This window comes from Acinetobacter bereziniae LMG 1003 = CIP 70.12 (genome assembly GCF_000368925.1).
Classification (GTDB): Bacteria; Pseudomonadota; Gammaproteobacteria; order Pseudomonadales; family Moraxellaceae; genus Acinetobacter; species Acinetobacter bereziniae.
Map to the genome: position 1 here is coordinate 806,442 of NZ_KB849756.1, position 57,671 is coordinate 864,112.

Genomic DNA, 57,671 nt, shown 5'->3' on the forward strand with positions numbered 1-57,671 from the left:
CACAGTTCGCCATTTTAGACAAGTCTGCCGTTTCTGTATTCTGGTGTGAAGGTTGAATACTATTGCATGCAGTCATAATAAAAGAAAAACTAAAAATAATGAAATTTTTTGTCATAAATTAACTCCAATAATGTTAAAAATATTAATCTTTTCAAATTTACTCACATTATTCCTCTTGTGATAAAAAATTATCCTGAACAGCAACCTGCGCAACTTGTCCACTCTGAACTGTACTTGATACATCACCTGTAGTCGCTCCAACGCCAGAGGCGACTAATCCAGTGATTGCACTGATCGTACTTTTTTCATCTGCCGTTAAATCTTTTGCATCCTTACCATATAAGAAATTAGATAAAACTGGTGCGGCTGCCTCAGTTCCTCCTGCTGAAAGTCCAGCAGTCAATGCATCATTTCCTCCCGCTGCTGCAACTGCTGCACCTAGAACGGTATGGGCTATACTTTCTTCACATTGTTTTCACAAGTCATATTTTTCCTAATATTTTTCAATAGGTTTTTTTTAATAAATTCTACCCAAGATTTGAATACCTCAATCCATTATTATTATTTTTTTCCAAACAATCTCCCTAAAAAGCTTTTTGGTTTCCAGTTCGGGTCTAAAAAGTCGTAATGATAATCGTAATGCTCTAAAGGTTTTATTGGCATAAGTTCCATTGGAACAAGCGGATTATCTATTTCTATCTCAAGTCCATTCATTCATGCCAATTTGGTAAACATAACTGGATGATGTGACCAAATTTCTCCACTAAACTCTTCGCCAAAATCTTTGTTGTATGCTTTGTGTACTTTTGGTTTTAGTAAAGTCTGTATAATATCTATAATTTTATCTTTATCCTTATGATAAATTGCATCATATACACCAAATTCAAACTCTACTACTTCTCTTAATTTATTAATTTTTTGGTTGGCTATGTCTTTTATTCGTTGATAATCTTCCCAATCATGTCGTAAAACTGCCTGCATAGCATGAGTACGATATCTTGGATCATCTTTAGATGGTTTAAATTTTGCTTCTTCATAACTAGGCTCATAGTCACCCCAAAGTAAATGAACTGTATCAAGATTAGCAAACTTTTTAATCACTTCCTCACTGTCAGATAAAATTGGAAAGATAAACTCATCAGGAGTAGACATTGTATAAGAGAATCCACCAGGATATCTTGCACTTTCTACCCTTAATAAGCTTGACACATAAAACCATTGTTTTAATTGCTTTACATTTTGCTCAAAAATATAACTTTTAAAGCCATTATAGATACAATATGTTGCTAAAGACTCATAAACTGCGCCTTGTTGCTGATTTTTCTTTAGCCTTTCAGTAATTAAGTTAACTTTATTTTTGTCGCCATCTTCATAAAAAATTTCTAGGCTTTGAAATTGATTTAATAAATTATATTTCATCATTTTGCAACCTTATTACCAAGATTTAAAGTAACTGCACGCCCTTCATTAACACCAAGTACAATCTTATTGATTGGTTTACTTTGCTCAACAGCATCGCTTATTAGTTTTGCCGTTTTAATAGCATCAGGGTTATTTGTACGAGCTAATACACTTGTTCTACTCTTAATCCATTTGTCTGACATCTGAACACCGATATCATTCGGTGAGTTTTTGTTATCACTTAACTTTACTGAACCTCTTTCTTTTAAAGGCTTTACTTCAACAACATAAATTTCGCCATTCTTCATGTAAACACCATCAAAACAATTACTTCCACACTTACTTTCAAGTTTTGTATAACCACTATTCTTAAAGTAACTATCCGCAATTTCTTCTCGTAAAATACCAGATTTATTATTATCTGTATTATTGAGTAATTGCTGTTGTTTATTTAAAACTTCTTTTGGCGGATCAATAATTTTCCCATTTTCAGTAATTTGCTTCGCACTAATATTTCCTGATGTTGAGGTTTTGACTGAAGGTAATTTTGCAGGATCATTTTCTAATATTCGTTTAATACTAGTCAAGTTTCCAACTTGACCACCTTCGTATCCGAGTTTCTTACCCCCTATTGCACCTACACCTAAACTGGTAAACACTTCCACCTGTGTTCTTTGTGCATTCGCTACTTTTTCAGGATCTCCACTATTTAAGTCAATATAAGATTGTTCAATTGCTGCTGCTTGTTTCTTTAAGTTATTAATTTTTAAAAAATCAATAACTGCCTGCCCTTTCAGACGATTATTTTCCATTGCATCTGCACATGCAGAGCTTCCTAATGGACAATGTATTGCTGATACTGCTGTATCACCAAATGCATCAGCTATCATTAATATACCATCGGCAACGCTCCCTAAACCTTTGATAGCGCCTTGATCTATTGGATGTTTTACTTTAGATGAAAGCCCATTGAAAAATTCATTAACATTTTTGCGTAAATCATCTCCTGCTAAAGAGTTATTCTCCACCGCATTCTGCGCAACTTGACCACTTTGAACTGTACTTGATACATCACCTGTAGTCGCTCCAACGCCAGAGGCGACTAATCCAGTGATTACACTGATCGTACTCTTTTCATCTGCCGTTAGATCTTTCGCATCCTTACCATATAAGTATTGCGCAAGTTTTGGTGCTGCTGCTTCCGCTCCACCCGCTGAAAGCCCAGCAGTCAATGCATCATTTCCTCCCGCTGCTGCAACTGCTGCACCTAGAACGGTATGCGCTAAAATATGCGCTGTACTTCCTTCTGCATCCTTAGATTTAAAGTATTGACCTATCTCATAACTTGCTACAGGACTTAATGTTGCTGTCGCTATGCCTAAACCTGAACTCGTAGGCGCTGACAATCCTGTTGATATCGTATCAACCAATACACCTAGTTTTTGATAGCTTAGATTTGGTCTCAGTGGAAGTCCTAATATTCACTATTAAAACTTACAAAAATAATTTACTGGCTCTTATAATTGGAATATTTTATCCACTTAATTTCCAAAAATTTACTCTTAAAAAAACCTCTAAAATTTTAGAGGTTTCTTGCATTAATCATTAAATTCACCCATACATGACTGTATTTCATAAATAAACTGCGTTTTTGCTTTTCCTTGTTCATCTAGATTTAATATAAACTTCCTCCAATCACCACCTGTATGTGACTGCATTTCATCATGAAGTTCCTGGCTAAATTTTATAATCAAATCGTAATTAAAATCTGGAGGTAAATACTCTGTATGATTGCGAAAGAAAAATACCCCATATTCAGACCACCCCTCATCAGGATTAAATTTGTATTCGAATCTCCATGAATCATAATCAAAAGGTCGATATTTATGTACTTCTTGTACAATTTTATTCAATATCTCAAATTGCAATTGCATTATTTACCACCACCTGCTTCATTTTTAAAGACTTGCTCAAACTCCCCCATCAACTTTAAATGTTAATCTTAAGCTCTTAGGTCTTAATGAGCTAGAATCACTTCTCATAAACATAATTTTTATTTTTTATTTTTTATTTTTTATTTTTTATTTTTTATTTTTTATTTTTCAAATATATTTATATTAATTTTATATTTTATTTTCTACAGATTAAAATATGAGAGCTGTTAAGCAAATAACAGCCCTTTTTATTAATATCTACTATTCATGTAACAAATTTAAAAAATCATCAAAATTATTAGCTACATTATTAACAACCATAGAACTTGCTCCATCTTCATAATCAACAAAGTCATCATGATAAACCAATACTATTTTGGGTTCTGTACCTTCAATATTATCTCTATAATCAAAACAAATATAGTCACCATTTGCGCATATTCCAAAAACAACTAGATTTTTTATACCATAATTTTCAAGATCATTTACATTACTCTGATTGCTTAAAATATCACCATCCAAATGATCAGTTTTAAAACTTAAAAAATTTAAATCCCGCTCATCTTCTTTTTTATAAATATTTTTAAAATCAAAAATATTTTCAACTGGAGATAAAGCATCATGATCTTTTATTAAATTAATATAACTTGTAGGAAAGTTATATCCTAAAATACTCTCAACTTCATGTATTATATCTAAGGATACTTGTCCATTATCATCATAAATACGCATCTTATTTTCCTACCTTAATTATTACCACTTGATAAAGAATTTTGTCCTGTATGAGGTACAGCTTTATTCGAATGAAATTCAGCTGGAACTAATTGCATATTTTTTGGTGATGATTGAGCATTGTGGTCCCATGTATAACCATCAATTTGAGATTCTCCTAAACGCAATTGCACTAATTGACTATATGAAAATTCAGAATTTTAGCAATCCATTAAAAAAATAGTATTTTAAGGGAGTTCATAACCAGAATTCTTCATATTTTCAATAATTAGCTCATCAAACTGTTCATCACTTATTCCTCTTATTGATTTTATACTTCTCCAATTCCATATTAATGGTAAAACTTTGCTGTCTAACATTGTAAAATGAGCTAAAAACATATCTGCTAAGTCATATTTATCTAAAATATTATTCTCTAAAAGAAATGAATTGAATACTTCACTTGGCCTTTTACCACTTAATATTTCATTAAAAGATTCACTATTTTCCGAATATGACATATGTTACTCCTCCACTGCTTTCAATTTCTTCAACTTTTGTATAACCATGTCTTTGAGCAATTTTTCCTGTCCAAGTATTTAGTGCAGCATCATTAGGTGACATACCTTTTGCTAAATTAGCAGAATATTGTGCTGTATTAACACTATCGGTTCCTGAAATCCATGCCCCACGTATTTTATTTACTTGTATACCCTCCTGATTCAAACGTTGAATTGCACTACTAAACATATCAACACCAGATGCATTCATATAAGGATGATCAGGTGCTGATCTTATATCAAAACCTAAAATACCATTTTTATCAACATTAACAATTATCCCTGCTACACCTTCAGGATTCCCATACCTCATGGTTATAATTCCATTCTGATTTTTGAAAATAAATTCATCAGTAATATCAATTTTTGGTTTAGGAATAGTAGTACTACTTGAAGAATTACTCTTTGATTCTAAATCACTAAGACCACTATTTTTATTTGAATCACTTCCCACAGCCATAGTCGCCCCAATAACTTCAGATTTTCCTACATCTCCATTTGCATCGGGCTTTCCAGTCATGGTAGTTGCTCCACCATTGACATCAGGTGTCCCAGCTACCGTTGCAGGTTTTGGTGTTAAATGATCATCGACGTTTTTAACGACTTCTTGCAGGGCTTTACCCGTTTCAGTAGTCGCTTTCTTCCCAACTGCACCAATACCAGCTCCACCTATCAACTCACCATATATTTGTGCTTCAAGTCTCGCTTTCTCATAGTCATCTTGTTGCATCTGGTATAGATCTAATGTGGTCGTGTATTTTTCTCTATTAATCGCTTCAGCATCTATAACTTTTTGCGCAATTTCTGGGGCGTTTTTAATAACCGTAGCTGTTGTATCTATCGCCTTTTGAGTACTTTCAGCAGGTTTTTCAACAAAATCAACAATCCCATTTAATATATTCCATCCTGTTTCTACAGCACCTTCGATACCTGTTTTTAATCCTTCAACAGTTCCTACAGCTGTACCCGCATCACGTTTTAATGGTTGAAGTAATTGATCACCAAGACCAAGTTCACTACTTTTAATTGCCCCATGATCCTGAATAAACTCTTTTTTATCGTTGTAATTTGCTGATTTTGTATCCGCACTTCCTCCAAGAGTATTTGTTAGAAATACATCTTTATTTTTAAAATCATCTGGCGATGCAGTAAAACCTTTACCCTCAGTATCTATATAAGTTTTAGCCTTTTCTATTTCAGAATCAGTTAAATGACCTGCATATGTATCCCTTGTTGCCTCGACTCGAATCGTTGGAAATGCACCACCATTTGGTGCAGTGATTTCTAAGTTAGGTAACCCATCACTATTCAAATCACTTACAGAAGTGTTGGCAGTTTTAGCACGTAAATATTGATAGCCTTCTTGATATTTTGATATTTCTGATTCAGATAGACTCCGATCAATACTATTTTTCCACCCTTCATCGATATTGTATAAAGCGCCTCGGGTTAAGATTGTTTTCGCATCATCTTCACTAATTCCTTTTTCTTTTGCATATTCTTTCGCTAGCTTTTGAATGAGATTAACTTCTTCTCGATGCAACTGACGATTATTTGAATCGACATTTACTGCTGTGCCTACAATTGACGTATTTAATCCAACCACAGTTCCTGCACCAAATAGTGCCAAACTGCTTACACCGTTAACAACTGCCTCTGCGCTATCAGTTTTCATTCCTTTTTCAGTCAATGTTTTGACCATATTTTCTTGAATTTTATTTAGTGTAGGTGCAGCTGCTGCAATACCACTTGTTGTTAAAGCACCTTCTATTGAACCTGTACTTAAAGCACCAATAGCTGTATGCATTGCAACTCGATAAACTCCTCCTTCATCCCATTTTTTTGCTTCTGCCTCATTTCCAAGTAATCTTTGTTTTAATGCTTGTTGTTGTGCATAGTCAGCTACAGCCTTAGGCGCATTCTCTCCAAACTTCTTCGTCACTTCCATCTGCAAATTGATTTCACTTTGAACCTTGTCTTTATCAAAGTTATTTTTTAACGCACCACTATTTTCTCGGGCTGTATCTGTTGTCACACTGGTCAAGATGTCTGACTTGATCTGCTCAGCGGTTTTACCTGTTAATGCTTGCTGACCTTGTTCATCTCGAATGGTGATATTTGTCGTATTGATACCGCTCTTGGTCACACTACTGTCTTTATCACTGTCTAAACCAAAACCGATCGACTTACTTACACCTGTAGTCGTGGATGCATGCTGATCAATTTTGTTTGGTGTAGAAAGTACAGTATCAGGGGTTTTACCACCTTTTTCATCGCTTTTGCCTGCATTAAACCCTGCACTTAAGCTAATACCTTTGGCATCATACTCACTGACATTACGAATATCTGAATGCGTCAATGTGCCTGTATCCAAAATATTTTTCTTTAAGTTTTCAGCAGTTTGTGTCGAGGTAATGATCGCTCCTTTCAAATCAGTATTATTCTTCACCTTGATCTGATAACCATCATCTCCAGCGAAAACTCCTGACTGTTCGTTTACCGATGCATAATTGGCATTTACATTCGACTTACTAAAACTGCCTGATGCATTAGCACCATTGGTTCCGACACTAACTTGCCCTGAGATATTTTGTTGCTTGCTTTGATAGGTTGCTTTGTCTTGTAAGCTTTCGATATTTAGTTCATTGGCATCAATCTGTACACCTTTACCTTGTACCTGACCACCAATAATATTGGTTGCATTTCCACTACTGATCGTGGTTGAACTGTCTTTAGAACCAATATGACTGTTCACATAACTGGTGTCTGTCCCATTGCCTTTGCCTTTTCCAAGATTTCCTCCAGCAGTGACCCCAAACCCTGTTTGATTACTGACTGAAACCCCTGCATTCCAACCTGCACTCTTGTTGCCAGACGCTTCAATGGTTTTTTGTTCAGCCGCTTTTATGTTGACATCATGATCGGCTGCCAAATGAGTCCCTTGCATACCCACAACATCCGAACCAATGATATTGATATTGGATTTTTCACCTGCGCCTGTGGCAACAATATTGGTTTTGCCAACTGCATAAACTTGACTTTGGCTGGCTGTACTACTTTGTGTCTGACTAAATTGAGTATTTTTCTGCTCTCCGTAAGTCAGACTTACGCTGACTTCGACATTTCCATTCAGCTTACTTGCATCCGACAGTGCACCTTGTAATTTGCCTAAAGCCTGTCCCGCTTTATAAGCATCAAAACCAGCATTGGCTGCTGCCATGGCATTGACACGATCATTCTTACTCTGACCCACTTGCTTGCTTGAATCCACTACGGATTGCACTGCACTGACCACTGGAACATTCACAGCAAGGGTTAAGCCCTTTTGCTCCATTTCATATTTATAATCACGGGTACTTTGTTCTTTTGCAGCTTCAATATTGACTTGTTGTGCCAATATATTTACATCGCCATTTTGTGAGGAAACCGTACTTCCCGTCTGTTGGTAAGTTTTGCCTGCAATGATATTGGTATTGCCATTTAAACTGCCAACCATTGAACCTGTGTTGGTCGATTGGGTATTTTGTTGTTCTGTCAGCTCTTTCTTTGAACCTACACTAAAACCAATCCCACCACTCGACATCAACCCAGATTTTTTAACGCTCGACTCTGAATAATCTAAATATTTATTTTCAGCACCCGTAATACTAACATTCTCTTTCGCCTGAATCTGCGTGAGTTCATCTGAAATAATATTACTGCCACGAATATTGATATTGTTGGCATCAAGAATGACATTTTTACCATCAATTGTGCTAGCAATCGCTTCATTACTCATGTTTCGTACGCGACCTTTCTCTGTAGTCGTGCTAAATGTACTCTTGTCTTTGGTTTTATAGGCAGTCTCTGAATCTGAAAGTTTTCGACCCTCAGAAATATCGATCTTCTGTTGTGCTGAAAGTATCGTTGAACCTTGTTCACTAGAAATTTGTGAACCTTTCACTGATATATTTTCAGCTTGAAAACGTGTATCGCCAGCACTCTGAATGAATGAACCAATATCTTGCTGTTTTTTATCATAGTTGTAGTTATCCTTATTGGTATAACCACGATTATTCACAGAAGTATTTACACCTTCTATGTTGAGATTTCCTTGCGTCTTAAGCAGACTCGAACCATTAAGGTTAATAATTTCAGTGCCTTTTAATGAAGTATTGCCACCAACATTAATCACCAAAGTAGTACTTAACGGATCTGTCTTGTAATCTGCTAAATTTAAAGACGAACCAACATAAAGCCCGGCTTGACGGTCAAAGCCCTCACGCGTAAATACGCTTGCACCGAGATTATTCACAGTGCTCTGAGTTGTACTATGTTGGTTAAAATCACCGCCAATATTAAGTTTTGCTGAATCAATTGCCTTAATCGTTCCACCAATATTATTTAAATCTTTAGTAGTATTGAGTTCAACACGGTTCGCCTGCATCCGCCCACCGAGTTGATTGATGCTATCTGCTGAGATTTGTAATGCTTCACGTCCAGCAATTGTCGCACTATTGAGTACATCGCCTTGTACATTCAATCGCACCTGATTTGCACTGACTAAGGTACCATCACCCTTTAAATCACTTGCACGGGCTTTTACATAGACTTGTGGTACCAGTGCCTTGGTCGTTGTACCGTCCGCAAGTTTAATGGTTTTTTCTTCTAACCACACAATATCAGTGGTGAGTTGTGCAATTTGTGCAGCCGTCAATGCAATCCCAGGACGTAAATTATAATTTTTAGCAAAGGTTAGACCATTATTCATTAAAGCCTTATATTGGGCTTCATCATTTGCATAACCTTGTAAAAATCTAAATCCTGTCAATTGCGCAATTTGATCTTGAACCAATCGTTGTTCGTAATAGCCATCTCCCAAGCGTTTTTGTTTCAATGCTGGGTCAAGATCCATCGCATCTAACATATAGTCCGAAGACAACCATTGTTTATAGTTGATAAATGCTGGATCGGTTTCTACTAAATATTTTGATTGGCTCTCTGTATTCGTACTAAAAAGTGCATTGCTTGGCAAGCTCATGAAGTCCATAGATACACTACGGATTTCAAGATCACCTTGACCTTTGACCCCTGTTGTTTGCGCTGCATTTGCTTGTAATTTTTCAGCAGAATCCAGAGATTGAAGATTTTGCGCTTGTGAGTTGACCTGCGCTTTTTCTCCAGAGTTCACATCTAATTGATCAGGTGTATTGGGTGTATTTGTTTCTTGACCATTTGCAGTAACGGATTGCCCAGCATTTACATTTATATCGACCTGTTGACTTTGTTGTTGACGATCTACCAATTGCTCTGGGGTATTAACAGTATCTGTGGTGATAGTTGCATGATTGCCTGTACTCACCGCTGAAATATTCTGATTTGAGGTATGATTTTTAACATTCCCCAACCATTGATTCACAGGCAAATCAATTTCTTTAATTTCATCTGCAGGATTATAGGTTTGTGACTTATTCCACTTACGTTCGTGATAGCGTTTAAAACCGCCACGCCAATTCGAATAAGTATATGTACTGATCCCAGATTGTTTGAGTATTTGCTGACCTTTACCATCAATATTATTTACAGCCTGTGCAAGCTCAGCATTGAGTTTTCCACCAGCAAGTACATAACTCTTATCATTTTTAAAAGCATCAGCATAAATATTGAGATCACCACCAGCAATAATTTCTGCTGGAGCAGAAGTCACAACCTGACTTTCAAACTTGGTTTCTTTAACTTCGTACTGTGTCCATGCTTTTATTTCCGTATTATCAAATTTTAAATTATAGGCTTGAATTGCCTCATCTAATTGTTGATAAGCAGTTTCGTCACTCGAACTCCATGCATCTAAATCCTTTTTATATTGGGCTTGCGCTTGATCATAAGTCTGCTGATCTTTTTGGTATTGCGTATACGCTGTTTGATATGCTGCACATGCAACAGCATCATAACCTAAACCAACTTCACAACTTGACTGTCCTGTTGGGGGAACAGGTTGAACTAAGGTTGGCGCTTCAGGTGCATCTGTTGATGGTGGTGTAATATTAAAATATGCCCATACAGGATCTGACTTTTTGTAATTAACATTACAACTTTGCTCATCTCCAGTTCCAACACAGTTGACTGATTCAACATTCGGGATCGGCGTTTCACCCAGTTTAATATTTTCAGGCAACACATTTGGCGTCGTATCATAACGATATAGCCCTGCACGACTCCAATTTTTCCAATATAAATTTTCTACTGGGATCTTTGTCGTTTTGTCTTTAGGCTGGATATAAATTTTGTCAGTTACCCCACCAATTTGAACGAGTTTTGTTTCAAAATTTTGATTAATATTATTAATATTTTTTGCAATAAGGGTCATATCTCCCAATGACTCGATACGTGCACTTAAATTATTGACAGTATGTGCTTGTCCTTGGGCTTTTAAATCAGGGTTTAATTTGCCCCCAATCGTTAAATCTCCTGCACTGAAGATCCAAGCATTGTCTCTAGCACTTTCTTTAACAACGCCACCTGACTGATTGTTTAAGATTTGAATCCCTAAATCCATATCACCGCGTGATGCGATCACAGCGCCTGTACCGAAAGAGTTGGACTTGTTATCCAGAGTATTGGCTTGAATCGCAACATGTGTACCATAAATTCGTGCACCATCATTCCAAACACGATTGGCTTGAATATGGGTGAGCTCACCATTGATTAAGCCTTGGTTGTGTAGGGTATCTTGTGCAATCAGACGCGTCTCATTCGATGAAATACTCGCACCTGTTTGATTTTGAATATTTTTTGCATTGAGTTCAACTTTTTGCCCTGCTGTCAATTCAGACTGATTGATTAAATCCTGTTCTGTACTGAGTTTCAGTGTGCCATTCGCAGAAATTTGATCTGCTTGGGTATGGGTATAGCTTTGCTTTAAGTCGATATCGACATTACCCTCACTGACGATCTTACCTTTATTGATCAATTCATTGGCTTTCAGATTGAGTTGATTTTTTGCGAGTAACTCACCATCTGTATTATTTAAATTCAGCGTCTTATTCACTGTACCAATGCTAAGTGTATTCAAACTACTGATTGAACCCAATTGGTTGCTCAATTGGTTGTTGATATTCAATATTGCATTGTCGCTGGCGCGAATCACACCAGCTTGGTTATCGAGAGTTAGTGCATTGATTTCAATATTTTTAGCATCAAGCCCACCTAGTACAGTGCTATCTTTGGTCTGTGCATTGATGAATTGATTAGCGGTTGCGGTCAGTTTTTCACCTGCAACAATATGACTGCCTACACCACTGTTATTGATCGTATCCGAATTTAAACTGACATTTTGCTGTGCCTGAATTTGCCCAGCAAGGTTATCAATACGCCCATCCGATGTTTGCTGATGAATGTTTAAGTCTGCTTGGCTATTGATTTGACCGCTATTGTTATTGATATTCTGCGCAGCAATGTTGGCTGAACCAATTGCCGCAATATAACCACGAGTATTTTCAAGCTGAGTAATATTGAGCAGATCAAGACTACCTTGGCTGAGTATTCCAGCATTGTTACCTGAATTATTATTCAGCAAGGCATTTTGTTGTGTATCAATCTTAACTGACTGTTCAGCCTGAATTAAACCTGTTTGGTTATCCAATTTGCCTGTTTTTAAATCTACAGTTTTGGCAATGATTTTACCGTTTTGATTACTGAGCTGCTGTTTTTGGGTATCAATACTGAGCTGATTCTGTGTCGCAATCTGCCCAGCTGTATTATCTAAACCAACACTATTTAAACTTGCATTTTGTGCTGCATAAATATCCCCTTTTTGATTAAGCAACTGTCCTTGTGCTGCAATGTAAATATCTGATTTTTCTGATCTGATCGTACCTTCAGTATTATCTAAAAGGCGGCTTTGAATATCTAAATTTTTTCCAGCAAGCAATACGCCATTATTATTTTGAATATCCCCTTGAACATCAATTTGCGCTTGATCCTCTGAGTAGATCTGCCCTTGCTGATTGTTCAGTTGCTTGGCGTTTAAACCCAACTGATTTTTGCTATAAATCGTGCCTGTTTGGTTATCGATTCCACTCGCCTGAATATCAGCATCTGTACCCGCAAAGATTTCTCCCTTTTGGTTATCTAAATCCTGTTGAACCTGTAAAGTGAGTTTATTTTGTTCTGAGCGGATTTTACCTGCGGTATTGTGAATACTATTGGCTTGTATTTGTACGTGTTGATTGGCTGCAATAGTACCAGATTGGTTGTTGAGTTGATCTGCAACATTGAGATGTAATTGATCTTTGGCGTAAACAGTACCATCAGTATTATCAACTTGTTTTACCGTTGCATTAAGCGCCTGTCCTGCAATCACTTTACCTTTTTGGTTGCTGAGATTTTGTGCATTCAGATCAATAGATTTACCTGCCGAAATTTCTCCCGCTTGGTTACTGATATCCTTTTGCACATTCAGTTTAAGTTGATCTTGTTGTGAACGAATTTGTCCTGCATTATTGATGACAGAACCAGCTATGAGATCAGTCAATTGTTCAGCAGCAACAACACCTTGAGTATTGTTTAGCTCAGTTGTTGCCGAAAGTTGTAATTGTTCACCAGCGTAAACCACACCCTCAGTATTATCTAAGTTGTTCAGTTGAATATCGGCACTTGCACCCGACTGAATTTTACCTTTTTGTGATGTAACGTTCTGCGCTTTTAGATTCAGATTTTTTGCTGCTGAGATTAAGCCACGGTTGTTCTGAATATCTTGAACAATTCTTAAATTGGAATTGGCATTTTCTGAACGGATTTGTCCTACATGATTCAATAAGTGCTGTGTATTTAGGTTTAGATTTTGTTCTGCTGCAAGGGTACCTGCACTGTTGTCAGTTGTACCTGAGACATTGAGATCCAGTTGTTTCTTAGCGTAAATTGTCCCAGATTGATTATTCAAATCTGTGACTTCGAGTTGTGTATCGGTACCTGAAAGCAGTTGCCCAGCTTGGTTTTCAACTTGGGCAGCCATGATATTAAGTGCATTTGCACTTTGAATACTTCCAGATTGGTTGTTTAAAGTTTCAGCAATGATGAGATTCGCATCACCAGATTCAGTCTGAATCTGACCTTTGTGATTATTTAGATTTTTTGCATCTAGTATAAGGTGCTGTTTTGCAGCAATTAAACCCTGTTGGTTAGACACATCTTGTGTTGCATGCAGTCCAAATTTTCCTGCTGCGTAGACAGTACCTGTGTCATTATTCAATAGAGTTGTTGCTATAACTGCATCACGTCCTGCAATAATTTTACCTGACTGGTTATCGAGTTGTTGTGTCACCAGTTTTAGGTCTTTGTCAGCAAGTGTTTGAATCACACCTTGCTGATTATTCAGCTTCGATATATTGAGCTGAGCATCACCAGCAGCACTGATCACACCAGAGGTATTATTCAATGTTTGCGCAACATTCACATTCAATTGCCCATTGGCATCACTTTGAATTAGTTGCCCTTGTTGATGACTGAGCTCAGTTGCTTTTAAATCAATATTTTGTGCGGCAGTAAGCGCTTGATCTAAATTGGTAATGCCTAGATCAAGTTTTAGATGGCTATTACTTTGGATCTTACTCTGTTGTCCTTGTAGGTTTTTTGCAGTGATTTTTAACTGTTGATCACCCGCATGTAAAATTTCACCCGCTTTGGAATTTAAAGTGTTGGTTTTAATTTCAGTATTGTCGGCATTAGTAATGATCTGACCTGCATTGTTATCAATCCGATTTGCCACATCCAGAATAAAATCATTTTTACCTGTGTGTTGAATTAAACCTTGGTCGTTATTGAGTTGTACTGTATTGAGATTGATCTGTTCTGCGCTATATTGCCCTTTTTCATTGTCAATATTTTGTGTTGCAATTAAATCCAATTGTTGATTTACAATGATTTTGGCATTGTTGGTCTTCAATTCAGTGGTTGCAATATTGATATTCTGCGCTTGGCTTTCACTTTGGCTTAAGTCTGTGCTTTGAGCTGCTTTAATTTGAATTTGTTTGCCTGATAAAATCTTACCTGCAATCTGTACATTTTGTGCATCAAGAGTCAATGTGGCATCAGCATTGCTCAGTTTCCCTTCTGAATCCAATCCAGCAGCCCATACCGCATTTTTATCACTGGTGATCGTATTTGATTGAACATTGATTTTATTTAGTGCCGCAAGCTGACCATATTGTTGCAACTGATTCACTGTTAAATCAGCACTATTGCCAGCATAAATTTGTCCCGTACTTTGTAACTGCAAGGCATTCAATTTGAGATTTTGCCCAGCAATCAAATGACCTGCTGAATCTTGCGTCGTACCATTATCAATTTGATCAACATTGATCGTTAGATCTGCCTTTTTCGCTTGAATTGTGCCTTGCTGATTATTTAGACTTTGTCCATTGAGTTGAACATTTTGCGCAGAAATCTCTCCCTGACGATTATCTAAAGTTTGGATAGAAAGCTCAGCATCCGCGTTGACTGAACCAATAACACCTTGTGAATTATTGGTGGTCTTAGAGTTTAAACTTAATCTATCTACTGCAAGGATTTGACCTTGGTTGTTATTAATCTCTGTTGAATTTAAATTGAAAGCCTTAGCACTTTGCACACGTCCCTGTGTATTATTCAGCTGAACTGCATTGAGATCAAAGCTTTGATTGGCATCAATCAAGCCTTTTTGGTTATCTACCTGCTGTGCCGTGATATTTATCACTTTAGCCGTCAATTTACCTTGTTGGTTTTCGAAATTTTGTCCATTAAATTGCAATTCAGGCAGTTGAATTTCACCGCTATTATTTTTAATACTGTCTCGTACATTTAAGCTAATGTCGGCATTGTTAACAATTGCACCCTCAATATTACTCATGTCTTGCGCAATCTGAATATTGCCTGCTTCGAAAGTTTTTGGTGTTAAATCTATTGGCGCAACTTCAACTTTACTCGAATCTTGTGCGGAAGACTGTTGCTCTGGATCCGTCACACTCGGCGTTGTTGTTCCGCCTGATGTTCCACCTGTTCCGCTACTCTCTTTCGTCGCCTGTCCAACCAAACCTTGAGTATTGTCTAAAGTTTTTGCATGAATATTCAGCTGTTGCTGACCTGTTTGCTCAATTTTACCTTTATTGTTGCTTAAGTTTTGTGCAGTAAAATCAATACGCCCAGCATTGATGACACCCTCATTATTGTCAATCTTGGCTTGCGCTTTGAGTTTAATTTCATCATTGGTCGCAATCAAACCGCTGTTCTGAATATTTTCAGCTTGAATTTGGATCTGATGCTGGGTACTGCTGATATTGCCACTATTCTTAACCTGTTGAGCTTCAACAATAATTTGATCTTTGTTAGCAATCATATTACCCGTATTGATCAAATCACCATTGGCATTCAAACTCAGTTGACTTGTAGTCGCATTGATTGAACCTGCATTACGTACACCTAAACCATTTTCAGTTCCCACCAAATAGATTTTTCCAGCATACATACCACCCAATTGACCAACATCAAGGGCAAAGTTAGGCTGAGATGTTGTATTAACACCACTCGTGGCTTTGGCAATTTGTGGTACAGATGGGTCTTGAACATTAATGTCATTTTGACCCAATACCGTTTTTAATTCATTGGCATATAAGCCTGCATTGACATTTAAAGCGCGCGCATAAATATCTGTATACGGGGTTAAGCTTCCATTTAAACCTTTTCCTTCAATCGTGACTTGCCCTTCACGTACTCGGAATGAATCAAGATAGCCTTGATGCATCACCGCCTGACCTGTAGTTAAGGTAAAGCGGTCTGCATTAATTACGCCACAGCCATCACAGACCAAACCTGATGGATTGGCAATGACCACTTGAGCTTGTTTACCTGCGACCTCCAAATAGCCTTTGAGCTGACTTGGATTGCTAGAATTCACTTCATTCAGAATAACCTTGGCTTCACCTTTGGCGAGCCATGGATTACCTTGTACCCAACCGCCCAATTGGGTTTGGGTATTGTTTCGGGCATTATTCAGGATAGCACCTTCTTGCCCCACATCAAATTGAGTATAGGTATTGCGAGATACACCGCCAGCGCTTGGGGTTTGAATATTGACTTGAGTCAATCCATTGCTGGTATTAAGTATGGTCGCTTGTTGTGAGTTTGGTGCAGACTTATCAGCCACAATATGACTTTCAGCGATCGTCGCCATAGGCAAGGTGTAAATTGCTGCCCCTAAGAGACTGACCACTGCAAAATTGACTGGATTTAGCTTTTTATAGGTGATTGAAGATGCACCAGTGATATCTTCTATTTCGATTTCACCTACAGCATGTGATTGTCCTGCTGTTTTTGTTCGGCTTTTTACAATCTCAGCAACTGCAATAAACATTCCACGCGCTTGGCTATAAATAACTCTATAACGGTTCTTATTCATAATGTCTGACCTAATTTTTTAATGTTTTTTCAATATCGAAAGTTGTATATGGATCTTGATGTAATGGATTAATACATCCAGTTCAAACTAAACCCTGTAGTCACATTGTCTGTTCTGTAGTGCGCTGGTTTCTTCAATGGCGTGCCAACAAAAACGTCATAACTGACGGATTTTAAAATTTGACCTCGCAATCCAAAGGCAGCCCCCATTAAACTTGTACCCAACAATGGATTAGGTTCGTGCGCAGTTTTTCCACCGACCTCACCAAAATCAATGCCGGTATACCATTGCATTGGAAGTCTAGACATCGAGCCACTGATTTCATTGCGGACTAAGAAGCCATTGTCTGCCAATAAGGTTTGTTCACCATCAAAGCCGCGCACGGTATAACGGTTCCCAATCGAAAAACGGTCTTGAGGTGTCAATGGTTTTTGACTATGTTGGGTTCGCCATTCAGCAAGATATTGCAACGATTGATTGCCCACCTTGAAAGGAACTTGCAGGCTGGCATTGGCTTGTAATATGCCAACATGGGTATAAGCCTCGCCAAATTCCTCTTCAGGTGCACGCATTGCATTAAATGCACCTGTTCCACGTTTATAGGTTAAATTTCCGTTTAAGGTTGCATTGGCTAAATATTCTGTATGATCTAAGCTGGCTTTCCAGCCAGCCGTTTTTCTGCGCTGCACTTCAATTTCTACATCATTGATGAAGTTTTGTGACTCTCTATACCAACCACCGACACTGGCTGTGGTTTTGCGTTTTGCATCTCGATAAAGTACACGCGATAAATCTGCGCCAATGAGCTTGCTTTTCCCACTATAGCTATAACTTTCACTGGCGCCTGCAACCGTCTGGTTATAGTCAGATTGACTATAACTGGTACTCAATATCCAGTATTTCAGCGGAATGCTATAACTTAAATAATAGCCATCTGTCCCACGCTTTCCAGAATCCCCACCACCTAAATCATGGTTATAACTGCCATAAAATAAATCATTTGCGGTAAACAGATGATCTAAAGATAAAGTCGCAGTTCCTTGATATTTACCTGTTGAATCTGAACCTGCATCATCAATCCCTAAATGAATGCGGTAAGGTTTTGATTGTTGCCATGCCAGTTCCAAGTCACTATAGCCTGGTTCTTTACGCTGTTCTGAAGGTTTAATCTTAAAATCAGCTTCAACAGTCGGTACACGTTTAAAGTTTTCCAACCCCTGTTCAATATCTCGAATATTTAAAATATCGCCAGTTCGCACAGGCAACGCATTAAATTTGTGTGCGCGCTTAGATGTTCCTTGAACAAATTGAATTTGATCGACTTTACCAGCGATGACTTGAAGCTTAATTTCACCTGATGCGATATTTTGTTGGGGCAACAGCATACGCGTTGTCACATAGCCATGACTAATAATACGGTTTTGAATCAAATCCAATGCTTGATTTAAACCTTGCACCCCGATACAGCGACCAATCAAATTATGCTCACCTTGAATCACGGGACGCATCGCGAAAGTAAATTGGCGGGCATCATCCCCAATCAATACAAACTTTTTAATGTCAAAACATAGTTTTTCACTATGTGACTGTAAATATTGTAGCTGTGGTTGTGTAATTAATTGTTTTTCTAATCCCGTCTGTACCACAGGTTCAGGTTGTAATTGCTTTTGTAATGCTTCATCACGTTGTTGTTGACGTTGAGTAGCATCTGTTTCCAAATTTTGAGGAAATTGTGGGTCTGCCGCGTTTGTTAGTGTTCCCAAAAGTATTAAACAAACACCCAAAGAAATTTGGTTTAATTTTAAATTTTTCATGTCAATAGTAATTGTGATGTATTTCACATTTAATTATTTCTAAATTATGACATTTTGTAAATACTCAAATTCATTATTTTTTCTCAAATCACTTTGACTTATATAGTATATTTTGATTAACAATTACACACTTTTGACAACAACAATGAGTCGATTAGACCTCTAATAATTGAAATATGTTCAATAACACCTTTAGACATTTAGGCAAGATCTTGAATGTGGTAATTCTTGATATGGCTAAGGTTTCTAAAGAATTTCTTAAACGATTGGATTGTATTGAGGAAGTCAGAAAGAATAAAACATTTACAGCACTGTCTGTAGATGCTTTCCCACCCATTCTTTCTTATGATGAGTTGGAAGCGATTGCTATGCCTCAACAACAGTTAGTTGAGAAAACTAGATATGATTAGACTAAATCTAATTTATGAAAGAATCTCCAAAAATGGATTTTTATCAATAATTGCAGCATTTGACTTCTTACTGAGGAAATCCACAAGATCGCCTTGGCGTTGTAACAACATAACAATTTCACGTAATGAACATAAAAAAATTGTTTTTTGACTAAGAGCATCTCTACATACAGACTCTACCGATGAGGCATAACCATTTGCTGAAATAAAAATTCCATTAGCATTTTGACGAAGAAACAAGCGACTTAGATGTGGTGAAAATTCGCCTATGCCAACTGGTGCATTAAGCCACTTCATTTAGACAAGATAAATCTGACCATTTAATTCAATCACTCCATCTATTTGCTCAACTACTATAGATGTATCTGGATCTCTACGGCGAAAATCTTCTCTAACTAGTATCCCATAAAATTTAAATAAATCGTTTAATATGCTTTCTAAAAGCTTACCTCTTTCATGTGGCTTCTCATCCAAGCCGAATAATGCCGAAAGACGGCGGTTAATAGCATCAATATCCTCTGATTTTTTTGTAGCTATGGCACGTTCTGCACGTGACTTTGCCATACGCTCTTCTCGTTCAACATCTCGTTCTTGTTTTATACGAGTGAATGTATCTTTTTTACCCACAGCTTCCCGAATAGTTGTAACTAAGCCTTTAGCTTTATATTGATCACCTTCCCAACACGTTTCAAAACTTTCAAACTCAACAACTCTCTTAATAATTTCACGGCGTGTGCCAAGCGCACTATCACCACGAGCATTGACTTTTGTAAGAATATTTCTAGCGATCTCATACTTTGTTATTGAGAATTTATTAACGGCAACTAACCGCTCAACTTCACCAAGATCATCCTGAGCTACTCCAGCACCACGAAAAAACAAAACAACATCTTTCTTACTACGACATAGCAAAGGAATGGTATCGACTAGTGGCTGAGTATCTCGGGTAGATAGTGAAATGCTTCTGCCATCTAAATTATTCTCCAATAACCCTAATGATGAAAGTTTAATATCAAAGATAAATTAATAAATACATACTCAACAATATATTAGAAAATGGGCTTACTAAATAAACCCATTGAAATTATTTTATGCTTACGCCACCCAAACCCCAGAAACAACAAAGCCCCGATAATCGGGGCTTTGTCATTAATATTTGGCGGAAGCGGTGTCCGTCTAACAATAGTCCTAAGCAATCCAAATCAATATTGTAAACATATATATTTCAATGTTTTAACATTTTAATCATCCTAACACATCTTGTTTCATCCTACCATTTCCAGTATTTTATGAGGGGTAGGTTGTGGGGTAAATAAAGACATGCCAAAGAAATCTAAAGAGCTATCTGCACTCAGTGTATCAAAAATAAAGAAGACTGGGCGACATACTGTAGGGGGCGTTGATGGCCTTTGCCTGAATGTTGAAGGTAACTCCCGTGTCTGGATTTTGCGTGCAGTGGTAGGAAAACGTCTGGATAAAGATGGGAAGTTAAAACCACATCGCCGCGATATTGGAATCGGTCCCTACCCTGAAATTTCTTTAGCTGAAGCCCGTGCCAAAGCAACTGAATTAAGATTACAAATACGAAGTGGCATTGATCCAATTGCTCATAAACAAGAACAACTAGAAAAGCTGTATGTTCAGAAACTTCGTGACAAAACATTCCTTGAGTGTGCAAAAGTCGTTATTGCCAATAAAGCCCGTGAACTGAAAAATGAAAAGCATATTGGACAGTGGACTTCTACATTAGAAACCTATATTTACCCAACTTTAGGTGATATCAGTATTGGTACAATTACTAAAGTCGATATTGCCGAAGTTCTTAGACCTATCTGGACTGAGAAGAACGAAACAGCTAAACGTATTCGTGGTCGTATAGAAACCATTTTTGATTATGCTAAGGCCATGGGATATTTTGTTGGTGATAATCCTGCTGAATGGAAAGGTAATCTTGAGCCAATCTTAGGCAACTTAAAGCGGGAATCGCGCCCTCACCCATCGTTACCTTATGATCAGGTCTCTGAATTTATTCACCACCTGAGACAGAAAAAAGGAATTTCACCTAAAGCGCTGGAATTTACAATTTTAACTGCCTGTCGGTCTGGTGAGGTTTTTGGAGCTAAATGGCAGGAAATCGATTTTAAGAATAAGGTCTGGATTATTCCTAAAGAACGCATGAAAGCGGAAAAGGAACATCGTGTTCCATTATCTCGAGGAGCGATCAATTTGCTTGAATCAATTCGAGATTTTTCCCAGCCTCAAGATTTCATATTCCCTGCTCCTCGCGGCAGTATGCTTTCTGACATGTCATTAACGACTCTTATCAAACGTATGCATGAACAAAAAATAAAAGAAAATAGCTTAGGCTATATTGATCCAAAACAAAATCGAATAATTACAACACATGGTTTTCGATCAACATTCCGTGATTGGTCGGCAGACAAAACTGATTATCCTCGTGAAGTCTGTGAGCACGTGCTTGCCCATAAATTGCCAGATGAAGTTGAAGCTGCTTATTTACGTGGAGCTTATCTTGAAAAACGTAAATCTTTAATGGCTGATTGGGCTAAATTCTGTAGTACACAGTTTTATTAGACTGCATTCGTTAAAAACGAAACTAGACAAAAATATTTTACGCAAAATTTAGTTACTATTTTTTATACCTATTCCTGACTTCTAATTTTCTGTGATCCAATAAAACGATTTAGACCGATACCTTTTATCTTTGAACGACCTTTTGTAGAGGAAAAGTATGGGCCACCATGAAATTTAAAAACGTAATTTTTTGAGTCCCTCTGCTGAATTATGAGTTCACCAACATTTGCTCTTTGCATCAATCTTCGTAATAAATTTTTTTCACGTTTGGTAGGCTCTTCCGTAAATTCAGAGTTGTATTTATTACGCCAATCGTAGTCAAAAAATTTCTCTATATCAGGATAAATCAAAATAAACGCTGGACGCACCCCATCAAACTCACAAAAGCTATATGTATATGCTTGCATCACACAGTTTAATAACTTTTTTACACTCTCCTTACTTTGAGGATCTTTAATCTCAATACCTATAGCGTCTACATCAAATCCCATCGATTTTGCTTTTTCATTTGGGCGGAGTAGCAAATCCAATCTTAAAGGAGAGTCATCAATAACCCATCTCCCTGCAACTTCTTCTTGAATATAGAAGAGATCACCTAACATCTCAATTAATTTTTCTTTGGCTAAATTTTCTCTATCTTGAGACATATTTAAATCATGTTTCCTATAACTGATTACTAAATTAAAAGCCGATAGTCATACGACATAGGGCTAAAGTTATTAAAATAAACTCCTATTCTAGCAATGTCATTTGCCGATTCCAAAGTAACAGGTAATCTAGAATAATAATCAAAAGTATTCCAATTCATTTTAGATAAACCTAAAATTTCATTCGCTAACTGGCTAATATCTGATTGCCCAACATAACGTTTAATAACTAATGGAACTGGGATTCTTCTTTTTCCTTGGAAATATTTAAAACTTGGATTTTGAGCACTTGGCGTAGCTCCATGCACCCATAATAATGCTGTATTAGAACTTTGGACAATTACCGTGCCTCTAGCAATAGGGAAACCATCTATTTCTAGTTTATTATTAACCAATTTAGATGACAAATATCGAAAAGAATCCTCAAAGTTAATTTCGATCAATTCTATATCTTCCACGCCTTCTAATCCTTGTATAAACCCACGCTGTTCTTCTGCTGTGAATGCTGTCCTCTTATGTATCACAACACGTCGTGGTAATTGCATTTTTGCATCAAAAAACATTTGTCTAATTTTCTCACCTGTTCTCCTTGCATCTTCTTCAGACATATAAGGATTATGATGGTGAATTATAGGGTTCTCTATCCGACCAAGTTGAAATTGCATGCCTTCCCCCCTAGCACTATAAATATGACTACAACCTAGAACAATCCTTTTAGAGTTTTCAGGATACGTGTTCCTATTGATACTGTAGCCTATCCCCACAAAAGCTGTCTGATTATCTATAGATTCCAATCGCCAAGGTGTCCGCATAGCTTTGACATAAAATGCTAATGATAACCACCACTTCACTCTACAACTTTGGGAACTATTAACCGTTTTCTCTCTTACAAATTGGGTACTTATTCCCTGCTGAGCGGCATATGCTTTAATATAATCATGTAAATCAAAGTATTCATGTTCTGATTTTATTGAAGTTAATAATTCCCATCTTTTAGGAATATAAATAATTACAACTGTACCCGTACGCAATTCTAATTTTTTCAAAGCATCGAGCTCATAACAAATTCTATTTGCTAAACTTTTTGCATTATCAATAGCTTTTTGTGCTGAAAGAGCTTCATCTACAAATCGCCATGTATTTTCACCTATTTTAGGAAAGGTTATCGGTACGCCAAATGCATTTGTAAATCCATGAAATGGATGTAAATAATCTTGTTCTGATTTTTCTGGTAATGACTTTTCATGAATTCCCCGTAAAAGATTATTTACAATCCCTGCATCCTGACGTGTACTTATTACATTGATACAAATTTCAGGGCATAAACCAGAACTGGTATTTTTATAATCCCAAGGGCGATTTTCAACTAATCCTTTTAAAGGGTTAATATGAGATATTTCATTAGATATAGAATTTGAACCAAAAATTAATTTTGCATCCTGAATGATCAAGCCTTTTTGAGTTGCATGCTTATTGAAATCAGTAGGAAGCTTTCGTGTAGCATAATTAACTAAACCAGCATAAAGTGGCTTTTTACCTAAATTAAATATACCGCCACCACTGACTATAAGGTCTTTTTTTGTAATGATATCTGCCCACTTTTCTAATATCTGACTATATTCTTTATTATGTTGATAACCGAATTTTTTATTCTTTATAGTTTTTACAACATCATGATCAGGCAAAGATTCATCTAAATTTAATACAAGCAAATCAGGTTTAAATGTTAAATAAATATCATCTTTAATAAAATTTAAATTTAGAATCAAAGCATCTATTATCTTATATTTTTTCCCATTGTGAAATTCGATAGAACTTACATCTGGATTCCATATCCGTTTATTTTGATCTGAACTGAACTCTAAATTTTTGACAATACTTTGGATTAACCCACGTCTAATGAGAGACTGAATCCTTGTATCGTTCAATACATCAGTTTTTGAAAAATTTACTACCGTTGGCGTACTTAGATAGAACTCTCCTAAATATTTCCTGAGTTTATCAACATCCGCGAAAGCTATGATTTCCTTTCCTATTTTTGAAAGTACTACTTCTTTAAAGTCCACTTTACTATTAAGCCAATCAATATAATTTAAGCTCCCTTCAGGATATTTCAATGTAACTTTAAGAAACTGGCTAGGAAGTTTAACAAAAGGGTAAGCATTACTTTTAATAAGTGAAGAAATATCATTTTCTGGAGCTGTAAATTTAGCTGGCTTCTTAGCAATACAAGGAATTTCCTGTAGCATTGACAATGCTTTACTCAACATGTTGTCATTCAATAATTTTCTAGAAATTTGCTCTACGGTGTCATCAAATCCCTCTGTTGAGACATAAAAAGCATCCCTATTGTTTTTTCTTGCTAGTTCCAATAGCTCCATCACTGGCTGGCTTATTGTTTCACCATACCCACACCAAAATAATCTTGATTTAACCGTTTTAGAAAAAATATTTTCTAAAACTGTCATTAAAGATTTATCTCGACCGCTATAACCAATAACTACAAGATCATAGTCCTGTAACTCATGTTCAATATTATTTTTTAAATTTTCTTCCTGATGTCTTAATTGTTCATCTGTATTTTTAAGCTCATCGTAACGATAATCTCCATGCAATGAAACTACCCTTATCTCGCCCTCACTATGTTGTCTGGTAATACGTTGGGTATTATCCAGCCCAATTTCAATACATACAACATCATTCGAATGACAAGCCCTAGCAACCAAACCATCAAAGTTTGTAGTCCACACAGTTTTTATTATTTTTGCTTGAGCAAGCAGTGGTAATAATTTATACCCGATATGCGGCTTAGCCATCTCAACATATTGCTGAAAGAAACTTCTTCTATCCTGTTCTGTGATATAGCATTCTTTTGCATAAAAAGAGTATTCTTCTGGACTATTCAAAATGGGATATTCTCCTCTTTGATCCAACCATTTTTGAATTCGATCTTTTGTACCTTGTAGAGATAACTCTCCAACTGTTTCCCTTAGAAGTGGATTTTTAGTTATAAATATTTCACGCTTCCACTCCCAGATACAACGCTCTGCGGATGGCATACCAGAAGATATTGATGCTCCAGCACCTAATAATAAGCAAATCGGCCTTTTTTTATTAATATCTATAGATCGTATAAAGGCGTCAATCGCAATTTTATATGGTATCATCTTTTTAATTGTCCTTATGATTATTCTTTTCTAGCCTCAGATTATTAAATAATCTCTTATTATTCAAGTTATAAAATCTGATTCTATATTCTTAAATTCAGTTCTATCCAAAAAATCAAATTGAATAATATAATTCTCAGACGAATAGGCTATATGGACCCTAAACAAAATAGAGGGATTACTACATATGGTTTTCGCTCTACTTTCCGCGATTGGTCAACTGACAAAATAATTTACCCTCGCGAATTCTGCGAACATGTCCTTACACATAAACTGCCTGATGAAGTTGAAGCAGCTTATTTACGTGGAGTTTAACTTGAAAATAGAAAAGGATTGATGACTGATTGGAATCTGTTTTGTTGTAAATTACGATTAGTTTTTTTGAAAATTCACACAATAAAAATACCCATTCAACTACAACTCACCCCTGTATATTTACAGGATATTATATTCGTGTATATTAATGATATATTTAATAATTACTAAAAAGTCCGTACTGAAATAACGCATAAGTATGTACACTTTGGATCGGAGCATGTAGGCTAAAATTTACAAGAATATTCAACCAAAATATTAGGATAGAGAAATCATGGATACCGTAGTTGAACATTCTGAAAATACAACGGTAGGGGATCAAATCAAAATCGTATATGACCTGGAAAAGTATATATTTGAAAAAATCTACTCTACTCCACCCTTCAATTTCAACAAGTCTATCAGGATGGCCGTTGATTTCGAAATGCTTAAAACAATAATATATGCATTACACGATGAAGGGCTATTTAAAGAATCGAATGAAGATCGAATAAAAAGATTATGTAAGGATCCTGTCCAAGTACCTATTCCTTGTAAAAAAGGTGATAATAAAGTTGAAAAACTGGACTTTGAATATTTGCCTAAACATTATCATGAAATCATTTCAGACATAAAAAGCTATCGTTCCGCCATCGAAACTAAAAATCATACGCAAGCAAAAATTATATATAAAAGCTTACTCCAGCAATACTCAAAACATCGTGATTGTTACGTAGTCGAATTATTACCTGAAAGCCTTCAAAACACGATCGATAAAATTCAACTCAGCTATCTTTCACAAGAACCTGATGAAATCAAAGAAAAAGCTTATATCGACTTTGTTAAAGAATTTATCAAGAAATACGAATATGATCATGTGTTTCTTTGGAATGCGTTAAATTTTTCAAGACAGGATCAGAATACGCTCAAGGAATTGTCTTTTCTTTCATTTCGATTCATTGGTCCATTAAAAAATAAGTTTGCTATACGCCAACGCAATTCAAAGATCCAGTTCCTGAAACCCAAAAAAATAATACTGTTTGAACAGCTTATGGAGTATCTAGACAAAAAAGCGACAGCATATGTACGTGAGATTTTAATGCAAATGTATGATCGAAAAGAAAATATATATATAAAACAACAAGGAAATATTGACAAACTTTTACGAACTTACATTAAAAAATATCAGACAAAAATATTAAACAGAAAACAACAGGTTAAGATTATTGCTAAGATTAAAACTAAATTTACACCTCAAATAATACAAATATTAGAAGACAAACAGGATAAAAAACACCAACAGCTCAATTTTAAAATGCAACTGCAAAAGCACATTGTGCGAAATCTGACAAATTCGTCAACAGGAACTATAAGCAGTGAGCCTGTTTATGACCCGTACTTATTTATTCCTACTGCATCTATCCATGACACAGATACCCTAACTGAACTTAAAACAAAAGCCACTCGGAATAAATCTGCTAAAAAGCAGAAAGGTTTTCAGACTCAGGAGCATCCAACTACTCAGCCTAAAAGAAATTTTATTGGTGATACTAAAAGGATGCTCAAAAAGAATCATGAAATCTATCAATCTTTGAAAAACCTTTTAAATGATTAACTTCATCATTTCACACTGAGAAATATATTGGCTCCACGCACTTCCTGCTCCAAATGCAATTACATTTATGTACCTTCTAATCATTGGTTCAACACCTTCCAGATTGAACCAACGTTATAGAAGGAAATCTAAATGTCTACTATCCAAAACACAATTCAAATGCTGCGTCTAACTGAGCTGATTAAACTCATCGGTTTATCTCGGTCGTCTATTTATGACCGACTGAACCGACGGTCTAAACGCTACGATCCTAACTTTCCCCGCCCGTTGAAGCTTAACAATGCCTCACGGTGGTTACTCTCTGAAGTTGAAGAGTGGATTGAAAGTAAAATTTCAACACGCAATCAAGGGAATACTGAGAGCTAACGCTGTACTTGTAAATTCAAAACATAATGCAGCTGTGCAATGCATTCTCAAATTATAAGTATGGCTAGGCTATCATTTTAATTTTCAATGAATTGCGGTCTTATATATTTACTATTACTCTATATCTATAAATCAAAGAATATTCTATCTATTTATAGATGATCAATAGTTTTAAAGTATTCAGATACATCAATACTCATATGACCATATAGGTTGTTGGTGTATAGACGTACTGGTGTAGTAAATATGACTAAAACTCATCCTAAGTTAACTTAACCAACTTACATCCCATCATGGATACTGCGCTAAACAGTATCCATTGGATGCTTATACCCAGAATACTGATCACAGTTGCGCTTTTAACTTTAAATCGAGTTTAATTTATATGCGCATTATAAATGTAAATGCTGGTCGGCATATGGGAACACATGACCAATGGCTCCAGCAATTTGAAACCGAACTGCAAATTACTCCAGTCAACGATGGTTATAAAACAACCTTTTTAGTAAATTCACACGATAACATCCTAGCTCCTGCTATAGGGAAAGCTAAACTGGTCAAACAGTTCAAAAAACGTAACTTCCCTGAAGTCACAACTGAAACGAAAATACTATCGAATGGTCGCTATGGCTTTGCCGTCAAACACCCTGCTCAAATGAGTAATTTACCTTCTGATATTGCAGAATTTATAAACTATTCTACGCTTTCAGACATTATAAAGGGTCTTGATATTCAGGCATTTGATTATGCACTAAGCCAGATGTCAGAGGATGAATTAGATCTTCTACGTAATGGCACACCTCTACCTTCCAGTCTAAAGGAGAATTTGCTCCCGTACATTAATGCAATAAATAAGTTTATTGGATTAATTCGTGCCTTTTTTCGTCGCCCGAACATCAGACGCAAAGTTTATGATGAGCGGAAGAATCTGAAAAAAAATAAGTCTCGAATGATCGAAATGTTCAACTCTTTAATTGAACGGTATTCGCGTGTAGTCGTTGTTCGACTTGATTTATATCTCAAGCATAAACCTGAAACATTACTGCAAACCTGTTTCAAAGCTGAAGATTGTTTATCTAAAAATGATTTTGATGCATTTAAAAAGTGTGTTGAACAACTACTAGAAAACAAGCGGCATAATCCTGTGTTGAAACAAGCCATCGGTTATATTTTTCGTTTTGAATATACGCCAAGACGTGGATTCCATCTGCATACATTCTGGTTTTTCAATGGGAATAAAAATCAGGAAGACATTAGCCTCGCACAAGGTATTGAGAAACTATGGAAAAAAGTGACCAATGATCAAGGTTATGCCTACATCTGTAATATGCGGAAGCATACTTACGACAACTGTTTTTTAGGCACGATTGAGTATAACCAGTCGCAAAAAAGAAAGTGGCTCGAAGAGGGTTTCGATTATCACTGTAAAACCAGTCAGTTATTCATTTTCAGCAATATGAAACATGGACGACGTTTCCAGATTAGCCAGCCTTTAAAACCACAGACTCGTGGTCGCCCAAGAAAAAACCATCTAGAACTCAATGCCTTTGCGGGAGATGAAGCGTGATTAAATTACAGCCTGATGAATCATATGCATCTCTACTCAGTACTCACCAGATCACTCAAGCGTATATCCAGCCTTTTATTGGCTATATACCCAATAATCGCCCTCCTGTTGGCTTGGACGATTATCTGAAGTTGTATTATATGATTACTGAAAATAAGACTTTTAAGATTATCTCCAAACAACCAACCTACGACTATCTGGTGCCTCATGTTTATCTAACGCCGAAAGGTGTTAATTTACTCAAGATTATTCAGGATATTCCGATTAATCCTTTTCTGACAGGTAAATTTTCAGATGTGATCATCAGACCAGAGATAAAGCTGATGGTTGATTTACTATACAAGCACAGGCTCATTGACTTTCCACTTGGATTTTATCAACAGTTTGAAGCAGTTGTTGATGGGTTCTGTCAGGATCTGAAAGTGAGGTCTAAAACACGAGATTTTATGAGCTTGAAAAATCACTGGGATTCTTCATTTGGCAATTCTAGAAAGGCTTATAATCGTTTTGAAGAAGCTGTCTTGTATAGCAATCCAATGTTTCAAGTTCATTCATTGCTTGTTTCAGCTGAATTTATGAATGTCGATGATTTTTCAATGGATCAGAAAACATTTAGTCCTGTAACTGTTGAGGATATGCTGCGGGCCACGTCGAGTAAAATTATCGAAGCAGTCTGGGCTAACAATGCTGAAAATCACACTCTAGGTATTTTGTCGAAGCAGGAAACGACTATTCGAGGTTTTAAGAGTATTCGGCTCATATTTTTTGTAGCACGCGAAGATACCGACTTTACCCCTTTTGCTGAATCTCAACTTTATACAGATGTTGAACCTTTTGTATTCCGAGAAGGTAAAACCAGTGTCGCGTGGAGTGATATTGCCTGCATGAACTCAGGGGTAGAACCTTTAATTTATGGTATAGAATCCAATTTTTACGATACAAGTCAGAATTATATTGGTATGCGACTTACCACTTTAAAATACAGTTTGATTGGTCCAGAATATTGGGTTCGGTTCAAGTACACCAACACAACGTTTAAAGTCGAAAAAAGTTCATATTAATCAATTATTTTATGATTAATAACATTCGTGTAACCCTGAAAGTTTCGGCTTTCAGGGTTTTAAGTTATGCATGATTTCAAATGAATTACAATAGAATAGTGTACTTCAGTAGGTTTGTAGACCACCTATGTCCATAATGAGCAAAAGAAGAGCTGAATAAAATTTCTGTAAACTTTATAATTAGTTATAAATCTTCAAGTATTAAAAAATCATTTTTTCATTTTAGGCCATTATGGATATACGACCAAGTTTCCTCAGCTACATCTTTGCAGACGCTACCAAGTGGCGAATGAATTATACTTTCCCGGAGCTAGTACTTGAGTTAGATACCAAAGCCATAAAGCTTAATCTTGAGCAGGTGCTGGAAACACATATCCAAAAAGGCTGGATATGGTCATCATTGACACTGAAAACCCTCGATCAAAATTTTCAGTTCAAAGGTATATTCAACGCACAGGCTGAAGAATTTCAAATCAAACTTAATGATGATGTAGAATTCCTGAGAAATAAAAGAAATGCTGAAAAAATTAAGGAAACTTTAAAACCATTTTTACTAGAATACCAAAATTTTATCCAACAAAATCTTTACCTATCCTATCGTCTATGCAACCTGTTTAGATCAGATTTATCACAAAGATCCAAAGCCTCAGTAGAACAATTTGGCAGTCTCATTCAACGGGATAGCTCTTTTGCATTTGAGCCAGTATTACAAAATCAATTTGAACAACTTCGACAGTTTATAGAATTATCGATTCAGGCAAACTACGCTATTGATGCCAAAAATAAACGCTTCGTTGAAAGTGAGTTAAAAGCTTTTAAGCAATTTTTCGATCAGGTAGAGAGTACGCCACTAACTAATGAACAACGGGTTTCCTCCATCATCTTTGAAGACCGCAACTTATTGGTCGCTGCGGCGGGTTCGGGGAAAACATCAACGATTGTTGGAAAAGTGGGATATGCCCTATTAACTGGACTCTATAAACCAGAAGAGATTTTGGTTCTTGCATTCAATAAAAATGCAGGCGAAGAACTAAGTGAACGTATTAGCTTTAGGCTAAAGGATATTCTCTCCAATTTTGATACTAGTGTTGAAGCACTTAATTTCCATAAATTTGGTGTTAAGGTCATTGGAAAAGCAACAGGTAAAAGCCCATCTGTATCCAACAATGCAGGAAAGCCTCAAGCCCTCCTGAATCGGATTATTCAACAATTAATCGAAACAGACCCAGACTTTCAGGAAAAGTACCTTTTATTTAAAACTGCTTATCTAAGAGCTCCGTTGTCACCTTTTGCTTTTAAGACTAGAAATGATTGGGAGAAGGCACAGAAGCGATCATTTGACAGATTCAAGGATGGCTTCGAAACCTATCAAGGAGAGATAGTTAAATCACATGGCGAAAAAGCAATAGCCAACTGGTTATATAGCCAAGGAATTCCTTATCAGTACGAAAGAAACTACGAGCATGAAACAGCTGATGAAGCCCACCGCCAATATAAGCCTGATTTTTACCTTCCTGAAATAAATCTATATCTAGAACATTATGCTGTAGACCAGCATGGTAAAACACCCGCACATTTTGGGCAAAAATATCTGGATGAAATGAAATGGAAGTCAGAAACTCATCAAAAGTATAAAACTGATTTAATCAGTACAACCTTTCATGAATTTATTACAGGTACTATTTTTAAGAAATTGGAACAGGAGCTGAAATCAAGAGGACAGGTATTTAAGCCACGTAGTCTCGCTGAGATTAACGCTAAGGCACAGTCTATTTATGAATTTGATGCGAATGATCTTTATGCCAGTTTTTTAAGTCATTACAAGTCTAATCAAGCCAATATTACCAGCCTATTAGCCAGAACATCCCTGAGCCTACGTGAAAGTCTTTTTTTACAGTTGTTTTCTAAGGTTTACCAAGAATATGACCAGTTCTTAAAAATTAATAAAGAATGCGACTTCGATGACTTGCTGATTGAGTCTGCTCAGTTAATAAATGAAAAGAAATACAAAAGCCCTTTCAAACTTATTATCGTTGATGAGTTTCAGGATACATCTCAAGCTAGAGCCAGACTCATTCTGTCCTTATTGAATCAGGTACAAGAAGCAAAACTGTTTTGTGTGGGGGATGATTGGCAAGCAATATATCGCTTTGCAGGTTCAGACATCAGCATTTTCACACAGTTTGAAAGGGTATTTGGTTATACCAAACAAACACAGCTCACCCAGACCTTCCGCTCCAATCAAGGTATTGCCAATGTTGCCAGTGGCTTTATCCAAAAAAATAAATCCCAGCTTCAAAAAGTCGTCAACGCTCTTGATAATACCAGTAGTAAAGTGGTTGAAATAAACTTTTTAACAAAGACTCAGGAAATTAACGAATACCTGACTAAAACCATTATGGAAATCAATGATGCCAACTCAGGTTCAGGCAAGAAAAAATCCATTTATATTTTGGGTCGCTATAAACACCACAAACCTAATTTAAACAGTATTTTACCATTTCTTAGAAATTGTACGTTCGAGTTTAAAACCATCCACTCTTCAAAAGGCTTACAGGCAGACTATGTCATCCTTCTAGGCTTAAATAGTGGCAGTAGCGCATTCCCTGCTGAAAAAGAAGATGATCCTCTTCTAAACTTAATCTTACCACAACCTGAGATACATGCATTTGCTGAAGAACGTCGTCTGTTCTATGTGGCACTGACTCGTGCAAAGGAAAAAGTTTATTTAATTGGAGAACGTAATTCAGTTTTTCTTGAAGAAATTACCAGTGATCAGATTTTTAAAGAATTTATCCATATACCTCAAGACGAATCTAAACAGATCAATAGTAATATCCCACCAGAATGGCTGTGTCCAAAATGTGGACAAGGTCGTTTATGGAAAAAAACAGGGAGGTTTGGTGATTTTTTAGCGTGCAATCGCTACCCCAATTGTGGATACACGAAGAGTTTAAAGCGTCGTTGAGTTTTGATGAACTCATTGAACTGACTATTGAATATATGTGGATGACAATAGAGCTACGGTTAGAATTGAGCACCAATACGGTTGATATAGACTAAATAAATCTAGCGAGCTGTCCGCTTATTGGATTTATTTTTATTAGCTAACCTATTAACATTATTAAATGTAGCCTATTAATCGAGCGGTTTTATTATGGATTGGACAACAATAAAAATATAATACTTATATATCAAAAAAATTAAATAAATCAGAAATTATTATGGTGCAAAATTGGTGTAATTATAGAAAATTTAGAGAGTGTTTTTATTTGTTGTTGATATGTCTTAAGTTATCCACATTCCAACAAGCTACTTAAGTTATATCAAATTGCCCCTATATTGCCTGATTGTGGAAGAATAGCCAACCTAAAGCAACTCTCTCATCAAATGATATATCCCCTTAGCTAATGACCGCCTTTGAACTCAATATTGTTCATCTATGCTTTGCTTTTGAACAACAAACTATATTGCACAAAACCAAATAAATTTTTAGACTCAAGTGCCCTCCCTATTTCAACAAAGAAAAAATGAAAGAAAAAATTTTAGCCTTTGTAAAAAAAATGAACGGTCATGTTTCATTTGTAGAGTTACAAAATCAGTTTCCTGAAATAAAGGGAAATGAACAGTTCGGACAAGAAAGTTTTAACTTATTGTTCTGGCCGAATGTAACGATGGAATTTATTGAGTCAATCAATACCCTAATAAAAGAAAATAAACTGAAGTTTGCGCCTTGCGAACCATTACTCTATACAGGAGATGGCGTAATTTTTGACTTTCCTGTCGCAAAAGAGTTCAAGAAATATGCCACTCTACGTTGGTATCCAATGGTTTTTAGTGCTGTTTGAACCTATCTTAGGTCAGTTTAAGTACTGACCTTTATACTTCATATAGAATAATTTTAAATATTAAAACATAAAATACATACATCATACGAAAAAAATATGATACATTTTGACAAAATCATTCGAGTCTTAAACTTATGGATATTAATGAGCTCCGTCCACACATTCAAAGCCGAATCGCTCATGAATTTGGTAATATTTTTTTAGACAACCTAGAGTTTTCTATAAAAAATAAACTATTAGAAAAAGATATTTTTATTCAAGAAATTTTTGACTCTCCAGAACTTGCGAAACAAGAAAATCCAAAATATGAACCAGGTTTGATAATGGATGCTCTTAACTCTACAGCAATAGATGCCGGTCACAGAGCTTCGGTTGAAGATACAAAACCCAAAGGTCATCAATTTGTGCAGATGACAACCAACTCTTGTCATGTCGTTATATCTAGAAGAGATTCAAAAAATACTAGAAATGCTCATTTTTATATAGAACAAGCTCGGTCAAATATTGGTCTTGTAAAAGATCATCAAAGTGATCTTTTAATTAAAGCACTTCTTAATGAAGATGCAGAGCTTGATGACTTACTATTTGTTTGTGTAACCACTTATTGGAATTCAGATTTTGAATTACTCGATCTAGATTTCATAATTCCACATCCAATTGAAAATAGACCTATTCTACATTTTAGTTTAGCGGAACTTAAAAAATCTGCCTTAGAACCAATGACTGATGTCGCAGAAGAACCTATACTCGCGATCAAGAAGCGCCTTGAACAAGCTGATGATGATTCTCGCGCTTCAAGTGAGTAAATATTGGAGGTACAGACGATGTTGGGTATAGATAAGTTCGAGCCAGAAAGGTTGAAACTTGCCCGTCAAATGTACGATGATTTAAGCAAGACTGCTTTGGCTACAATGATTGATGTAGCACCATCTACTGTTACAAAGTGGGAAGATGGTACTCATAGCCCTCAGCCAGAGGTACTAAATAATCTAGCTGAGGCTTTAGGCATTCCTTTACATTGGTTTATTCGTAAAATTCCAAATTACGGTAACCCTTTATTTCTAAATCGTGCAAAAAAACGTGTGCTTAAAGCACCTTGTTTTAGATCTAATGCAATGCTAATGAATTTAGCAGAAGTACATGCTATTGCAGATGAATGGATCTCTTTTCCTAAAGTTGATTTGATTACAGCTCTATCTAGAGAAGAGGCTCTATCATTGGATGATGGAAAAATTCAGTTACTGGCGGAGCAATTACGTACTCATTGGGGATTAGGCTCTTCCCCAATCCCAAATTTAATGAAACGTATGGAACGTGCTGGTCTTGTAGTTGCTAGATTTGAAATTGGTTATGAAGAGATGGATGGTACATCCGCTTGGATTAATGATAAGCCTTATATTTTTATTGCTGCCGATAAACATAACTACTTTAGAAGTAGGTTTGATTTAGCACATGAGTTAGGCCATATCGTAATGCATAGATATCTCACTGAGGAAGATAAGAAAAATTGGTTCGATAAGCTTGAAAAACAAGCTCACTATTTCGCCAATTGTTTTTTATTTCCAACGAAAGCCTTCATTGCGGAAACGAGAAGTCGTATTTCATTAGAATCCCTGATGTTACTTAAAAAGCGTTGGGGGATCTCTTTAGCTGCAATGATATATAAAGCTAAGGATTTAAATATTATTTCTGAAGATCAGTATTCTAAGCTTTGGAGAAGTTACCGTTATCGTGGTTATACAAGGTCAGAACCTTACGATACTGAAACTACTCCTGAAGAGCCTAATCTACTTAAGAATACGATCAAGATGTTGCTTGAACAAGGAGGATTCGATAAAGCTAATATTATTGATAAATTCGGCCTAAAAAAACATTTAGAACTGTTAGCGGGATTACCCAAAGGCTTTCTAGATGATGATTTTGGTCAAATAATTAATATGAAGCCAACAACCATCAAATCGAATCAACTTGAAAGTTTAACGCAATCAAGCAAATCTGCGGAGATCATTAAATTCTCACGAAACTAAAAATACCCCCCTGTTAAATCAGGGGGTATTTTATCCATAAAAGGTAGCGAGAATTTTTATATATTTCCCATATAAACAACTGATAAATTAGAAATTTAAAGTTCTTGATATATCATGTTAAATACTCCCTCCCACCCCTTTAAACTTTTCAACGAACGCTGCAATTTTTTGAAAAATGCTCTGCTTTTTGGTTAAGTATTGTGGGTTTAATGGACTCATTTTAGGCAGAATAGCATTGAGCTCAGTGCCATTATCACTGGCAAATTCCCGTTTCAGCGAGGTCGCAATATAACGTCTCGCTGCATCTTCATTCAACTTCTCATCATCGATCAACTCTTTTACTTCACGCTGTTGCTCTACTTGAGCAAAAGTAAAAAAAGCATCTATCACACTGGCCTTATCACCAATCTGATCTAAATCAGTTTGATTAATAAAATCGACCAACAAACTTTCTTTGGCGCGGTTGCCAATGCTGGCACGAATCACGCGACGTACATCTTCAACCAGTGAGACTTTATCCTTCACTTTTTTATTGTTCTCAAAAATTAGCTCTAGAATGTAATCTAAATTGATTTCTTGTGATTTGAGCAAGTCCACTTCAAAAACTACATCATCCCAATCAATGCTTGATTTTTCTTTTTGTTCTGCCGACTTCTCTCTACGTATCCAGTCACGGATATCGTTATAAGTAGATCGGTAATCTTGAATTTTCCGCTCCGCAGGCATTTGGATGCTTTGTAGCGCAGTCAGGCTCTCATCACTTAAGTAATGCTTATTCTTGAATGCTTCCACTGCCTCAGAGTCATTCATATCCACGGTTTGTAGTTCTTTTAAACTGGCATATTCATCATAGTTTTGCAGCACATTTTCGACACGCAAATATTCACCAAAGAGTTTCGCAAAAGCTTTCTTGTCTGATTCTTTGAAAATTGCATCTGGATTTGGAAAGCGCTGCTCTAATTCTGTTACCACATCTACAAAGCCCCAACGTGCTTCACCTGTAACAACATCTGTAAAGCCTTGCATGTATTCCGTGTAACTTTTTTCGAGCACCACGTTTTTAGTATTTGTATCACCAAACAAGGTAATCGCATCAATCGTTGCTTGCTCTAAATCACGGAAGGTAACGATATTGCCAAAGGTTTTAGTCGCATTATAAATACGGTTGGTACGTGAATAAGCCTGCATCAAACCGTGATAACGTAAGTTTTTATCAACAAACAATGTATTCAATGTTGGTGCATCAAAACCAGTTAAGAACATACCGACCACAATGAGCAAGTCAATTTCTTTAGCTTTGACTTGTTTGGCTAGGTCACGATAATAGTTTTGAAAACCCTTACTATCCACACTAAAGTTAGTTTTAAACAAACTGTTATAGTCAGCAATTGCCGCATTTAAAAACTCTTTTGCGCTGCTGTTCATGGCTGAGACATCAAAACTTTCATCTTGAATATCACCTACAGCATCTTGTTCTTCATTGGCTGCAAAGGAAAATATCGTAGCAATTTTTAACGGTTTATCATTATTTTTCTGTAAGTCATTCAACGACTCATAATACAGCTTTGCTGCCTCTACACTGCTAACGGCAAACATCGCATTAAAACCTTTACTGCTTGCTTGCTGGCGGTGAGTTTTCTGGCGGAAATTATTCAGGATGTACTGGCTAATCTGACGAATACGATCAGGATGCAATAAGGCTTGTTTGTTTTCCGCTGTTGTGAGCTTTTTCTCATCCTGTTCAGTTTCAATCGCTTTAAATTGTGGGCGTACATCGTTGTAATCCACTTTAAACTTCAGCACTTTTTCATCACGGATTGCATCAGTGATGACATAAGCATGTAGTTCACGACCAAACACGCTCGCCGTGGTTTCAGCACTCAGCGCATTTTGCGGAAAAATGGGCGTGCCTGTAAAGCCAAACTGATAGTACTTTTTAAATTTCTTTTTCAGATTCTTCTGCGCTTCACCAAACTGGCTACGGTGACATTCATCAAAAATAAACACCACTTGCTTATTATAAATTGGCAAGTCAGCTTCACTTTTCATCAGATTGTTTAGCTTTTGGATGGTAGTGACAATAATTTTATTATCATCTTTATCCAAATTTGCTTTTAAACCTGCGGTACTGTCCGAACCATTGACGCTATCAGGTGAAAAACGTTGGTATTCTTTCATGGTCTGATAATCGAGGTCTTTACGATCTACCACAAAGAATACTTTTTCAATAAAATCCAGCTCAGTCGCCAACCGTGCCGCTTTAAAACTGGTCAAGGTCTTGCCTGAACCTGTGGTATGCCAAATAAAGCCACCACTTTCCTGATTTTGGTTAGAGGGACTGCTCCAGTTTTTGGCCTGATACGAACTTTTGACTTTCCACAAAATTCGCTCAGTCGCAGCAATTTGGTAAGGACGCATCACCAATAAAGTATCACTGACATCAAACACTGAGTAATGCAACAACACATTCAGTAAAGTATTTTTTTGGAAGAAAGTCGCAGTAAAGTCTTTTAAATCTTTAATCAAACTGTTATCCGCTTTCGCCCAGTTCATGGTGAAATCAAATGTGTTTTTATTACGTGCTGTAGTATTGGCAAAATAACGGCTATCGGTGCCATTAGAAATCACAAACAACTGTAAGTACTTATATAGAGAGTTTTCACTATTAAAGCTTTCTTTACTGTAACGGTGTACCTGATTAAAGGCTTCCCGAATAGCAATGCCCCGTTTTTTTAGTTCAATCTGTACTAAGGGTAAGCCATTGACCAAAATGGTGACATCATAACGGTTTGCATGACTGCCTTTTTGTTCAAACTGTTTAATCACTTGTACTTTATTACGAGCTATGTTCTTTTTATCTAGCAGATAGATGTTTTGAATACGTCCATCATCAAAGACAAAATCATGAATATAATCATCATGAATTTTACGGGTTTTATCTATAATGCTGTCGCTTGGTCTATCCAAATAGGTTTCAACAAAACGCAACCATTCACCGTCTAAAAACTGTACGCTATTCAATACTTGCAATTGCTCACGTACATTAACCAGCATTGCTTGAGCATTGTTTAAAGCAGGTAGATATTCATAACCTTGATTAACCAAGTCTTGAATCAGCTCTCGCTCTAAATCCCCTTCGCTTTGGTAGCTGTCCACCGCTTGCCATTCTTTGCAATATTTGTCTAAGACAATAAAATTATTGGTTTCGGCAATCGGTTTATAGTTCGTCATGGTTTTGATTCCATTGATTTTTTATTAAGTAGAATGGTTAAATATGATTGTTAGATTTCTTAAACAAAGTTGCTTTTAAATTTTTGGTGATTTCCGATATCGCTTTGAATATATTCATAATTCAAAATTTTCAGTTCCCAAGGAAAATAAAAATGACTTCTGTTATTAACGTAAATATACGGAGCTGGCACGTGCCGAATGGTTTTAGACAAGTTAAGTTTTTTAATCTTAATTTGTTCAAAATATGCCTTGGAAAAGTCATGGAGCAACCGATTGACTTCATGAATGAGCTGTTTCACTTGACCTATTTTTCCCATTTTTACTCCAGAGATGTCAATGCACTTGAGTTGATGTTTGAGGAAAACTTAAAAGTAAATCTCGATAATACTCGTACTGCTGTTGGCGCAGTTCAATTTCACGCGGTAAACCTTCTGTAAAGGAGTTAGCTAAGGCATCGAATTTGTCTAACACAGTGACAATACGCTTTTGCTCATCGAGGTGAGGGATTGGAACATAAAAAGAAAATAGTTTACTACTATCAATAGATGCTACAGATCCGCCTGTTTTCCTAGCTGCCCGCAAAATATCCTCCCCGCGTGATCTAATCATATGTGCAAGGTAACTAGGCATAATATGGTCATGTGGTATTACAGCTTTCATGTCTTGATTAAGTGTAACAGGTATAGGAATTAGTGCACTTGGTAGTAATTTATCTAAAATACTTGAGCGAACAACTATTGCAATCGAGTTTTCTGGCACTAACTTTGTCGAAGAGTTCTCGATTGCATCTTCGGTAATATAGTCCTGAGCTGAATCAACAATTGGTCGCCCCATATCTTTAGGCGAAATCCATGGAATAGTTCCATTTTCCCAATAGTCACTATGGCTTTTAGATGGAGTTCCTCCACCATACCAAGTACCAACCTCTCTCAGCGTCATCCATTTAACCTCTATCCGCCGTCCGATCTCGTCCGATCTCGTCCGATCTCGTCCGATCTCGTCCGATCTCGTCCGAAGACGAGGATGCATCATCCTTATCAAATGTCAACAATTTATCTCTAAAATATTGATATTGCTGATTCCTTAGTTTAAGCTCCGCAGTCAGCTCCGCAGTCATAGCGGTAAAGGCATCCAAGATTCGTACAATTTCAGCTTGAATTTCAAGGGATTTTTTTGGGTTATCTGGGCATGGGATGGGGATTTGAAATTTTCTAAAACCATCCATATCTACAGAGGCAAAACTTGACATCGTTGTATTTTTTTTACACCATTCTGCCAATAAAAAACAGTAGTAAAAAATAAACTTCATATCAAAAACTTTTACATAACTATCTTTCAAACTTAAATTGGTAAACCTTTGATTTGCTAAATATGGAACAGTAATTAATGCATGTTCGCCAATCGTAGCCGATGTTGAAATTATGATGGAATTAGCGGGAAATAATTTCCCTCCTTTTACGGCTGTTTCTGAAATTTTTTGTAATGAGTCTCCAAGGATTTGACCATTCTCACGGATGTCATCCATCCTAAACCACGGAACAGAACCGTTTTCCCAAAATTCTTTTTTTGATGTTGATGGTGTATAGCCATTTTTCAAATGAAATATTTCTGAAAGTGCTTTCCATTCAACCTGTGCTCCATTAAGTAGCTTTTGCATAAAATCTGTATTGTTCATGCCATGTCCTCACCTTCAATCTCCGCCACTATCGCATCAATCTCTTTACGAAGTTGGTCAATTTTAGCCACCGTCGTTTTTAGCTCAGCATTCAGTTGGACAATATCCACCTTTTCACGGGTGTCTTTAGCTTCCACATAACTACTAACAGATAGATTGTAGTCGTTAGATTGAATCGCATCGAATGAGACAGATTGAGCAAAATATTCGATATTGGCTTTGCTATCAAACACCTGCATAATTTTTTCAATGTGTGCATCAGTCAAGATATTGTTATTGGTTTCTTTTTTAAATAAGCCACTGGCATCAATAAACTGAGTTGTATTTTCGGTTTTATGCTTAGACAGCACCAAAATATTTACAGCAATGGTCGTGCCGTAAAATAAGTTCGATGCAAGTGAAATGACCGTTTCAACATAATTGTTATCGACCAAATATCGACGAATTTTCTGCTCAGCACCACCACGGTAAAAAATCCCTGGGAAGCAAACAATCGCCGCACGACCTTTAGCAGACAAATAATTTAACGCATGCAACACAAAAGCAAAATCAGCTTTAGACTTGGGTGCAAGTACGCCTGCGGGAGCAAAGCGTTCATCATTGATTAAAGTGGGGTCATCCAAACCAATCCATTTCACCGAATACGGTGGATTAGACACAATCGCATCAAATGGCTTGTCATCACCAAAGTGTGGTTCTCTTAAGGTGTCACCTAACTGGATGTTAAACTTGTCGTAGTTAATGTTATGCAAAAACATGTTCATACGTGCAAGGTTGTAGGTGGTATGATTCAGCTCTTGTCCCCAAAAACCATCTTCAATAGTATGGGCATCAAAGTGTTTTTTGGCTTGTAAAAGCAAAGAACCTGAACCGCAAGCAGGGTCATAAATTTTATTGACCATTGTTTGTTTATGCATGGCTAACTGAGCAATTAATTTAGATACATGCTGTGGCGTAAAGAACTCACCGCCTGATTTACCTGCATTAGCAGCATAGTTAGAAATTAGAAACTCATACGCATCACCAAACAGGTCAATATGACTGGTATTAAAGTCACCAAAATCTAGCCCAGCTACGCCCTTTAGCACAGCAGCCAAACGGATATTTTTATCTTTAACGGTATTGCCCAAACGGTTGCTGGTGGTGTCAAAGTCAGCAAATAACCCTTTTATATCCTGCTCCGACGGATAGCCATTGGCTGAACTTTCAATACTAGCGAAAATGGCAGCTAAATCGGTATTCAGACTTTCGTTCGTATTAGCACCTTTGGCAATATTGCTAAATAATTGGCTTGGGTAGATGAAATACCCCTTAGTTTTAATCGCATCATCTTTGATCTCTGCCGTAATGACTTGATCAGAAAGTTCAGCATATTGAATGCTGTCGTCACCGCCTTCGATATAACTGGAAAAGTTTTCACTAATAAAGCGATAAAACAGCGTACCCAATACATATTGTTTAAAGTCCCAACCGTCCACTGCGCCACGGACATCGTTGGCAATCTGCCAAATTTGGCGTTGCAGTGCTGCGCGCTGTTGGGTACTGGTCATGAAAATATCCTAAAAAATCGTTGTTAAGAAAGTCTAGCTCGTGGGTTTTAAAACTTTACAGCTCAGCTTAATCCCCTAATGCACTTTCCTAAGTAAAACAACTTAAAAGAGTATGAGAGATTGTTCATATGTTAAAAAGCTGTAGATTCGAGCTGCATATGCGCTATTCAATCTCTTTCGTGTTGCGCATAAACAATGCAATAAAGTCTAAAATCGATAAGCAGAAGGAGTTTAGCAAAAAATCAAGTTTTTTAGCGAACTTCGGTGTTAAAAAGACATGATTTGTCGCACTGATGTATGGCTGGATTCTCTGCTATACTTATTTTAGTTGTTAAATTGATGGAGTCTCAAAATGCTTAAGACCACCGAACAGAAAAAAAAATATATTCAAGAGACGCGTTTGCAAAACTACCAAGCTAGTCTCAAACTCGAAGGGATGACCACACTAGGGAACCCAACCCAGCTTAGCAAAGCACAAATTTTGCAAAAATATAAAAAGTATTCGCAAACTGAAAGCTAATCGGATAGCACTATGGATAAATATGGGGAATTGGGGGACAGCCTATATTGCTACTCTGGTACAAGTATTTTAAAAAATAAACTCAATATCCGTGATGAGCACATCTTAGAGCAAGCCGAACTTGAACTATCTGGTTTATCTAGTAGCTTAATTGACTATGCAGAACCACCATATAACCTACAATACTTACAAGCCATCCATACCCAGCTTTTTGGTGACTTGTATGAATGGTCAGGACAACTTCGACAAATTGATATTTCTAAAGGTGATACTCGCTTTTGTACATTTTCCCGTATTGAAATTGAAACAAACAAACTGCTCAATTCACTTCAACAGCAAAATTACTTTCAAGATCTAGAGTCGAAATATTTTATACCTAAACTTGCTGATTTATACTGCGAACTCAATGTCATCCATCCTTTCAGAGAAGGGAATGGACGTACCCAACGTATTTTCTTTGAACATCTCATAGCCTACTGTGGTTACGGCATTGACTGGTCTAAAATTAATTCCAAAGAACACTGGGTACAAGCAAATATTGAAGGTTTTTATGGTAATTTACAGCCATTAATTCAAATATTTGACTCATGTATCATCATGCCCGACTAAAAAATAAGGGAGCCATAAGCTCCCATCAACTATTGACTTTCCAACTTAACTTCAATCCATTAAATGATTTCCCAAGCGGATCAGATCATCTAAATTCGCTTAATTCACAGCCCTAACACTTTGCTGTAAGCCTTGCTTTATCTCATGTGCATGACTGAGGTCATGCGTTTGTTTCTGGCTTCGCTGTTCGGTATCCTCTGCATAAAACTCCTCCACCAAATCCAATCCTTCCTCGCTATTAACCTCAAACTGTGCATTAGCAAAACCCTGCAAGGCTGTTTGATCTAAAGCTGCCTGATTAAAACCACACAACTTACTTTTCTGGTCTATTTCTTTAGCTGTTTGAATCGCCTCTTGTAAATGAACGCCATCACGTAAAGTCAAATCCACGTAATACACAGGAGTACGATAGCTTTGTGTGGTGGACTTGCCTCGAAGGGTGAGTTGTAAGGGTAGGCATGAAAGCAAGCCATTCGATGCTGCATGGTAATAACTGAGTCGTGCCGCCAAAGTCCGAATGCTGTTAAAACCTGTGGTTCTAAAGATGAATGTGCCCAGTTCATCGGACTCATCTAAATTGACATGCAGACGCCCATAAGGTTTACAGTTTCCGCCTTGTGCTAATGGGCATAAATCAGGGGATGGACATGGATGTTGTTCTACCCCTTGATTAGTCAGTCGTTGGCAGGTTTCACCATTACCCACACAAACGGGACGTCCTGTCTGACGATCAAATAAACTGTATTCCGCTCGTAGATTCAGTTCAGGATCATTGAAGATCATACGGACTGGGATTGAACGGAGTTTTTGATTGGGTGCTTTAGCTCGAAGTTGTTCATCAAGTGGATGTTTCACCCAACCACTATCCTTATTTTGGATTTGGCTGGTAATGGTGAATTGGTCATCCTTTTCAGGGATGCGCTTGCCATTCTTTTCCACCATTTTACCGATACTGATTCGCCCGAGTATTGGTGGTGTGATTGCTAGACCTTTAATCATGGTGCTTTCCTCTTCTGTTTAAATGAGTTTCAGTGTTTGTTTAAAATGAAAGTGGTATAAAAAAATCCCATGCGCTGTGGCATGGGATTTTTGAGTAGAGCTTGAGGTGCTGCTTGTGAATTGCACTTAGGCTAAAGTGACTTCAATCATCCTTGCTGTATATATTGAAACGTCGTGAACCTTGCTTGCTTTGTGGAAATTGATTGAGATATTCAGGATGCTGTTTGAGTAATGCCTTACTATCTAAGCTGATTGAGTCTTTCGATTTCTTCCACGTCACTGAACCCGCTTTAAAGGTGACACGTTCAGCCTGCTGCATCTTGGCTTGAAGTTGGTGCTTCAGCAGATCAAACTGCTCCTGATGCTTGTCAATTTGGTTGCGCGCTTGAAGCAGTTGCTCAAACTGTTGATTGGCCTGCTCATCTTCAGATAAGTCTGTGGTGCTGAGTGGCACATGTTCTGGATAAAGCAGTTGTAAAGCTTTGGCTGCGGATTCACTGGCATCGGCTTCAGGTGGTGTATCCTTTTCCACGCATTCCCAGAAGTAACGCTCCGCATTGATGATGTGTTGAATCACCGATTCTGAACGGGTGACTTTAAAAATTCGAGTTTCATGTCCACAAATCAGTACGCAGATATGCGCTGCTTTCTTGCCTGTCACTGCCAATTGATGTTGTACCTGACACAACACGTATAACGGCACACCATCTCGCCACAGCTTAGCCCCATATTCTCCAGCGGTTTTACACTCCAGTATTTGTACATCAGCATCCCCAACCACCGCATAATCCAAGTTGGCCAACATAAAATGCTTGTCTGGATCAGGATGTTGTAATACGGCATTGACCCGACGCACTTTGTAATCGGTATGCATGCTGTAGTATTCTGCCACTAAAGGTTCAAGTCGTTTGCCCCAGTACAAGGGTGCATGGCCTTCACTTTCATCCTCAATACTTTGTTGAATACGTCCAGTCTTGATCATCCACAGTTCGAGCATCGACATATAGGGATTAAGGCCGCAGGCTGCGGCACAGTCACTGCTGCCAATGCCTTGGCGACGCACTTCCAGCCATTCCGCCTGACTTAAGTTTTTAGTCTCCACAACGCGTTTTGGATGGGTGAGTTTAGGGCGATGAGCGTGGATATTTGTTCGAGTAGGATGAGGTTGAATCAATACTGAGTTCATATAGATGTCCTTTGATTATTAAATTTTAGGCATAAAAAAAACCACATCTGGAGATGTGGCAAAGAGGTATTTGAGTTCAAGGAGATTTACAGGATCATGTTGATCTGATGTGATCATCTTAAATCTTAAATCTGAATCTAAACTTAAACAATCAAGCGTAATGCTTGTTCAAGCCCACGTTGCTTAAGCCCTGCCCCAGCACCGAACCAAGCAGAATCCAGTCGGTGATCCTGACTCATGGCTCGGCGTTCGTGATCACAAAATTCCGTAATGGAACACAGTAAGCCATAAGCGGTATCTTTGGCTGAACTGAGTTCTGCCCCACGGCCATGTCCATTAAACATGCTCATGACTTTTGACATGGCGCGTCCATTAGGTTCAGTCTTGTTTTCAGCTTTATTGGATTGGCTTCCTTGCGCTGCCACATTGCGATAAAACTGAATAATACTGTCATCCTGTTCGGTTGGACTGAGGCTCGTGTTATTAAACACAGCATCGAAATAAGCAGCCGCTTCCTGTTGAGTGACTTTACGTTGACTCAGTTGTTTCATTTCATACATGTGCTCATTCCATACGCGGACGGATATACCGAGTTGCTGTTTAATTTTCTCAGCATCAAACTTGGTACTGTGAGGCACTTTGACTACGCCTGCACTCGCGTTCTGACCTTTGAGGGCAATGGCCAAGGTATTATTACAGACAACACGGATTGAGGTAAATTGCGCAGTGGTCGCTAAGGTGCCATCACATCCAGTGGCTAAGAGAATATAGCCATTGCTGACATCTTTACCTTTTAAAGCAGAAGTTTGCCCTGTTTTGGCTAATGCCCAGAACTTCTTCCCACCTTTCAGTACCCCTGCGGTTTCCAGTTCAAAGCCTGATTGCTCAGTCAAGTCTCGATAAAATTCTAGAATCTCTCGGGGTTGGACTTCCTGATAACGTTGACTTACCACAGATAAGGGGGCATGCGTATCAGAGCGATACAACACCCGCTGTTCTTCATAAGGCATAATGATGCTTTGCCCACGCTCGTTTTGCGCCATATAGCTGACATTCGAGCTTTCAATCTGCCAGTCCATCCCTGCCTGTTTGGCCCAGACCTCAATCGTTTGATTGGGTGTGAGTTGGTTGCCTAAACCATGCCAAGGGGTTTGGCCGACATAAGCCATTTGTTCAATTTGATGTGCCATTGTGAATAATCCTGAAATAAAAATGTAAAGATGTGGTGTAAGGTTTTAAAGAATGAAGAATGCGTGCATGTAAATGTAGATAGCGATGTAACTATTGCTTCATCCATGCAAACTGTTGTTGGCAATCCAAGCAGACATACTGCTCGGCATTGCTGTAGTACTTCTCAAAGCAGTATTGGCTGACCACGACTAGGACGCCACCGATGACCACCCCGACCGTGGCGCCAATAAAAGGTGAAACGCCTGCTTTTTTGGCTACCTGCATGCCAAACATCGCCATCTGTGTCGGTGAAATACAGCGTTGTAACTGTTCGAAATAGTTGGCGTGGGCGTTGCCTGAATCGGTCTGCCTGACATGGGTAGACTGACAGTAGGGGCATTGAATAAAGGACATTGAATATTCCTTGTTAAATGAATTCAGTGCGAAGAGCTGAATTGAGGGCATAAAAAAAACCGTGCCCATTGAGGACACGGTTTGATTTAGTTTTTGCTTTGTCGTTGAGAGTCGAGGGCCGCTATTGAAAGCTATAGCTTGCAGTACCCTTCTCCGTTTCAACATCAACACGCACTACGTTGTCATAGCCACAGCCGGTTAATTTTAGTCTTAAACGCAGACCCATTTTAAAATGCTGTGGATATTCCAACGATCGACGATAGCCTTCATAACTGCATTCACCGTTGTTGATCAGCACATTGGTGACATCAATCGGATCTGCGCTGTTAGAACGGATGGTTAACACTGTAGCGGATTGATTTTGCGCATACCAGTTACTGGTATCTTTGACATCCAGTTCTACTGTAAATGTATTTGGATCAAGGCCAGAGTTACAGCCACCCAATAACATTCCTGTGGTTGCAGTCACTGCCAGTAGGATCGGTTTAAAAAATTGCTTCATAAAATTCATCCCTAGCAGTAGTTATAGCTCACGCCATAATCGCCCGTATTTAAATCAATGCTGACCAGATGGATTTCACAGTCTGTGCCATTATCAAATTTATAAACGTAGTAACGATTACCCGCCTGCTCCGATTCCAGTGCTCCGTGTTCCTGTAAGCTGAAGTCTTTTACTGATTTGCCTGTATCTTTTGCGGCTTTGGCAAAGACATAGCGTTGATACTTGTCTATATTGTTCTGCTCAAACTGAGGCAGTTCGTCATAAGGCAGCATCGATAGTAAGGTATCAACAGACTTTAGGTTTTTATCAAACTCAAAACTCAGCAGCTCAGGTTCATGGTCTGATGGACTCAGACTCTTGCTTCCCGTGGTCAATTCTTTGACATCGATTCCATCCACTTCTGCCGCTGCAATCTCGGTTGAGGCTGCTTCTGAACTGACGGATTCCAAAGGCTGTGCAGAGCTGGCCTCAGAAGTACTGGCTTGAACAGTTCTTTCAGATACGTGTTTGGGGCTAAAGAAATAGAAGCCTGCAATGCTGATCAGGGTCAGGGCTAAAATCGCAGCCAAGCCCAATATAGTTTTTTGGTTCATCTCACATGCTCCCCGTCTTTAGTTGGGTACAGTGACTTGACCGTTCTGAGCATTAAAGTGAACGAAGCGTGGACAACCACCCTGAAAGTTCACCGTAAAATTACGCCAACCACGGTTACCCGGATTGGTTTTATACATGCACTGATAGACCCCGCCACCCAAATTGCGGGCCTTAACAAAGTAGGCTTCACTGGCTTGCGCAAACCAGCCTGCCTGCGTCAATGATGCGCCTGTAAGCAGTGATGAAATAAGGACAGTTTTTAGGAAGGTTTTAAACATAATCATTTTCTCTTTTTATAGGCATCACTCGTCTTGGTCTTAATCAGACGCAGTGCTCCCCATGCATGAATATTGGAATGAATATCTATGTTTTTTTGAAGTGTTATAGACGATAAAGCACACGGATCTATGACCCTCAAAACAGCATGAGAGATTCATCTTCATATCGGTAATATGTACTTGAAAAAGTTTTATTCTTAGAAAGTCATCGACACAGCTATGCATTGACTGCACAGCATCAGGTCTAATCATCCAACGGCACAAACATGTAAAAAGAGAAATATAAAAGACGGTCTTGATGTAAGCGCATGGCGTACTCATTTGTTTTAAAAGAATCCTGCCAAATCACTGCTAATATGATGGTGGCAGAACGAAGGAGGGTTAGCAGACTGGTAACAAAGAAACCAGCACGCGCAAGCGCGTCCCCCCTCCGCCCTACCGCAAAGAAAGGGGGACGAACGGGTCCACAACATGCAAAATGAGATTTCACATATTGTCTTTGTTAATGGGTCTGCTAAAACCCGCTGACGATGTAGGTCAGCAGGCTAAGGATAATCTGCACGTTATATAGCGTCAAGCAAGCTAAGCGAATGAATAGTGAAAATATTTAGAATTATGAAATGTTTGAATAAGAATATAGTTAGATTTAAATACAGTTTTTTAAACTACATTCCTTAATCTTCTAAATACAGCTAAAAAAAGCCAATCCAATCCGAAATTTGATGAGGGGTAGGTTGTGGGGTAAAATCACAGAAAAAAAATAAGCCCTTGTAAAAACAAGGGCTTATTAAAATATTTGGCGGAAGCGGTGAGATTCGAACTCACGGAGGACTCACACCCTCGTCGGTTTTCAAGACCGGTGCATTAAACCGCTCTGCCACGCTTCCATGTGCGCAAGAATACTAAGCTTTTCTAACGATGACAAGAAAAAAATAGGCTTAAAGCATTCAAATGCATATTGTTTCATCAAAATCACTGATTTTGATCAAAGTTTAGCTGCTATTTCAGCACCTTCACGAATTGCACGCTTGGCATCAAGTTCACCTGCCAATTTAGCACCACCAATAATATGATAATTGGCTAAAGTAGATTCACCCTCTTTTGGCATCAAATCCTTAACAGACTCTTGTCCAGCACATACCACGATGGTATCTACACGCAACAATTGATCATGACCATTGCTTTCAATCCACAATCCTTCATTGGTCACAGCTTTATATTGCACGCCACGCAACATTTTTACCGCATGTTTTTTCAATTGTGCACGATGAACCCAACCCGAAGTTTTACCTAGACCAATCCCTAAAGGTGTTGTTTTCCGTTGCATCAAATAAATTTGACGAATCGGTGGTTCGACTTCAGCAGGAACAAAGCCTCCTTCGGTCATATAGTTTGGATTTGGGTCGATGCCCCATTCACGTTGCCACTCTGCCAAAGGCTGTGGTTGTGGCTGATGTTCAGGTTTCAATAAAAATTCTGAGACGTCGAAACCAATACCACCCGCTCCAATCACCGCCACCCGATACCCCACTGGTGCACCTCGCAACACTTCTGCATAGGACAAAACTTGTGGTGAATCACTGCCATCAATCTTTAAACCACGAGGAATAACACCCGTAGCAATCACAACATCATCAAAACCTTCACGTTCTAATTGCTCACGATTGACTTTGGTATTTAAACGTAAGTCCACACCGGTTTTTTCGATTTGTACTTTAAAATATCGAATGGTTTCATGAAACTCTTCTTTACCCGGTACGACTTTGGCAAGATTAAATTGACCACCAACTTCTGTAGAAGCTTCAAATAAAGTCACTTGATGCCCACGACTTGCAGCAATTGTCGCAGCAGACATACCTGCAACACCACCACCAACAACAGCAACTTTCTTTGGTTTCTTGGTTTTGAGATAAACCAATTCTGTCTCATGCGCAGCACGTGGGTTAACCAAACAACTTGCACGTTTATTTTGAAAACTATGGTCTAAACACGCTTGGTTACAGGCAATACAAGTATTAATTTCATCAACACGATTAGTTGCAGTTTTACTGACCCAAAAAGCATCCGCCAATAATGGACGTGCCATTTGTACCATGTCCGCTTTACCTGCTGCTAAAATTTCTTCAGCAGTATCTGGCATATTGATTCGGTTTGATGCAATAACTGGAACTGAAACATGTTTTTTTACTTCAGCTGTATAATCAACAAAGGCTGCTCGAGGAACGGAGGTCACAATAGTTGGGATACGTGCTTCATGCCAGCCAATCCCTGTATTCAATAAAGTAATGCCTGCTTTTTCCAATGCTTGTGCGACAGTGATGACTTCATCCATCGTATTGCCATCATGGACTAAATCCAACATCGACAAACGGAAGCAAATAATAAACTTTTCACCCACTTTGGAACGAATCGCTTTGACAATTTCTACAGCAAAACGCATCCGGTTTTCAATCGGACCGCCCCAACGATCTGTACGTTGATTGACATGGCGACTTAAAAATTGATTCAGCAAATATCCTTCTGAACCCATAATTTCCACACCATCATAACCCGCCTTTTTTGCCAAGCTTGCAGTTTCTGCATAATCCTGAATCGTTTCAAGGATCAGTCTGTCACTCATCTGACGTGGTTTAAACATTGAAATTGGAGATTTGATCGGGCTTGCTGAAACCACAAAAGGCTGGTATCCATAACGACCAGAGTGCAATATTTGCATAAGAATTTTTGCGCCATGCTTATGTACAGCATGGGTAACTAAACGATGTGGTGCAATATCACCCAAAGTATTCATCGTTCCGCCTGCTGGCAACAACCAACCTTGACGGTTAGGAGAGATCCCCCCTGTAATAATCAGCCCAACGCCACCTTTAGCTCGCTCGCCAAAATATGCGGCAAGTTTGGGATAATGATAAAAACGATCTTCCAATCCAGTGTGCATTGAGCCCATTACCACACGATTTTTGATCGTTGTAAATCCTAAATGAAGCGGTTTTAAAATATGTGCATAGCTAGTTGTCATGGTGAATCCTTTTTAGTTTGGCTTTGCAACTTGTTGCATACTACTTTATCGAGTTTTAAAATTTTTTGGATGGCTTATTTTGATAATTTCTTGGTAGATAGTGTCAATTTACTGCATTTATTTTTTATTAAAAAAACTTCATCCTGATCTATTTTAATTAATCAATAAAATACAGTTCTATAATACTGTAAAGCAGCGATTTTGGTTATTTTGCACTATTACTTTGGAATAAAAGCAAATAAGAAAAGGCATTTTAACAATGAGTCATCCTGTATTTTTAACCAGTACCACGTTTAGCCATATGCCGATCGGTCAAGAAAATCAATGGGCAGATTTTTTTCAAACAGCTTCTTTTGAACTGGAAGCCAATGCATTTATTCCGATTTTATGGTTAATGCTGTTTAAACAGGACAATCTGCATTGGGCTAAATATATCGATGAATTGGATCACAACGACCAAAGAAATCAGGGTGATTTGGAAGAATATCAACAAGATTTTGCAGAAAACTGCTATGCCTATTTAGTGATCGAGCAGCAACAGGCTTTAAATAATTTAGAGCAACGGAAGCCCTTATTTATAGCTATTTTTGGTGAAGAAAATATTCCTCATTTTGAAGAGTTTAAATCTTATATCTTACAATATTATCCTCACTTTATATTGTTACGAACCAATGGATTACCTTTAGACTTAAATGACGCAAACTTTCTAACTCAACCCTTAACACACATAGAAAATGCGCAAATGGGTGATACCGAAAATATTGATTTTTTCACTGTGCAACGTCGTGATCTTGCACGTTTCGATGATCAGGCTTATTTCTTTTACGGTGCAGATGTACTCAGTAGCAGTATAGCATCAGATTCCCTAGAACAGTCCCCATCACCGATGTTAGACACTAAACCACCATCAACAACAGCATCAGGATTGGCGATTTGGATCTGTACAGCAATTGTTGCCTTATTAACACTCGGTGTTTGGTTTTCTACTTCTTCGATTTTGTATAGCGTACTTATTTTTATCATCAGTGCTTTTGTATTGGGATTCATTTCTTCAAAAATTGGAGAAACAAAGTAGAACAGGTTGACATATGAGCCACAAAAAACCATGAGCAATGCGATCAGTATTACTCATGGTTTTTAAACAACTTTTTTTGAAAAAATTTTAATCTATTGCGAACTGCAAAATTAATTTCCCAATTTTATTTCCAATATTTCAATTTACTGGTTTGCCCAATACCCACATTAAAACTATTGGTTGGATCAAGTTTTTGATAATGATTTTTTAAACTTGGTTTAGCCACATAGAGATGCCCTACATTATGTTCTGCGGGATATTCAGCTCCACGATCATCCAACAAATGCCACATTTGATGTTCCATTGCCAAAGGATCAACACCTTTTTTTACAATATAGTCTTGATGAAATACATGACAGAGAAAATGTCCGTAATACAACTTATGAATGATTAAATCATCCATCGCTTTGGGTAAGGTTTCCACCCACTCCCGATCATTACGACGTAGTGCAATGTCTAAAGCAACAATATCTTCCACGTCTGAACGGTGTGTATCTCGATAGCGAATTGCCGCACCTGCAACGGCAAAACGGTGTAGAAATGCTTTGCGCCCTTCTTCCTCAGTACAACGGAAGAAACCACCTAAAGAATGCTGTTGAAAGTAGTCATGTAAAAAAGCTTCAACTTGATCGACGTCTTGATTTTCGATACGAATCATCAAATGATGTTCATATAAATCACGAAACTCATTCATGCGCTTAGGCAAATGATTCGGTAAGAGTTTGGTCACTATTTGCAAAATTTTATCGGACAAATTACGTAAACCAATTTTCTCCAGATAACCATCGACTTTATCCTTCATCGCAAATGCTGCAGGTACTTTTGCTGTACCTAATTTTTCGATAAACATAAACGTATCTTTGCCGTATTCAGCGCCAATATCATAGGCAACACGATGAATATACTCACCGGCAATTGGCAGTCTAAGTAAATCTTTCAGTAAAAAACGACGAATTTCGGTGAGATCATCATGTGAGTTTGTCCCGACATAAAAGACCTGACTTGGTATTTTCTCAAAGGTGTCTAGACGTACTGCAAATACACAGACTTTACCTGCCGAACCCGAAGCTTCAAACAAACGTGATGGGTCCGCATTAAATCGTGCAGGCGTAGCTTCATCAACCTGTTTCACATCATGCGCATAACGATGATCTGAGGCACAACAACTCGGATTATTTACAATGTCATTGATTTGATAATTTTGACTTTCGAGCTTGGTTAAAATTTCCTCTGGAGTTTCACCCAAATGAACTCCCAAGTGATTGACCAACTCCAACTCACCTGAATCATTGACACGCGCATAGAGTGCTAACTCGGTATAGGCAGGTCCACGACGAACAAGTGCACCGCCAGAGTTATTACAGATCCCGCCTAAAACTGATGCTCCGATACATGATGAACCAATCACAGAGTGTGGTTCACGATTAAATGGAGCTAATTCTTTTTCCAAACGATCTAATGTTGCCCCTGGCAAACAAATGACTTGTTGACCTTGATTAATGACCTGAATGCCAGCCAAACGGCGCGTACTCATTAAAACCACGGGGCGATCATAATCATCACCAAATGGCGTTGAACCACCAGTCAATCCAGTATTGGCAGCTTGCATAATCACGATGCAATCGGCATTGACAGCAGCTTGTAACACTTGCCATTGTTCGAATAAAGTTCCTGGAACAACAACAGCAAGTACTTTGCCTGAACCGTATCGACGCCCTTGACGGTAGAGGCGTGTATCATGATCTTGGGTCAAAACATGCTGTTGACCAACAATTTGAATCAATTGCTGAATGGTTTGCTGTGAATCAAAATTCGATTGCATTTTCCCTATCCTATCTATGAATGCTGACTCAACAAATAAGTTCAGCATTCATTGCAGCGACATTATTTCAATGTAATTGCGACTATGGAAAGCTTTCGATTTAATGTATCTCAATTTAAAAAGATAGATCAAACCAAAGTCATCCGCAAAACTTGGTCAATATTTTTTAGTTTCATCTTTTAGAAATATCAACTGCTCAAAACGTTTGGCTTCAACGCTCACAGCTAATATTTAGGCAAGCAAATTCGATAGCTTGATGGATATTTGCTCAACCTCAAAAATATATTAATCAGTCAGTGCTTGATCTAGTTTGACTAAACAATCAGAAGTAATGTCAGCAATGGTTTTGGCACCCGTCAATGTCATCGCAACACGCATTTCTTTATCAATTAAATCAAGTAGGTTTGATACACCAGCACCACCTGCGGCACCTAAGGCATAGACAAATGCACGCCCTAACATACACGTATCAGCGCCAAGTGCGAGCATTCGCACAACATCTAAACCATTACGAATACCCGAATCTGCCAGAATCTTAATATCGCCTTTCACAGCATCCGCAATTGGAGGAAGTGCACGTGCTGATGACAACACACCATCGAGTTGACGACCACCATGATTAGAAACAACAATACCATCTGCACCGAAACGAACCGCATCTTTAGCGTCTTCAGGATCAAGGATGCCCTTAATCACCATCGGACCATCCCAAAACTCACGAATCCATTCTAAATCTTTCCACGAAATAGAGGGATCAAAGTTATTGCCCAGCCAACCGATGTAGTCTTCGAGTCCAGTCGGTTTGCCTAAATATTTGGAAATATTCCCCAAATCATGCGGACGACCCAGTAAGCCCACGTTCCAAGCCCAATGTGGATGGAAACAAGACTGCATATAACGACGCATTGCTGCATTCGGACCACTCATCCCTGAATGTGCATCGCGATAACGTGCACCCGGTACAGGCATATCTACAGTAAACACTAAAGTTGAGCAACCTGCTGCTTTAGCACGTTCCAAGGCATTTTTCATAAAGCCACGGTCACGCAAAACATACAGCTGAAACCACATCGGACGACCAATTGCTGGGGCAACTTCTTCAATTGGGCAGACTGAAACTGTAGATAAAGTAAATGGAATGCCTTTTTTATCTGCTGCAACTGCAGCCTGCACTTCACCACGGCGTGCATACATCCCCGTTAAGCCGACAGGAGATAATGCAACCGGCATTGATAAAGTTTCATCAAATAACTTTGTTTCTAGACTTAACTGAGACATATCATTTAAAACACGCTGTCTCAAAGCGATTTTTGATAAATCTTCTACATTGCGCTTCAGTGTATATTCAGCATATGCACCGCCATCAATGTAATGAAATAAAAATGGAGGTAAACGACGTCTCGCTGCTTCACGATAGTCATTTGCAGAAGAAATAATCATGTTCATATCCTGTTTAATCGGCTTGCACGTTGACGACGAGCTTCTTCTTCATCAATCATCCGTACTTGCTGCACTACAAATTCTATATGTCCACATACTGCATCTCTTGCAGCATCTGGATCATGACGTTCAATTGCATCCATCACTCTAAAATGCTGATCATGCAATTGATCAAATCGATGTGTTTCTGAGTAAACCTTACGTCTGCCCAGTAATACGTTAAATTGCAACAAATCGAACACGCCCCGCATCATCTGAATCAAGACTAAATTGTGCGATGCCTCAGCAATCGCCAAGTGAAATTTAGCGTCCGCCAGTGAAGCTTGTTCATCATCCCCTAATGACTGAAAGTATGAAATCTGATCATAATATTTACGGATCAAAGCCAGATCTTCTGTTGTTGCACGTTGTGCTGCATACCAAGCCGAGCCACCCTCAAGAATTGTTCGTGCTTCTTGCACATCAAAACGATAGGCAGGGTCTTGATCAATTAAATTACTTAACGGGCTAACAATCTGGTTTTGCGACCAGTTCACAGGGATTTGTTGCAAATACGTTCCCGCACCTACTTTACTGACCAGTATACCCATACTGGTCAATTGCGAAATCGCTTCTCTTAAAGAAGAACGGGATACACCGAGTTGTTCACACAACTTTCGTTCAGCAGGCAATCGTTCTCCGACTTGCATGTTTTTTTCTGCGATTAACATGCGTAGGCTGTGGACCACTTTGTCGGAGACTTTCATCTGCTTTCCTTAATATTGCATTGGTTCAGTGTCGCTGAGTATCATGGAATCATCCATGGGAACACATAAGCTTGTAGGGTAATAATAATACCGATCATTACTGTAAACGTTATACTGTGTTTCACGGTAAAACGGAACAGATCTGATTCTTTACCAACAAGCCCGACCGCTGCGCAGGCAATTGCAATCGATTGAGGAGAGATCATTTTTCCTGTCACACCACCACTGGTATTCGCTGCGACAAGCAATACTTCTGGCACTCCAATTTGTTGTGCCGTGGTTGCCTGTAATGCACCAAATAATGCGTTGGCTGAAGTATCCGAACCCGTCAGGAACACCCCTAACCAGCCTAAGAATGGCGAGAAGAAAGTAAATGCTTGCCCTGTATGTGCCAATGCCAAAGCCAGGGTTGCAG

General features: G+C 37.9%; 39 protein-coding genes, 1 tRNA gene and 4 pseudogenes (2 of these 44 cut by a window edge). 14 read left to right on the forward strand and 30 right to left on the reverse strand.

The features are described from left to right. The 10 genes and pseudogenes from F938_RS13805 to F938_RS13845 all read right to left on the reverse strand — a co-directional run. Window positions 1-115 carry the beginning of a hypothetical protein gene (locus tag F938_RS13805; protein WP_005032601.1) on the reverse strand. 182 nt of this gene lie to the left of the window's left edge, so 115 of the gene's 297 nt are visible here — the first part of the coding sequence; it begins with the start codon at window positions 113-115; its stop codon lies beyond the left edge, outside the window. A 54-nt stretch (window positions 116-169) separates the two neighbouring features. Further along, window positions 170-457: pseudogene (locus F938_RS13810) on the reverse strand (VENN motif pre-toxin domain-containing protein); the annotation flags it as partial. Window positions 458-714: 257 nt separating this feature from the next. After that, window positions 715-1,422 carry a hypothetical protein gene (locus tag F938_RS13815; protein ID WP_005032605.1) on the reverse strand — a complete coding sequence of 236 codons (708 nt, stop codon included), beginning with the start codon at window positions 1,420-1,422 and terminating at the stop codon, window positions 715-717. 986 nt (window positions 1,423-2,408) lie between these two features. After that, window positions 2,409-2,852: pseudogene (locus tag F938_RS25015) on the reverse strand (VENN motif pre-toxin domain-containing protein); the annotation flags it as partial. 147 nt (window positions 2,853-2,999) lie between these two features. Continuing rightward, complete coding sequence (locus F938_RS13825; protein ID WP_005032609.1) at window positions 3,000-3,335, reverse strand: hypothetical protein; 336 nt, start codon at window positions 3,333-3,335, stop codon at window positions 3,000-3,002. Between the two features lie 261 nt (window positions 3,336-3,596). Next, window positions 3,597-4,067, reverse strand: a complete 471-nt coding sequence (locus F938_RS13830) for an SMI1/KNR4 family protein (RefSeq protein ID WP_005032611.1) — start codon at window positions 4,065-4,067, stop codon at window positions 3,597-3,599. A gap of 14 nt (window positions 4,068-4,081) precedes the next feature. Next, on the reverse strand, window positions 4,082-4,240 hold the full coding sequence (locus F938_RS25020; RefSeq protein ID WP_010591123.1) for an HNH endonuclease: 159 nt from the start codon (window positions 4,238-4,240) through the stop codon (window positions 4,082-4,084). Window positions 4,241-4,294: 54 nt separating this feature from the next. Next, the gene (locus F938_RS13835; protein WP_005032613.1) at window positions 4,295-4,567 is read right to left on the reverse strand and encodes a hypothetical protein; all 273 of its coding nucleotides are present in this window, start codon (window positions 4,565-4,567) and stop codon (window positions 4,295-4,297) included. Further along, complete coding sequence (locus F938_RS24750; protein WP_005032615.1) at window positions 4,548-17,015, reverse strand: two-partner secretion domain-containing protein; 12,468 nt, start codon at window positions 17,013-17,015, stop codon at window positions 4,548-4,550. The genes F938_RS13835 and F938_RS24750 overlap by 20 nt, the downstream gene beginning before the upstream one ends. Before the next feature lie 68 nt (window positions 17,016-17,083). Next, a complete protein-coding gene (locus tag F938_RS13845) occupies window positions 17,084-18,829 on the reverse strand; it encodes a ShlB/FhaC/HecB family hemolysin secretion/activation protein (protein WP_005032616.1) in 1,746 nt (581 codons plus the stop codon). A gap of 233 nt (window positions 18,830-19,062) precedes the next feature. On the opposite strand from F938_RS13845, the gene F938_RS24510 reads away from it, so the two are divergent. After that, window positions 19,063-19,239, forward strand: coding sequence for a hypothetical protein (locus tag F938_RS24510; RefSeq protein ID WP_162987725.1), 177 nt, complete (start codon window positions 19,063-19,065; stop codon window positions 19,237-19,239). A 12-nt stretch (window positions 19,240-19,251) separates the two neighbouring features. Here the strand turns inward: F938_RS24510 and F938_RS24755 are convergent, their stop codons facing one another. Together F938_RS24755 and F938_RS13855 are read right to left on the reverse strand one after the other, a co-directional pair. Beyond that, entirely contained in the window at window positions 19,252-19,536 is a 285-nt protein-coding gene (locus tag F938_RS24755) for a hypothetical protein (RefSeq protein WP_005032620.1), read from the reverse strand. Then, the gene (locus tag F938_RS13855) at window positions 19,537-20,226 is read right to left on the reverse strand and encodes a hypothetical protein (RefSeq protein ID WP_005032622.1); all 690 of its coding nucleotides are present in this window, start codon (window positions 20,224-20,226) and stop codon (window positions 19,537-19,539) included. Between the two features lie 333 nt (window positions 20,227-20,559). On the opposite strand from F938_RS13855, the gene F938_RS13860 reads away from it, so the two are divergent. Continuing rightward, window positions 20,560-21,834 (forward strand): tyrosine-type recombinase/integrase, encoded by a 1,275-nt coding sequence (locus F938_RS13860; RefSeq protein WP_005032625.1) that lies wholly within the window; start codon window positions 20,560-20,562, stop codon window positions 21,832-21,834. Between the two features lie 68 nt (window positions 21,835-21,902). On the opposite strand, the gene F938_RS13865 is transcribed toward F938_RS13860, so the two are convergent. Continuing rightward, a complete protein-coding gene (locus F938_RS13865) occupies window positions 21,903-22,481 on the reverse strand; it encodes a hypothetical protein (RefSeq protein WP_005032627.1) in 579 nt (192 codons plus the stop codon). Window positions 22,482-22,510: 29 nt separating this feature from the next. Beyond that, a complete protein-coding gene (locus F938_RS13870) occupies window positions 22,511-25,648 on the reverse strand; it encodes an SIR2 family protein (RefSeq protein WP_005032630.1) in 3,138 nt (1,045 codons plus the stop codon). Window positions 25,649-25,756: 108 nt separating this feature from the next. Between F938_RS13870 and F938_RS24760 the strand changes: the two are divergent. From F938_RS24760 to F938_RS13905, 9 genes and pseudogenes are all read left to right on the forward strand, one after another. Then, window positions 25,757-25,963, forward strand: a pseudogene (locus F938_RS24760) (tyrosine-type recombinase/integrase); the annotation flags it as partial. A gap of 274 nt (window positions 25,964-26,237) precedes the next feature. Continuing rightward, window positions 26,238-27,557 (forward strand): hypothetical protein, encoded by a 1,320-nt coding sequence (locus tag F938_RS13875; protein ID WP_005032634.1) that lies wholly within the window; start codon window positions 26,238-26,240, stop codon window positions 27,555-27,557. 132 nt (window positions 27,558-27,689) lie between these two features. Then, complete coding sequence (locus F938_RS23890; protein ID WP_005032636.1) at window positions 27,690-27,923, forward strand: helix-turn-helix transcriptional regulator; 234 nt, start codon at window positions 27,690-27,692, stop codon at window positions 27,921-27,923. A 385-nt stretch (window positions 27,924-28,308) separates the two neighbouring features. After that, window positions 28,309-29,490, forward strand: coding sequence for a YagK/YfjJ domain-containing protein (locus tag F938_RS13880; protein ID WP_005032638.1), 1,182 nt, complete (start codon window positions 28,309-28,311; stop codon window positions 29,488-29,490). Next, window positions 29,487-30,551, forward strand: a complete 1,065-nt coding sequence (locus F938_RS13885; protein ID WP_005032641.1) for a hypothetical protein — start codon at window positions 29,487-29,489, stop codon at window positions 30,549-30,551. Before F938_RS13880 ends, F938_RS13885 begins: the two co-directional genes overlap by 4 nt. A gap of 232 nt (window positions 30,552-30,783) precedes the next feature. Beyond that, window positions 30,784-33,519: a UvrD-helicase domain-containing protein gene (locus F938_RS13890; RefSeq protein ID WP_005032643.1), complete on the forward strand. Its 2,736-nt coding sequence runs from the start codon at window positions 30,784-30,786 to the stop codon at window positions 33,517-33,519. 562 nt (window positions 33,520-34,081) lie between these two features. Beyond that, window positions 34,082-34,399: a hypothetical protein gene (locus F938_RS13895; RefSeq protein ID WP_005032645.1), complete on the forward strand. Its 318-nt coding sequence runs from the start codon at window positions 34,082-34,084 to the stop codon at window positions 34,397-34,399. 134 nt (window positions 34,400-34,533) lie between these two features. Then, on the forward strand, window positions 34,534-35,205 hold the full coding sequence (locus tag F938_RS13900) for a hypothetical protein (protein ID WP_005032647.1): 672 nt from the start codon (window positions 34,534-34,536) through the stop codon (window positions 35,203-35,205). An 18-nt stretch (window positions 35,206-35,223) separates the two neighbouring features. Continuing rightward, window positions 35,224-36,426, forward strand: coding sequence for a helix-turn-helix domain-containing protein (locus F938_RS13905; RefSeq protein WP_005032650.1), 1,203 nt, complete (start codon window positions 35,224-35,226; stop codon window positions 36,424-36,426). Window positions 36,427-36,543: 117 nt separating this feature from the next. On the opposite strand, the gene F938_RS13910 is transcribed toward F938_RS13905, so the two are convergent. The 3 genes and pseudogenes from F938_RS13910 to F938_RS13930 form a co-directional block, all read right to left on the reverse strand. Continuing rightward, on the reverse strand, window positions 36,544-39,657 hold the full coding sequence (locus F938_RS13910; protein WP_005032653.1) for an HsdR family type I site-specific deoxyribonuclease: 3,114 nt from the start codon (window positions 39,655-39,657) through the stop codon (window positions 36,544-36,546). 333 nt (window positions 39,658-39,990) lie between these two features. Further along, a pseudogene (locus F938_RS24765) lies at window positions 39,991-41,332 on the reverse strand (restriction endonuclease subunit S). Then, complete coding sequence (locus tag F938_RS13930; protein ID WP_005032663.1) at window positions 41,329-42,882, reverse strand: type I restriction-modification system subunit M; 1,554 nt, start codon at window positions 42,880-42,882, stop codon at window positions 41,329-41,331. The pseudogene F938_RS24765 and the gene F938_RS13930 overlap by 4 nt, the downstream one beginning before the upstream one ends. Window positions 42,883-43,234: 352 nt before the next feature. On the opposite strand from F938_RS13930, the gene F938_RS23895 reads away from it, so the two are divergent. After that, the gene (locus F938_RS23895) at window positions 43,235-43,402 is read left to right on the forward strand and encodes a YhfG family protein (RefSeq protein WP_005032665.1); all 168 of its coding nucleotides are present in this window, start codon (window positions 43,235-43,237) and stop codon (window positions 43,400-43,402) included. A 12-nt stretch (window positions 43,403-43,414) separates the two neighbouring features. Next, complete coding sequence (locus F938_RS13935) at window positions 43,415-44,011, forward strand: putative adenosine monophosphate-protein transferase Fic (RefSeq protein WP_005032668.1); 597 nt, start codon at window positions 43,415-43,417, stop codon at window positions 44,009-44,011. A gap of 99 nt (window positions 44,012-44,110) precedes the next feature. Here the strand turns inward: F938_RS13935 and F938_RS13940 are convergent, their stop codons facing one another. The 9 genes from F938_RS13940 to F938_RS13980 all read right to left on the reverse strand — a co-directional run bounded on the left by F938_RS13940 (window position 44,111) and on the right by F938_RS13980 (window position 52,173). Beyond that, window positions 44,111-45,010 (reverse strand): recombination directionality factor, encoded by a 900-nt coding sequence (locus tag F938_RS13940; RefSeq protein WP_005032672.1) that lies wholly within the window; start codon window positions 45,008-45,010, stop codon window positions 44,111-44,113. A 142-nt stretch (window positions 45,011-45,152) separates the two neighbouring features. Next, the gene (locus tag F938_RS13945; RefSeq protein WP_005032674.1) at window positions 45,153-46,196 is read right to left on the reverse strand and encodes a YqaJ viral recombinase family nuclease; all 1,044 of its coding nucleotides are present in this window, start codon (window positions 46,194-46,196) and stop codon (window positions 45,153-45,155) included. 143 nt (window positions 46,197-46,339) lie between these two features. After that, window positions 46,340-47,386: a DUF932 domain-containing protein gene (locus F938_RS13950; RefSeq protein WP_005032676.1), complete on the reverse strand. Its 1,047-nt coding sequence runs from the start codon at window positions 47,384-47,386 to the stop codon at window positions 46,340-46,342. 91 nt (window positions 47,387-47,477) lie between these two features. After that, a complete protein-coding gene (locus F938_RS13955; protein ID WP_005032678.1) occupies window positions 47,478-47,780 on the reverse strand; it encodes a hypothetical protein in 303 nt (100 codons plus the stop codon). 121 nt (window positions 47,781-47,901) lie between these two features. Beyond that, complete coding sequence (locus tag F938_RS13960; RefSeq protein WP_005032681.1) at window positions 47,902-48,282, reverse strand: hypothetical protein; 381 nt, start codon at window positions 48,280-48,282, stop codon at window positions 47,902-47,904. A gap of 11 nt (window positions 48,283-48,293) precedes the next feature. Next, window positions 48,294-48,875, reverse strand: coding sequence for a hypothetical protein (locus tag F938_RS13965; protein WP_005032684.1), 582 nt, complete (start codon window positions 48,873-48,875; stop codon window positions 48,294-48,296). An 18-nt stretch (window positions 48,876-48,893) separates the two neighbouring features. Then, window positions 48,894-49,154 (reverse strand): hypothetical protein, encoded by a 261-nt coding sequence (locus F938_RS13970; protein WP_004828490.1) that lies wholly within the window; start codon window positions 49,152-49,154, stop codon window positions 48,894-48,896. Window positions 49,155-49,951: 797 nt separating this feature from the next. Then, window positions 49,952-50,041: transfer RNA gene (locus F938_RS13975), tRNA-Ser, on the reverse strand. Between the two features lie 98 nt (window positions 50,042-50,139). Next, entirely contained in the window at window positions 50,140-52,173 is a 2,034-nt protein-coding gene (locus tag F938_RS13980; protein ID WP_005032687.1) for an NADPH-dependent 2,4-dienoyl-CoA reductase, read from the reverse strand. Between the two features lie 259 nt (window positions 52,174-52,432). On the opposite strand from F938_RS13980, the gene F938_RS13985 reads away from it, so the two are divergent. Continuing rightward, window positions 52,433-53,248, forward strand: coding sequence for a hypothetical protein (locus F938_RS13985; RefSeq protein WP_005032690.1), 816 nt, complete (start codon window positions 52,433-52,435; stop codon window positions 53,246-53,248). A 124-nt stretch (window positions 53,249-53,372) separates the two neighbouring features. Here F938_RS13985 and dld read toward each other — a convergent pair whose 3' ends face one another. The 4 genes from dld to lldP all read right to left on the reverse strand — a co-directional run. Next, window positions 53,373-55,070 (reverse strand): D-lactate dehydrogenase, encoded by a 1,698-nt coding sequence (dld, locus tag F938_RS13990; protein WP_005032692.1) that lies wholly within the window; start codon window positions 55,068-55,070, stop codon window positions 53,373-53,375. Between the two features lie 285 nt (window positions 55,071-55,355). Beyond that, window positions 55,356-56,510, reverse strand: a complete 1,155-nt coding sequence (gene lldD, locus F938_RS13995; RefSeq protein ID WP_004829155.1) for an FMN-dependent L-lactate dehydrogenase LldD — start codon at window positions 56,508-56,510, stop codon at window positions 55,356-55,358. Window positions 56,511-56,512: 2 nt separating this feature from the next. Further along, window positions 56,513-57,256 (reverse strand): transcriptional regulator LldR, encoded by a 744-nt coding sequence (gene lldR / locus F938_RS14000; RefSeq protein ID WP_005032694.1) that lies wholly within the window; start codon window positions 57,254-57,256, stop codon window positions 56,513-56,515. Window positions 57,257-57,297: 41 nt separating this feature from the next. Next, on the reverse strand, window positions 57,298-57,671 hold the 3' portion of the coding sequence (gene lldP, locus F938_RS14005) for an L-lactate permease (RefSeq protein ID WP_171064853.1). The gene runs 1,297 nt beyond the window's last position; the window shows 374 of its 1,671 coding nt (coding positions 1,298-1,671); its start codon lies off the right edge, out of view; the stop codon is at window positions 57,298-57,300.

Bases quoted from the DNA above. Each gene is read 5' to 3' on its own strand.
- F938_RS13815 (WP_005032605.1), bottom strand. From the start codon at position 1,422: ATGATGAAATATAATTTATTAAATCAATTTCAAAGCCTAGAAATTTTT.
- F938_RS13825 (WP_005032609.1), bottom strand. From the start codon at position 3,335: ATGCAATTGCAATTTGAGATATTGAATAAAATTGTACAAGAAGTACAT.
- F938_RS13830 (WP_005032611.1), bottom strand. From the start codon at position 4,067: ATGCGTATTTATGATGATAATGGACAAGTATCCTTAGATATAATACAT.
- F938_RS13835 (WP_005032613.1), bottom strand. From the start codon at position 4,567: ATGTCATATTCGGAAAATAGTGAATCTTTTAATGAAATATTAAGTGGT.
- F938_RS24750 (WP_005032615.1), bottom strand. From the start codon at position 17,015: ATGAATAAGAACCGTTATAGAGTTATTTATAGCCAAGCGCGTGGAATG.
- F938_RS13845 (WP_005032616.1), bottom strand. From the start codon at position 18,829: ATGAAAAATTTAAAATTAAACCAAATTTCTTTGGGTGTTTGTTTAATA.
- F938_RS24510 (WP_162987725.1), top strand. From the start codon at position 19,063: ATGGCTAAGGTTTCTAAAGAATTTCTTAAACGATTGGATTGTATTGAG.
- F938_RS24755 (WP_005032620.1), bottom strand. From the start codon at position 19,536: ATGAAGTGGCTTAATGCACCAGTTGGCATAGGCGAATTTTCACCACAT.
- F938_RS13860 (WP_005032625.1), top strand. From the start codon at position 20,560: ATGCCAAAGAAATCTAAAGAGCTATCTGCACTCAGTGTATCAAAAATA.
- F938_RS13865 (WP_005032627.1), bottom strand. From the start codon at position 22,481: ATGTCTCAAGATAGAGAAAATTTAGCCAAAGAAAAATTAATTGAGATG.
- F938_RS13870 (WP_005032630.1), bottom strand. From the start codon at position 25,648: ATGATACCATATAAAATTGCGATTGACGCCTTTATACGATCTATAGAT.
- F938_RS13875 (WP_005032634.1), top strand. From the start codon at position 26,238: ATGGATACCGTAGTTGAACATTCTGAAAATACAACGGTAGGGGATCAA.
- F938_RS23890 (WP_005032636.1), top strand. From the start codon at position 27,690: ATGTCTACTATCCAAAACACAATTCAAATGCTGCGTCTAACTGAGCTG.
- F938_RS13880 (WP_005032638.1), top strand. From the start codon at position 28,309: ATGCGCATTATAAATGTAAATGCTGGTCGGCATATGGGAACACATGAC.
- F938_RS13890 (WP_005032643.1), top strand. From the start codon at position 30,784: ATGGATATACGACCAAGTTTCCTCAGCTACATCTTTGCAGACGCTACC.
- F938_RS13895 (WP_005032645.1), top strand. From the start codon at position 34,082: ATGAAAGAAAAAATTTTAGCCTTTGTAAAAAAAATGAACGGTCATGTT.
- F938_RS13900 (WP_005032647.1), top strand. From the start codon at position 34,534: ATGGATATTAATGAGCTCCGTCCACACATTCAAAGCCGAATCGCTCAT.
- F938_RS13905 (WP_005032650.1), top strand. From the start codon at position 35,224: ATGTTGGGTATAGATAAGTTCGAGCCAGAAAGGTTGAAACTTGCCCGT.
- F938_RS13910 (WP_005032653.1), bottom strand. From the start codon at position 39,657: ATGACGAACTATAAACCGATTGCCGAAACCAATAATTTTATTGTCTTA.
- F938_RS13930 (WP_005032663.1), bottom strand. From the start codon at position 42,882: ATGACCAGTACCCAACAGCGCGCAGCACTGCAACGCCAAATTTGGCAG.
- F938_RS23895 (WP_005032665.1), top strand. From the start codon at position 43,235: ATGCTTAAGACCACCGAACAGAAAAAAAAATATATTCAAGAGACGCGT.
- F938_RS13935 (WP_005032668.1), top strand. From the start codon at position 43,415: ATGGATAAATATGGGGAATTGGGGGACAGCCTATATTGCTACTCTGGT.
- F938_RS13940 (WP_005032672.1), bottom strand. From the start codon at position 45,010: ATGATTAAAGGTCTAGCAATCACACCACCAATACTCGGGCGAATCAGT.
- F938_RS13945 (WP_005032674.1), bottom strand. From the start codon at position 46,196: ATGAACTCAGTATTGATTCAACCTCATCCTACTCGAACAAATATCCAC.
- F938_RS13950 (WP_005032676.1), bottom strand. From the start codon at position 47,386: ATGGCACATCAAATTGAACAAATGGCTTATGTCGGCCAAACCCCTTGG.
- F938_RS13955 (WP_005032678.1), bottom strand. From the start codon at position 47,780: ATGTCCTTTATTCAATGCCCCTACTGTCAGTCTACCCATGTCAGGCAG.
- F938_RS13960 (WP_005032681.1), bottom strand. From the start codon at position 48,282: ATGAAGCAATTTTTTAAACCGATCCTACTGGCAGTGACTGCAACCACA.
- F938_RS13965 (WP_005032684.1), bottom strand. From the start codon at position 48,875: ATGAACCAAAAAACTATATTGGGCTTGGCTGCGATTTTAGCCCTGACC.
- F938_RS13970 (WP_004828490.1), bottom strand. From the start codon at position 49,154: ATGTTTAAAACCTTCCTAAAAACTGTCCTTATTTCATCACTGCTTACA.
- F938_RS13980 (WP_005032687.1), bottom strand. From the start codon at position 52,173: ATGACAACTAGCTATGCACATATTTTAAAACCGCTTCATTTAGGATTT.
- F938_RS13985 (WP_005032690.1), top strand. From the start codon at position 52,433: ATGAGTCATCCTGTATTTTTAACCAGTACCACGTTTAGCCATATGCCG.
- dld (WP_005032692.1), bottom strand. From the start codon at position 55,070: ATGCAATCGAATTTTGATTCACAGCAAACCATTCAGCAATTGATTCAA.
- lldD (WP_004829155.1), bottom strand. From the start codon at position 56,510: ATGATTATTTCTTCTGCAAATGACTATCGTGAAGCAGCGAGACGTCGT.
- lldR (WP_005032694.1), bottom strand. From the start codon at position 57,256: ATGAAAGTCTCCGACAAAGTGGTCCACAGCCTACGCATGTTAATCGCA.